Origin of the sequence: Amycolatopsis sp. NPDC049691 (assembly GCF_040675005.1) — a bacterium.
Classification (GTDB): Bacteria; Actinomycetota; Actinomycetes; order Mycobacteriales; family Pseudonocardiaceae; genus Amycolatopsis.
The window spans coordinates 1-55,004 of the sequence record NZ_JBFANX010000036.1; the positions used below are offsets into that span (position 1 = coordinate 1).

Consider the following 55,004-nt stretch of genomic DNA (forward strand, 5'->3'; position numbering starts at 1 on the left):
GGGGGGCGGCGCGTCTTTCTCTGCGGCTGCCCCGGGGGGGGGCGGGGGGGGCCCCCCCCCCGCCCGGGGGGGGGGGGGCCCCCCCCCCCGGCCCCCCCCCCCCCCCCACGACCCCCACCACCACACACAGAACGAAGGTCGAGGATCTCCGATGTACGAGAAGGATGGCGAGCAGTACTTCGTCGTCGACGGCCACGTCCACATCTGGGACGCCCGTGAGTCGAACCTCAAGAACGTCCACGGCAAGCAGTTCATCGACTGCTTCTACGACTACCACAAGAACCTCAGCCCCGAAGAAGTCCTCTGGGACTACGACACCTACACCTACTACGGTGCCGAGCGCTTCATGAAGGACATCTTCCAGGAAGGCCACGTCGACCACGCCATCTTCCAGGCCACGCTGCTGACCGAGTTCTACAAGACCGGCTTCGGGCAGACCGAAGAAGCGTTCGGGCTCACGCGGCAGCACCCGGACAAGCTGACCTACAACCACGCCTACGACCCGCGCAACGGCGAGGCCGGCCTCGAGCAGCTGCGCCGGGACGCCGAGCGGATGAACCTCAAGGGCGTCAAGCTCTACACCGCGGAGTGGCACGGCGACTCGCGCGGCTACAAGCTCGACGACCCGTGGTCGCGCCGGTACCTCGAAGAGTGCGTCCGGCTGGGGATCAAGAACATCCACGTCCACAAGGGACCGACGATCCGGCCGCTGGACCGCGACGCCTTCGACGTCGCCGACATCGACAAGGTCGCCACCGACTACCTCGAGCTCAACTTCATCGTCGAGCACGTCGGCCTGCCGCGGCTGGAGGACTTCTGCTGGATCGCGACGCAGGAGTCCAATGTGTACGGCGGCCTCGCGGTGGCGATCCCGTTCATGCACACCCGGCCGCGGTACTTCGCGCAGATCATCGGCGAGCTGCTGTACTGGCTCGGCGAGGACAAGATCCTCTTCGGCAGCGACTACGCCCTGTGGACGCCGAAGTGGCTCGTCGAGGGGTTCGTGGACTTCCAGATCCCGGCGGACCTGCCCGAGTACCCGGCGATCACGGTCGAACAGAAGAAGAAGATCCTCGGCCTGAACGCCGCCGCGCTCTACGACATCGACGTCCCGCGGCAGCTGCGGCTCCCGACCCAGGCCGGGGCCACCGGCGAAGAGGTCGCCGCCGGAGCGGTGGCGCGATGACCACCGCGGTGTCGGTGGCGAGCGAGGTGCTCGCGGCGCTGGCCACCGTGCTCGACCCCGAGCTGGACCAGCCCGTGACCGAGCTCGGGTTCGTGCGTTCGGTGACCATCGACGACGTGGGCGTCGAGGTGCACCTGCGCCTGCCGACGTCGTTCTGCGCGCCGAACTTCGCGTACCTCATGGTCTCCGACGCCCACGACGCCCTGTCCGCCGTGCCGGGTCTGGGCCGGATCCGGGTGCTCCTGGACGACCACCACGACTCCGCCAAGATCAACCGCGGGATCGCCGCCGGAGCGGGGTACGTCGGCACCTTCGGCGTCGAAGCGGAAGCCGGCCTCGACGAGCTGCGCCGGACCTTCCAGCGCAAAGCGCATCTGGCCGCGGTCGAACGGTGCTGCCGCGCCGTGCTCGCCGGCGGCGCCTGGACGCTCGAAGAGCTGCCGCTGCTGGAGCTGTTCGACCTGCCCGAAGGCCCGCTGAAGTCGGCATTGCTGCGTCGGCGGGAAGCGGTCGGCCTGCCCACCACGGCGCACTCCCGGGTGCTCGTCGACCACGACGGCACGGCGGTCGCGAAGGCGGACAGCGCGTTGTGGCTGCGCTTGGCCGCCGCCACCCGGGTGTCCATCGAGGGCAACGCCCACTTCTGCCGGGGCCTGCTCGCCACCCGGTACGGCGACGCGGACGCCGGCCCCGTCATCACGAACACCAGGAGCCGCTCATGAAAGCCGTCCAAGTCACCGGCTACCACCGGAACCTCGAAGCCCGCGACGTCGAGGAGCCGAAGATCACCGGGCCGCTGGACGTCGTGGTCCGGGTCGGCGCCGCCGGGGTCTGCCGGACCGACCTCCACATCCTCGAAGGCCAGTGGGCCGAGAAGAGCGGCGTCACCCTGCCGTACACGATCGGCCACGAGAACGCCGGCTGGGTGCACGCTGTCGGCGACGCCGTCACGAACGTCGCGGTCGGGGACAAGGTCATCCTCCACCCGCTGATGACCTGCGGCCTGTGCCGGGCCTGCCGCCTCGGCGACGACGTGCACTGCGAGAACTCGAAGTTCCCGGGCATCGACACCGCCGGCGGATACGCGGAGTACCTGCTCACGTCCGCACGCTCCTGCGTCAAGCTCGACGACAGCCTGGAGCCCGCCGACGTCGCCGCGCTCGCCGACGCCGGGCTGACCGCTCAGCACGCGGTGGCGAAGGCGGCGGCGGTGCTGCGGCCCGGGGACGTCTGCGTCATGATCGGCGCCGGCGGGCTCGGCCACATCGGGGTCCAGTGCCTGAAGGCGATGAGCGCGGCGACGCTCGTCGTCGTCGACCGCAACCCCGCGGCGTTGAAGCTGGCCGAGCAGATCGGCGCGGACGTCACCGTCGTCGCCGACGGGTCCCATGTGGACGCCGTGCTCGACCTGACCGGCGGCCACGGCGCGGAGGCCGTCATCGACTTCGTCGGCGAAGGCGGTTCGACCACCGAAGGCGTGCGGATGCTGCGCCGCGCGGGCAACTACTACGTCGTCGGCTACGGCGAAAACATCGACGTCCCGACGATCGACGTCATCTCGACCGAGATCAACTTCGTCGGCAACCTCGTCGGCTCCTACACCGACCTGCAGGACCTGATGGTCCTCGCCGCCCAGGGCAAGGTGAAGCTGCACACCGCCCAGTACCGGCTGGAGCAGTTCCAGCAGGCCATCGACGACCTCAGCGCCGGCCGGGTCCGCGGCCGCGCGATCCTCATTCCCTGAAAGGAGAAACCATGGCGAAGGAGCTGCGGTTCAGCGTCGATGCGCGGCGCCAGCTCGAGCTGGGGGTCAACGCCCTGGCCGACGCGGTGAAGGTGACGCTGGGACCGAAGGGCCGCAACGCGGTGCTGGAGAAGCTGACCGGTCCGCCGACCATCACCAACGACGGCGTGACCATCGCGCGGGAGGTCCAGCTGGAGGAACCCTTCGCCAACATGGGCGCCCAGCTGGTCAAGGAAGTCGCGATGAAGACCAACGGCGCGGTCGGCGACGGCACCACGACCGCCACCGTCCTCGCCCAGGCGATGGTGCGGGAAGGGCTGGCCGCGCTGAGCGAGGGCGCGAACCCCATGCGCGTGCGCCGCGGCATCGAGGAGACGGTCGAAGCCGTCGTCGAGCGGCTGCGCAAGTCCGCGGTCGAGGTCGCCGGCGAGGTGGAGCTGGAGCGGATCGCGACGCTGGCCGCCAGCGACGACGAGCGCATCGGCCGGGTGATCGCCCAGGCCCTGTCCGCGGTCGGCCGTCAGGGCGTCGTCGAAGTCGAAGAGTCCGACTCCCCGGGGCTCGGCGTCGACGTCGTGGCCGGGATCGAGTTCGACCACGGCTACACCTCGCCGTACATGGTCACCGACCGGGAGCGGATGGAGGTGAGCTTCGACGACCCCGTCATCCTGCTCACGAACAAGAAGATCAGCCAGGTGCAGGAGCTGATGCCGACCGTGGAGGCGGCCCGGCGCGCCGACCGCCCGCTGGTCGTCCTCGCCGAGAACGTCGACGGCCCGGCCCTGCAGATGATCGTCAGCGGGAACGTCCACGGCACGTTCGCCGCGGCGGTGGTGCGCGCGCCCGGCTTCGGGCACCGGCGGGTGGCCGAGCTGGAGGACCTGGCCGCCGCGCTCGGCGGGCGGGTCGTCAGCGAGGACTCCGGCGTCACGCTGACCGAGGTCACCGAACGGGACCTCGGCCGCTGCGAGCACATCACGATCACCGAGGACACGACGACGATCACCGGCGGCGCGGGGGAGGAGGCCACCGTGCGGGCCCGCATCGGGCAGCTCGAGAAGCAGCTCGAGCGGGCGCGCATCGAGCACGACCAGGACAGCCTCCGGCTGCGGATCGCCCGGCTGTCCGGCAGCGTCGCCGTCGTGCACGTGGGCGCCGCGACCAGCGTCGAGCTGAAGGAACGGATGCTGCGCGTGGAGGACTCCCTGGCGGCGGCCAGGGCGGCGCTGGAGGAAGGCGTGGTCGCCGGCGGCGGCGCGGCGCTGGCGCAGGCGGCGACCAACGTCGAGCTGCCCGGCCTCGAAGGCGACGCGGCCCAGGGCCGCGAGATCGTGCGGCGCGCGTTGGGCGAGCCGCTGCACTGGATCGCCGAGAACGCCGGCTACGACGGCGCGGCGGTGCTGGCGCGCGTCGCGGCCATGGACAACGGCCACGGGTTCGACGCGCTGACCGGCGAGTACGCCGACCTGTTCGCCGCGGGTGTCATCGACCCGCTGAAGGTGACCCGGTCGGCGCTGGAGAGCGCGGCGTCGATCGCGGCGCTGCTGATCACCACCGAGACGGCGATCGTCGAGAAGGTCCTGGTCAACCCGGGAGCGATCGTCGCACCCGGGGTCGGCGACCTGGCGGAGGGCATGGTCCGCCCGTCGAACATCTACTAGCGGAAGGGGGACGCGGTCGCCGGGTGCGCGGCACCCGGTGACCGGGTCACCCCGCTGCGACGTGCGGCTGGAGCCGGCCGGCCAGCATCAAGGCGTCGTCGAGCAGCCTCGCGGGCGTGCTGGAGTACTCGACGAGCCCGGCGGCAAGAGCGGCCACCACCGGGTACCGCACGGCTCGCGCGGCCGAGGGCCGGAGAACTCCACCGGCCATGACGCGGACATGGGCGGCCTCGGCGAGCGCCCAGCCCGCCCCGACGGCATCCCCGTTGATCGCGGCGACGACGGTTCGCGGGTGCGAGAGCAGCTCGTCCCGGACTTCCGCCAGCCGGGCCAACGGGGGGTTCTCCTCGACGGGCAGGTCCCGCGCGAACACGTCACCCGTGCCGGTCAGCACGATCGAGCGCTCCGGACCGATGTAGGCGAGAGCGGCGCCCAGCCGATCCAGCAGTTCGCGACCCAGGGGATCCCGGAGCCGGACCACGACGATTCCCTGCAGGTACTGGAGATCGAGCATGGGTGTCCTCCTCGGTACGAGGCACAGCGGGCCCGGTCGTGTGAGGACCTCAGCGTAGGAGCGAATCCCCGCCGGCTCCGTCTCACCTTGAGACCGCCCGCGGCCTTTCGGCCACGACGAGGCGGTATCCGATATCGAGGGTGCCGACGTCGAGCAGGCTGCCGTGCTCTTCGTGCCAGCGTCCGGTGGCCAGGTCGGCGTCGAGGCGGCCCATCGCGCGCTCGACGACCTCCTGGTCGAGGTTCGCCAACGCCGAGATGGCGGCGCGAACGCGCGGATCGAGGTAGCGGTGCGGGCGTTGCCAGTAGGCGCCCAGGAATCCGTCGGTGCAGTCGTGGGGGATCGGCACCTGCTCGACGGTCACCGTGGCGCCGTCGCGCTCGAGCAGGGCCCGGACGGTACCGAGGGAGACGAGCCCGGCGTCGGCTTCGGCGATCTGCGGAAGGTACTCGGCGATCAGCCAGAACCGGTTGGTGACGGCGGGTTCCCAGGTGAGGACGACCTGCCGGTCCGCCACCCGGCCCAGTTCCGCGAGGCCGGCCGCCGCGTCGGTCCAGTGGTGCACGGTGAGGATGGCCATCGCCGCGTCGAACGACTTGTCCGCGAAAGGCAGGCACTCGGCGTACCCCTGGACGGCCGGTGCGGACCCGGGCGGCCGCTGGCGCAGCATCACCGTCGACGGTTCGACCGCGGTGACCCGCCGGGTACGCGGTTCGTAGGAACCCGCGCCGGCCCCGACGTTGAGCACCGTCGTGGCGGGGCCCAGCGCCTGCTCGATCCGGTCGGCGATCCGGGAGTCGGGGCGCCGATGACGGGCGTAGCCCTCTCCGATCTCCTGGTACGGGTTGGCGTACACCTCAGCCCTCCCGCGGTTCGCGGCGGGCGGCGAGCACCAGCACGGGTGGGCGTCTGAGGTGTTCGGCCAGCTCGGGGTGGTTCCGCACCGCGGCGGGCCCGGGGACGGGTTCCTCGATGCCGGTCAGCTGCAACCCGGCGGCGAGCAGACCGCCGATCAGCGTGGCGGTCCGCCGGTGGTGTTTGCGTACCCCGTCGATGATCCAGTGCTGGGTGCGCGGTCCTTCCGAGGCGTAGTCGTCGACCGGCCAGACCGTGCGGTCACCGGTTGCCGTCCAGCCGGTCATCGGATCCGCGGCGGTGCAAACGGGGTGCTCGACCGAGAAGACGAACCGGCCACCCGGCCGCAGCCAGCGCGCGACCCGCCCGACCAGGCGCGAGTAGTCGGCGACGTAATGGAGGACGAGGCTGCTGACCACGAGGTCGCAGCTGCGATCGGGCAGGGCGAGCGCTTCGACGTCGGCGCGCCGGTAGCGGACCCGCGGGTGGGCGGCGGCCAGCGCCAGCATCCGCCGGGACGAGTCCACCGCCAGGACGTCCGCCGCGCCCGCGTCGGCCAGCCGGCGGGCGAGCGCGCCGGTGCCGCACCCCAGGTCGACGACGGCGGCGCCGGTCACCGGCGGCAGCAGGCGCCGCACGGCGGGGATTTCGACGGCGTCGTTGAGCCCGGCGCTGTCGTCGCGGATCCGGCGGTAGCCCGCGAAGAAGCGGGCGTCGTCGTAGAGGTCGCGGCCCGCGGTGGTCACAGGTGCTTCCTCAGGTCGTCCATGTCGAGCAGGGGCAGCCCCCAGTGCAGCGCGGCGGCTTCCAGCTCGGCGGCCGTCGCCATGGTGCCGTCGGGGTTCATCACCTCGCAGCACACGCCGACCGGCGGCAGCCCGGCCGCCACGCACAGCGCGACGGTGGCTTCGGTGTGCCCGGCGCGTTCGGCGAGCCCACCGGGGCGGGCGGCGAGGGGGAAGACGTGTCCCGGCCGGAGGAAGTCGCCCGGCTCGGCGTCGGTCGCGGCCAAGCGGCGCACGGTCGCGGCGCGTTCGGCCGCCGAGACGCCCGTGCCGGTCCCGGCGGCCAGGTCCACCGGCACGTGCGGCCGGGTGCCGTGCCGGTCGCCGGGCCCCGGAATGGGACCGATCGCCAGCCGGTCGAGGACTTCGGGCGCGCACGGAACAGCCGGGTGCCCGCAGACCTGGGTGAGGAGGAACGTGAAGGCCTCGGGTCGCAGGCGCGCTCCCGCGAAGACGACGTCGCCCTCGCCCTCCCGGTCGGGGTCCCAGACGACTGCCGCGCCGCCGGAGGCGAGTTGTGCCAGCACCTGCTGCACACCGCGGGCGCCGGAGACGTGGCCGGCCCACGGCAGGGCCGCGACCACCTTGGTCACCGCGCTCGCCGGGTCGGCCGGCCACCGCCGCACCAGGCGGGTGATCAGGTCGGACTCCAGGTTGACGCGGTCACCGACGGACCGGTCCGCCAGCGAGGTGTCCCTGAGCGTCAGCGGGATCAGCACGACCGAAAACCGGTCGCGGGCCACCTCGGCGACGGTCAGGCTGACGCCGTCGACCGCGATCTGGCCCTTGGCGACGACCCGCGGGAGGAACCGCTCCGGCGGCTTGATCCACATCCGCCGGGTGGCGCCCTCGTCGTCGATCCGCACGATCTTGCCCACCGCCTCCACCGCGCCCTGGACCAGGTGGCCGCCCAGCGGGGCGCCGAGGACCACCGGCCCCTCGACGTTGACCCGCGTGCCGGACCGCAGCCGGTCGAGGGTGGACCGGCGACGGGTTTCGGACGTCAGCTCGGCCGCCAGGACGTCCGTCGGGTGCCCGGCCGGTTCGGTCATCAGCTTGACGCCGTTGACGCAGATCGTCCCCGGTGCGCTCGCGGCGACCGCGGGTACGTGGACGGTCAGGCGAGCTTGGTCGACGGCGACGACCGTTCCGACTGCGGCGATGTGCCCGGTGAACATTCGGTTCCACCTCTCGACAACGGGAGGACGTCCTCACCGTGTGACGGAACAGGGGCCTTGACGAAGGCCCGAGAGGTGGCGGGGTTTCACCGCGTGGCCCGGAATCTCACCGAGTCGTCCCGCTCCGTCGAGCGGAACCGGCGGGCTGTCACCGCCGCACCTTGGAATCGCACCGGGGGCGATCATAACATCGGGGCCGCCGAAGGCGCTCGGCTGTCCGCGGTGTCGCGATTGGATCCCCGCCGGACCGGGAAACTCCCGGACGTGGTGCAGCAAGCCGAAACCGAGGGCCGCGGCGAGATCGACGACAACGACCTGCCGACGTCCCCGCCCCACCCGCTGATCATCGCCGTCAGTACGGCCGCCCGGGGTGGCCTCCTCTGGCTGTGCGCCGCCGCGGTGCTGACTTGGCGCGGCCACGCGCGGGTGGCCGTTCGAGGCGTGCTCGCCGGGGGGTGCGGGATGGCCGTGAGCCACGCGCTGGCTCCGCTGGTCGGTCGTCGTCGGCCGCGCGCTCGGGATCTTCCGGCGCGCCGCGCTCTTCCCGAGCGCCCGTCGTCCTCGTCGTTCCCGTCCAAGCACGCCACGACGGCCGCGGCGTTCGCCACGGCCGTCGCCCTGGAGCGGCCGTCGTCGGGACTTTGGGCGATGCCCTTGGCGGCGATCGTCTGCTACAGCCGGCCACGGACGCGGGCGCACTGGCCCAGCGACGTCTACGGCGGGGCGGCTCTCGGGGTGCTCATCGCCGTGGCGCTCCGGCGCTCTCTTCGCCGGCTCGGCTAGCCGGCGGTGAGGTCGATCTCGGCCCACACCGTTTTCCCGGTAGGGCGCTGCCATTGACCCCACGACACGCTCATGCCGGCGACCAGCTTGAGCCCATGTCCTCCGTCCAGTGAGGGCGGCCGCGGGCACGCGGGATCGACGCAGGTGTCGTCGACCTCCACGGACAGCCAGTCGCGTTTGCGCAGCAGGCGAACCTGGCGAGGCGGCTTTCCGTGCCGGAGCGCGTTCGAGGTCAGTTCGTCGACGACCATGAGCGCGTCGACCCGCTGCTCCTCCGGCAGATCCCGCAGCAGGCGGTCCGCCCAGCTTCGAACTCTGGCCAGTTCGGCGAGGTCGTCGGCGACTTCGAGCGCGACCACGTGCAACGAGTCGTCCGGCTGCGTCGTCCGCTCTTCGGTGGGCATCGAGGCAGGCCCTTCCTGTCCGGCGGCTCCGCGTTCGGGCCGAGAAGCCGATGTCGGACAGGGGTTACCCGGACCATGGGGCCCGCACCGTGACGGGTGTCACAGGGATCCGGGTTTGCCGGGTTCGGACCCGGGTACCCGTCGGCCGACTTTGCGTTCTTCGGAGGTGCGGATGAGTGTCGAGGGTGGTTCTGCCCTTCGGAAGGATCTGCTCACCGTGACGACGGACTCCGTGACCGGCGATTCACTTGTGCTGGCCGTCTCCGGTGAAGTGGACCTGTTCAGCGCGCCCGTCTTCGAAGAAGCCGTCACCGCCGCTCTGGGCCGTGGACCACGGCTGCTCGTGATCGACTTGACCGGGGTCGGCTTCCTCGCTTCCGTCGGCATGACGATCCTGCTCAAGGCCAATCGTGACGGCGGCCGGGACCTACGGGTACGCGTGGTGGCCGCCGAGCGCAGCGCCGTCGCGCGCGCCCTCGAGCTGACCGGCTTGACCGACATCCTCGGCGTGGTGCCCACGCGTGCCGACGCGCTCGCGCGGTGATCGCCGAAGTGCCTTCGTTCAGCGGGTCGGCAGGTCGATTTCGGTGTGGCGGTCGGCGAGTGTCCGGGCGAGTTCGGCCAGCTTGACGTTGAGGTCCTGGGACGTCCGCCGCAGGACGTCGAAGGCCTCGTCCGCGGAGACGCCCCGGCGCACCATGATGATGCCCTTGGCCTGGCCGATCACGTCGCGGCTGTCGATGGCCTTGCGCAGGTGGGCGGCCTGCAGTTCCGCGCGGGTGACGGCGTCGGTCGCGGCCAGTGCGAGGGAGGCGTGGGTCGCGAGCAGCAGCAGGACGTCGCGGTCGGCGGCGTCCAGGCCGTGCCGGGAGCGCGAATACACGTTGAGGGCGCCGTGGGACTCGCCGCTGGGCGGCCCGCTGATCAGCGCGGTGGAGAGCACTGAGCCCATCCCGAGTCGCGTGGCGGCCGGCGCCCACTGGGGCCAGCGCGGTTCGTCGGCCAGGTCCGGGGCGATCGCCACGGCCGGGCCGCCGGGCTCGGCGGCTTCGACGCAGGGTCCTTCCCGGAACCGGTACTGCAGGCGGTCGAGTTCGATGGCGACCTCGTCGGTTTCGGCGGGGGTGTGGAAGCGGCCGTCGGCATCGAGCAGGGTGAAGCTGGCGAGGTCGGCGGCGGGGACCATCGCCGTCGTGGCCTCGAGCACGCGGTGCAGCACGTCTTCGACGGTGGGGGCGGTGAGCAGCGTGCGCGTCAGCTGGGCGAATTGCCGGGCCAAGGGCCCGGGTGCGGGCTGACGGGGCTCGAGGTCGGCGACGAACTCCGCTTTGTCGCGCTGCCAGTCCTGATCACTGCTCATGCCGGTCTCCCAGAGTTGCCGCGGAAGACGGCTGTCTTCTCAACCATCGGACGACCAACGTAGTCCGCCGGGGAGCCGGGCCGCTACGAGCCGGTCACTCCTCGCGCGCCGCGACCACCCGCGTGCCGAGAGCAATTCGCGTTTCGGGGCGCGACAGCGGGGTAACGGGACCGTAGATCCGGATCTCCCGTACGGGTTCCTTCGGGTCGAGGCCCTGCCGGGTCTAAACCCAGGGCCGGCAGGGCCGTCTTCATGCCCGCCTTCAGAGGTCGATGACGACCTTGCCGTGCACGTGGCGCCCCGCCTGGAGCTCGACCGCGGCGCGGATCCGCTCGACCGGGAAGGTCGCCGCGATCGGCACCCGGAGCCGGCCCGCTGCGACCAGGCCGGCGATCTCGTCGAGGGCGTCCGTCGCGGCGGCGCCGTTCGCCGAGGTGATCCCGTCGACCTGAGCGGCGATGAGGGTGATGCGCTCGTCGGGCACGCCGAGTTCGCGGGCGGCCCGGACCGTGTCCGTCCCGTGCAGGTCCATGGCCGCGGTGACGCCGTCGGGAGCCAGTGCGCGGACGCGGTCGACGAGGCCGTCGCCGTAGGTGACCGGCTCGGCCCCCAGGGCGCGCAGGGCGTCGGCGGAAGTCGCCGAGCCCGTCCCGATCACCCGGGCGCCCGCGAGGCGCGCGAGCTGGACCGCGAACACGCCCACTCCGCCGCCCGCGCCGCCGATGAGCACCGTGTCGCCGGGACCCGGGCCGACCACGGTGAGGGCCGCGGCCGCGGTGCAGCCGGCGATGGTGAGGGTGGCGGCGGTGCGGTCGTCGACGCCGTCGGGGGTTCGGTGCGCCTGGCCGCCCACCGCGATGGTTCCCGCCACGTCCACGACGACGTGGTCGGCGACCGCGCGGGACAGCGCGCCGCCGAAGACCCGGTCACCGGCCGCGAACTCGCTCACGCCGTCGCCGACCTGGTCCACGACCCCGGCGTAGTCGGTGCCGAACCCGCACGGCAGGCTCAAGCCGAAGCGCGCGGCGGTCTCCGCGTCGGAGGTCATGAACCAGTCCATCGGGTTCAGGCCGGCGGCGGTGACCCGCACGCGGATCTGCCCCGGGCCGGCCTGCGGCACGGGTACTTCGTGGACGTGTAAGGCCTCGGGTCCGCCGAACGACTCGAACCGGACCGCCCGGCCCGTGGCCGTCGAGGTGACGTTCGTTTCTTCCATGCCGGCCTGTCTCCTGGATCGCTCGTGAAGCACGTAAACGGACTATGCTTCGTTTACTGATCCCACCGTAACACAAGTGGAGCGTGATCCGTTTTGGCTGCCGCAGAGGCACGGAGACCGCGGGCGGACGCGACCCGGAACCGTCAGCAGCTGCTCGACGTGGCGACGCGCATGTTCGCCGCGGCCGAGGACGAGCCGTCGATGCGCGCGATCGCCCAGGAAGCCAGGGTCGGCATCGCCACCCTCTACCGGCACTTCCCGACCCGCGAGTCGCTGGTCGACGCCGTCTACCGGGATCAGGTCTCGCGGCTCACCACCGGCGCCCGTGACCTGCTCGCCCAGCTCGACCCGCCCGCCGCGCTGCGCCGCTGGATGGACCTGTTCGGCGACTGGATCGCGACCAAGAACGGGATGGTCGGCACGCTGCTCGCGATGGTCGAATCGGGGGAGATCGCCCATGCCGACACCCGGACCGAGCTGCTCGCGGCCATCGACGCCATTCTCGAGGCCGGCCGCGCGAGCGGAGAACTGCGCGCCGACGTCCCCGCCGGAGACATCGCCGCCGCGCTCATCGGCACCTTCACCGTGGCCGGTTCGCCCGAGCACCGGGCGATGGCGGCTCGCCTGCTGGACCTGCTGATGGACGGACTCCGGACGGGCACTCGCGGTCGGCCCGAAGCCAGGTGAGGGCCGCCCCGGCTGGTGCTCACAGCCGGAGCGACTGGGTGCCGAGGACGGCGGCGAGAGCCAGGCGGTCGGCGTCCTCGCTGCCGGGCTCGGCGGTGTAGACGCTGATGCGCAGGTCGTCCAGGGCGACGAGCAGCGTGTCGCAATCGAGGGTGATCGGGCCGACCGCGGGGTGGTCGACGGTCTTGCGCCGGGACTGGTCGGCCGGGGGCGGCGGGGCCTCGGAGCCCCAGAGCTCGGCGAACCGCGGGCTGCCCGCGGCCAGGTCGGCGACCAGGCGCCGCAGCGCGCGGTCGGCGGGGTAGCGCGACGCGGTCAGGCGCAGGTCGGCCACGAGCCGGGCTTCGTGTTCGGCCTGTTCCCGCGGGGTGTGCACGACCCGCGAGGGCAGCCGGGCGACGTTGCGCCAGACGGCGTTGCGTTCCAGCCCGCGCCAGGTCGTCGTGTCGCCCATGAGCGCGTTGTAGGGAGCATTGGCCAGCACGAGCGTCCAGGTGGCGTCGTAGACGACCACCGGGGTGTGCGACAGCCGGTCGAGCAGCCGTTGCACGCTCGGGGGGACCCGCGACGGCACGACGTCCGGACCGGGCGCGGCGTGCCCGGCCAGCCGGTAGAGCAGGTCGCGTTCGGCGTCGGCCAGGCGCAGCGCGCGGGCCAGCGACTCCACGACCTGTGTCGACGGCGCCGTCGCGCGTCCCTGCTCGAGGCGGGTGAGGTAGTCGGCCGAGATGCCGGCGAGCGCGGCCAGTTCTTCGCGGCGCAATCCGCTGGCGCGGCGCCGCCTGCCCGCCGGGACACCGACGGCCTCGGGTGCCACCCGGTCGCGCCAGCGGCGCAGCGTCCGGCCGAACTCCCATGCTTCCACGCGGTCCATTCTGGACGAGCCCGCGTTGGTTGTCCTGGTCCTGGCAGTCCTACGAAAACCGGACGACTGGCTGCGCCCGGTACGGGCTCGCAGGCTGGCGCCATGACCGAACCCGGAACCGTCCTCGTCACCGGCCCGACGCGCAACCTGGGCCGCCACGCCGTGCTGGCTCTGGCCGGCCGATCCGAAGCGCAGCGCCCCGACCTGCTGCTCGTCGGCCGCGCGGGCCGCGACCTGACCGCCGTCGCCGACGAGGCCCGTGCCCTCGGCGCCCGCGTCCGGGAGATCGGCTGCGACCTGTCGAGCCTGGCCGACGTCCGGGCCGCCGCGGCCACCGCGCGGAAGCTCCTCGCGGACGGCGGCATCCGGCCGTTGCGCGCGCTGATCGCCAACGCGGGCATGGTGTCGGCCGACACCCGGCAGGCGTCGGCCGACGGCTACGAGCTGACCTTCGCCGTCAACCACCTCGCCCACGCCCAGCTCATCGGCGACCTGCTCGGCTCGTTCGCCGCGCCGGCGCGGATCGTGCTGCTCGGCTCGAACACCTACCACGCCAACTTCTTCCGCAAGCTGCTGCACGTGCCGGCCGCCGAGTGGGCCGACCCGGTCGAACTCGCCCGGCCCGCCTCCGGTGAGCGGGCCCCGGGCACGGAAGCTGCCGGGGTCGCCTACTCCAACGCCAAGCTCGCGATCCTGTACTACGCCCACGAGCTGCAGCGCCGGGCCGGCGCGGACCTGAACGTCTCGGTGTTCGAGCCGGGCTGGATGCCCGGCACCGCACTGGGCCGCGGCGCCCCCGCGGCGTTCCAGGCGATCGGGCGCGCCCTGGCCCGCATCCCCGGCGTGTCAACGCCGCGGCGCTCGGGCCCGCTGCTCGCCGCGATGGCGGTCGACGACAAGTGGGCGCACCTGCGGGCCGGCGCGTTCGTGGTGAAGACCAAGCTGACCGAGGTCCAGCCGATCGCGCACGACCGCGACCGGGAGCGCCGCTTGTGGGAGGCGACCGCCGAGCTGCTGGACCGCGTGGGCGCGTAACGGGTCGGTGTGCGGGCAGCCCGCCGGGCGCGGTCGGCGGGCATCCCCTCGCGCCTCAGTCTTCGGGCACGTCGACCGGCGACCAGAGACTGGGCAGGTTGACCACGATGCCTTCCTGGCTGCTGCGCGCGATGATCACGACGGCTTCTTCGTCGGTCGGGTTCTCCTCGCGGTGCGGCACGTACGGCGGTACGAAGACGTAGTCGCCGGGCCCGGTTTCGATGCGGATTTCCTCCTCGCCGTCGGCGAAGACGAACACCGGGTGCCCGGACTTGACGTAGATCGCCGTCTCGGCCTCGCCGTGGTGGTGGTCGCCGGAGTTGGTGACCGGTGCGACGCGCGTCTCGCCCATCCAGACCTTGGACGAGCCGACGGTCTTGCCGGAGATGGCCTCCAGGCGGGTCATGCCGGTGGTCTGGTTGGTGTCGCCGGTCAGGTCCGCGCCGCGGATGTGCCGCAGGGGTTGGTGCCAGAGGTCGGTCATCGGGTCCCTTTCGGATCGCGACGCGGGCCGGGGCCGCGTCGGTGAGCGGGCCGGCGATCGTCGTCGCGCGGTCGCACACGACCGCCTTGATGAACCGGGCGCATACCCGCCATCATCCCCGGACCAGCGCCGGCGAGCGCGTTCCGGCGCGCAGCCACTCCAGGAACTGGACGATTTCGGCGGCGACGCTGCGGTGGTCGACGTCGTTGAGCACGTCGTGCCGGCCCGTGCCGACCAGCACGAACCGGCCCGCCGGCAGCATCTCGGCGTAGGCGCGGGCGGCTTTCGGGTCGGCGACGGTGTCCGCGCCGCCGTGCAGCACGAGCGCCGGGGTCCGCGGGATGACCGCGGGGATGCCGGCCGGCTCGGAGCCCAGGGTGCCGCGCCGCACCTGCTCGTCGGTGTCGAGCAGGGCGCGGTGCACCGGGCAGGCTGTTCGCGCCTGCAGTTCCGACTCCCAGGGGAGATCGCCGGCGGCCCCCGACAACGGCAGGCCGGCCGCGACGACCGCGTGCACCGGCAGCCGCGCGGCGAGGGTCAGGGCGGCGATGGCGCCGGTGTCGCTGCCGAGCAGGACTACGGGGACCGGGCCGCCGCGCAGTTCGCCGGCGACGTCGTCCGGGGAGGCCACGGCGACGACCCGGTAGCCGTCGAAGGCCGGCCTGGCGCCGAGCCGGGCGTAGAGCCCGGGGTGTTCGCCGCGGCCGGGCAGCACGACGACCGTGCCGCGCACGGTCGCGCCCTCCGGCGGGGCCCAGCGGGCGGGTGCGTGCGTCATGCCGCGGCCGCCGTGGCGGGCGGTGTCCACAATGCACGGTCGTGGCGCTCGGTGTGGGCGGCCGCGACCTGCCGACCCTCGGACCGGCCCGCCGCAAGAAAAACGCCCTGTCACAGAACGGCACGCGGGACAGCGGTGTCAATCGGGCGTCCGCAGGTGTCCAATCGGTGGACGTGGCCGGCTTCCCGATCACCCGGCCTTGACGGCGTGCACCGCTTCGGCGACCGAGAGGAGGGTGGCGATCGGGTCGGCGCCGAGGGGATAGACGCCGACCTGGTCGGCGCCGGCGTCCCGGTGGGCCAGCAACCGCGCCGCCACCGTGGCCGGGTCGCCGTGGGCGACGAGCGCGTCGAGGAGGCGGTCGCTGCCCGAACCTGCCAGGTCCTCGTCGGTGTAGCCGAGCCGCCGGAGGTTGTTCGCGTAGTTGGTGACCGCCAGCGCCGTTCCGGGCGGCGCGGACCGGGCGATCGCGCGTGCCCGCTCGGCGGCCGGCTCGACGAGGGCGAACTGCCCGGGCAGCAGCAGTTTCCCGGCGCCGAGGAGCGAGCGCGCTCGCCGGGTGTGCTCGGCGGGAACCATGCACGGGATCGAGCCCGCCGTGCGGTCGCGGGCCAGGCGCAGCATCCTCGGCCCGAGCGCGGCCACCACCACCCGGCCGGCCGGGACGTCCGCGCGATCGAGCCGGTCCAGATAGGACACCAGCGTGTCGTACGGCGAGGCCCATTCGGTGTGGACCTCGCGGTGTCCGATGCCGACGCCGAGCAGGAACCGGCCGGGGTGGCGGGCTTCGATCCGGTGGTAGGAGGCGGCGACGGTGTCCGCGCCGGCGGTCCAGACGTTCACCACGCTCGTGCCGACGACCAGCCGGGTGGTCGCGTCGAGCAGCTGCTCGACGAGGGCGAGGTCGGCCGGCGGTGAGGCGTCCAGCCAGAGCGTGCCGTAACCGGCCCGCTCGACTTCCGCCGCGGTCTCCGGAGTGACTTCGTGCTCGCGCAGGTGGGCGCCGAGCAGCCCGAGATCGATGTTCATGTCCCGACTCCAGCACGACGGCGCGCCGGGAACCAGGACCAGGGTGCCCGCGCAGCGATAACCTGGCGGCATCGTCGCAGGGAGGACCGGTGGAACTACGGGCGTTGCGGTACTTCGTCACGGTCGCCGACGAACTGCACTTCGGCCGGGCCGCCGACCGGCTGCACATCGCGCAGCCCGCGGTCAGCAGGCAGATCGCCCAGCTGGAACGCGAACTGGGGGTCCGGCTCTTCGACCGCTCACCGCGCCGGGTCCGGCTCACCGCGGCCGGCCTCCGGGCGCTCGACGCGGCGCGCGAGGCACTCGCGGCCGCCGATCGCGTCCGCTTCGCGGCGAACCCGCGGGCGGGTGTGCTGCGCATCGGCACCGGCACCGGGCAGTTCACCGCCCGCCTGGAACGGGGGATCGACGCGTTGCGGGAGCAGGCCCCGGCCTTCGACGTGGTGCTCGTCGACCTGCCGCTGCCCGCGCGCCTGAACGCCCTCCGGCAGGGCGAGCTCGACATGGCGCTCGCGCGGGGCGTGCGGGCGGCGCCCGGGCTGCGGGTGCTGCCGACGTGGACCGAGACGCTGTTCGCGGTCGTGTCCGCGCGGCACGCCGCCGCCGGACGCGCGGCCGTCGGCGTGGCCGAACTGGCCGACGGTCCTTTCCGGACTTCCCAGGACCACGACCCGTCCGTGGGCACCGCGCTGCGGGAGGCCGGCGCTGCGGTCCGGACGGGGCACCGGGCGGCCACGGTCGGGGACACGATCGTCGAGGTCGGCTCCGACCCGCGCAGCTGGACGGTGCTGCCCGGAGACCAGGTGGCGGAACTCCGCTCGACCCGGGTGCGCGCGATCCCGCTCGACCCCCGCACGACGATCACCGGCAGCGTCGTCGTCCCGGCCGGCCTCCCGACCCTCTGCGCGACGGCCCACCGGGCGGCCTTCGGTGACTGATGACCTCGCGCGCGGCAGCTTCTTCGGGTGTGGGATTTCGGCGACGACGGCCGCCGCGGCGTGAAGGATGTCCGCCGGGTGGAACGGTTTGACGGCACACGGCTCGCCGGCGGCACGATGGCGGTGTCGCACGAAGGAGCCGCGTGATGAGATTCCAGGTCCTGGACATCCTGCCCCACCTCACGAATCCGGTGACCGGTCGCCGGGTCCGGACCGACGAGCGCCCAGTCGGTGACGTCGGCGCGTTACGCGGAGGAGTTCGGGTTCGACGCCGTCGCGCTCGGCGAACGGCACGCGGGGCACTTCTTGAGCAGCGGCGTCACCGTGCTGCTGGGGGCGATCGCGGCGACGACGAGCCGGGTGCGGATCCAGACCGGGGTCTCCGTGCTGTCGATCCACGATCCACTGCGGGTGGCGGAGGACTACGCCACGGTCGACCAGTTGTCCCGCGGACGGCTGGAACTGGTGATCGGCAAGGGAAACGAGCTGCGGCAGCTGCCGATGTTCGGCATCGGGAACGGCGACCAGTGGGACGCGCTCGCCGAAAAGTACGAGCTGCTGCGGCGGCTCTGGCGCGAAGAGGACGTCACCTGGTCCGGGCGTTTCCGCGGCCCGCTGGACGGGGTGACCAGCCTGCCGCGGCCGTTCGCCGGCGCGCCGCGGGTGTGGCACGGTTCGGCGACCACGGTGACGTCGGCGGAACTGGCCGCGAAGTGGGGTGATCCGCTGTTCTCGGCCAACACCCTCCAGCCGCGGGACCGGTACACCGTGCTGATCGAGCACTACCGCAAGCACTACGCCGAGCACGGCCACGACCCGCGGTTCGCGTTCGTCGCCGCGGGAGCCGGGTTCCTCTACCTGGCGGACACCACGCAGGAAGCGCGTGCGGCCTTCGGTCCGACCTACGAGAAGATCGTCGAGTTCTTCAACCAGCCGGGGAACCACACCCCGGGAAACCCGATGGAGTTCCCGACGATCGACGACGCCATCGAGCGTGGGCCGGTCCTGGTCGGCAGTCCCCAGCAGATCGCCGAGAAGATCCTGTGGTGGCACGAAGCCTACGGACACGACCTGCAGTCGTTCAGCCTGCCCACCATGATCCCGCACGAGCAGCAGCTGGACATGCTCGAACGCTTCGCCTCGGAGGTCGTGCCCGTGGTGCGCAAGGCCGCGCCCACGACACTGTGGACAGACGGCGACCCGTACGGCGGGCGCCCGGCCGTGCACGGGCGCACCGTCGTGGACGCGGCCGGCGGCCACTGACGGTTCAGGTGTCCAGGCCGAGGTGCTCGCGCAGGGTCGTCCCGGTGTACTCGCTCCGGAACGACCCGCGTTCCTGCAGCAGCGGCACGACCGTGTCGGCGAACTCGTCGAGGCCGCCGGGGGTGACGTGCGGGACGAGGATGAAGCCGTCGCTCGCGTCGGCCTGGACCAGCTCGTCGATCGCGGCGGCGACGGTCGCGGGCGAGCCGATGAAGGTCTGCCTGCCGGTGACTTCGACGATCAGGTCACGGGTGGACAGGTTCTTGGCTTCGGCCAGCTGCCGCCATTCGCGGGCGGTGGCGAGGGGGTCGCGGTACATGCGGACGCTGGCCCGGCCGGGCGCGATCGTCTCGCCGACCACGGGATCCGTCGACGGGAGCGGCCCGTCCGGGTCGTGGTCGCTCAGGTCGGTGTTCCAGACCTGTTCGAGGAACTTGATCGCGGTCTGCGGGCTCACCTGCTGCCGCCGGACGACGTGGGCGCGCTCGTGGGCGTCGGCATCGGTGTCGCCGAGGACGAACGTCGCCGCGGGCAGGATGACCAGCTGCTCCGGCCGGCGGCCGTACTTCGCCAGGCGGCCCTTGACGTCGGAGTAGAACGCCTGGCCCGCTTCGAGGGTGCCGTAGCGGCTGAAGATCGCATCGGCGGTGGCCGCCGCGAATTCCCGGCCCTCGTCGGAGTCACCGGCCTGGATGATCACCGGACGGCCCTGCGGGCTGCGCGGCACCGGGAACCGGCCCTCGATGTCGAAGTGCGCGTCGTGGTGGGCGAAGGCGCCCGCCTCGGGGTCGCGCAGGAACACGCCGGTCGCGCCGTCGGCGGCGATCTCGTCGCCACGCCAGGAGTCGAACAGCTCCCATGCGGTGCGCAGGAACGTCTCGGCGCGCTGGTAGCGCTGGTCCTGGGGGAGAAACCCGCCGCGGCGGAAGTTCTCGCCGGTGAAGGCGTCCCACGACGTGACGACGTTCCACGCGGCGCGCCCGGCGGAGAGGTGGTCGAGCGAGGCGAACTGGCGCGCCACCTCGAACGGCTCGTTGAAGGTCGAATTGATCGTGCCGGCCAGGCCGAGCCGTTCGGTGACCGCGGCCAGGGCGGACAGCACGGTGAAGGTGTCCGGACGGCCGACGACGTCGAGGTCGTAGATCCGCCCGTTCTGCTCGCGCAGCCGCAGGCCCTCGGCGAGGAAGAAGAAGTCGAACTTCGCGCGCTCGGCCGTCTGCGCCAGCTTGACGAACGAGCTGAACTGGATGTGGCTGCCCGCCTCGGGGTCGCTCCACACGGTCGTGTTGTTGACGCCGGGGAAGTGCGCCGCGAGGTGGATCTGCTTCCGGGACATTCGAGGCCTCCTCAGACGGCGGCGTAGCGGTTGGCGGGCCGGGGAAGACCGAGCAGGCCGCGGAGGGTGTCCGCTTCGTACCCGGTCCGGAAGGCGCCGCGGGACCGCAGTTCGGGGACCAGGGCGCGGGTGATCGCGGTGAGGTCGTGCGGCACCGCGCCGGGGCGCAGCCGGAAGCCGGAGAGCCCCGCGCTGTGCCAGTCGAGCAGCAGGTCGGCGAGCCCGGCCGGGGTGCCGGTGAAGATGTGCGCGTCGGAGGTGTACGCCGCCCCGAACCGGTCGTCGAGCCGTGCCTTGCGGTCCGCGGCCGCCTGCTCGGTCTCGTCGAGGAACACGACGATGTCGCCGAAGACGTGCAGGGTTTCGGCGCCACGTCCGGCCTGCTCCTGTTCGTCGCGCACCGCGGCGATGATCGTGGTGGCCTGTCCGCGGTCGAAAGGCGTTACGTAGACGACGTCGGCCGAGCGGGCGGCCAGGCGGTAGGGGATGGCGGCGTGGGCCAGCGAGGTGACCGGCGGCTGGCCCTGCGGCGGGCGTGGCGTGATCGACGGGCCCTTGACCGAGAACCAGCGCCCGGCGAAGTCGATGTAGTGCAGCTTGTCGCGGTCGATGAACCGGCCGGTGGCGACGTCGCGGATCTCGGCGTCGTCCTCCCAGGAGTCCCAGAGCCGCCGTAGCACCTCGACGTAGTCGGCGGCTTCGTCGAAGAGGTCCTTGAGGGGGCTGGGTTTGTCCGGCTCGGCGGAGTCCTCGAGCCGGAACTCGCCGAATTCGCGGCGGCCGAAGTGCCGGTTGTCCGCGGCGCGCCCGGCGACCTGCACGCGCACGCCGGCGCGTCCGGTGCTGACGTAGTCGAGCGTGGCGATGGCCTTGGACAGGTGGAACGGCTCGGTGTGGGTGACGACCGCGGTCGGCACGAGCCCGATGTGGGAGGTCAGCGGCGCGACGCGGGCGGCGACGAGCACGGCGTCGAGGCGGCCCTGGACGATGTCGGTCCGCTCGCCGGGCCGGTCGAGGTAGCTCACCGTCTGCAGGGCCAGGGAGTCTTCGATGGTGACGAAGTCGAGCTTGCCGGCCTCGGCCTCCTGGACCAGGCCGGCCCAGTAGCCGGCGGTGAGCAGTTCGCGGGGCCGCGCCCCGGGTTCGCGCCAGGCGGCGGGGTGCCAGCCCGCGCCGTCCAGCGCGACAGCGATCCGTGGTCCCGTTCCTGCGGTCATCCCGGCGTTCCCTTCTCCCGGCTCATGTGCGCAGTGTGCGCCGGATCGCGTGCTCGAGGCGGGACCGGCCAACTGCTGGGACGCCGGGAATAAACCGAGGGTCACCGCGTCAAGGCAGCGCCAGGTGCTCCCGCAGCGTCGTGCCCTCGTACTCGGTGCGGTAGACGCCGCGGTCCTGCAGCTCGGGTACCAGCCGGTCGACGACGTCGTCGAGCGCCGCCGGGACCAGGTGCGGGCTGATGGTGAAGCCGTCGACCGCGCGCGTGCGGACGTAGTGCGCCCATTCGTCGGCGACCTGCCCCGGCGTGCCGACGAAGCCGTGCTGACGCGGTTGCACCTCGAGGACCAGCTGGTGAATGGACAGCTTCTTCGCCTCGGCCGGCTCCCGCCACCGCTGGATCCGCTCGAGCTTCCCGGTCCGGTCGGCGATCGGGATCGTCCCGCGTGACGGGTCCAGCTCGCCCTCGGTGGGCGCGATGTCCGGGAGCGGGCCGTACGGGTCGTAGGCCGACAGGTCCCGGCCCCAGTACTGCTCGAGGAACGCCAGTGCCCGCTGCGGGGTGATCTGGCGCCGCCGGACGTCCTCCGCGCGCTCGGCCGCGTCGGCGGGGGTGTCGCCGAGGACGACGGTCGCGCCGGGCAGGATCCGGACGGCGTCGGCGGGCCGGCCGTGGCGGGCCAGGCGGGCGCGCAGGTCTTCGGCGTACGCGACGGCCTGGTCGTGGGCGGTGTTGGCCGAGAAGACGACGTCCGCGTACTTCGCCGCCAGTTCACGGCCGCCGGGGGAGTCGCCGGCCTGGAACAGCACCGGCCGGCCCTGCGGGCTGGGCGGCACGGTCCGGGTCGCTCGCACGTTCACCAGGTCGGTGTGCCGGTCCACCGGCCCGTCGCCGGACCACAGCGCCAGGGCGGCTTCGACGAACTGCTCCGCCCGTTCGTACCGGCGCTCGTGGGCCAGCCGGCCGCCGCGGCGGAAGTTGGCGCCGGTCCAGGCGTTGTCGGTGGTGACGATGTTCCAGCCGGCCCGGCCGCCGGACAGGAAGTCCAAAGAGGACAACCGGCGGGCGAGGTCGGCCGGGAAGTCGTAGGTGGTGTTCTGGGTGGCGACCAGCCCGATGCGGGTGGTGGCGGCGGCCAGCGCGCTCAGCTGGGTGATCGCGTCCGTGCGACCGACACGTACGTCTCGATCTCCGTGTGCGGCGCGTTCGACGGGTCGTCCCAGAGGAACTGCGGGCCGACGCCGGTGTAGAACACGCCGAGGTGCAGCCGGGCGCTCACGCGAACTCGCTTTCCGGGCGCGGGAGGCCGAGCGAAGCGTGGCGCCGGGGCGCGGCGGGACAAGCAGGCCTTCCGAGCGCAGGGCGGGCAGGACCTCGCCCGCCAGCACCGGCAGGTGGGCGGCCGGGTCCGCGAGGTGCAGGCGGACCCCGTCGACGCTCGCGGCGAGCCAGCCCAGCAGTTCGGTCAGGCCGAGCGGGGATCCGGTGTAGTGCAGGCGGTCCGGGTGCGTCCGGCGTCCCGCGTCGCCCAGCCTGACCTCGACCTCCGCGAAGACGAGGAAGGCGCCCGTGTCCCGCGCCCGCGCGGCGCGGTCGCGGACGTCGTCGAGGCCGCTGCCGCCCACGAGCACGACGTCCGGCCGGGCGGTGTCGGCCAAGGCGTCGGAGGCGAGCACCACCGGCCTGCCCTGCGGTGGCCGGGGAGTGATCGAGGGTCCCTTGACCGAGAACCGCGCTCCGGTGAAGTCGACGTGGTGGACCTTGTCCGGGTCGAGGTACCGCCCGGTGGTGACGTCCTTGACGACGGCGTCGTCGTCCCACGAGTCCCACAGCCGCCGCACGACTTCGACGACGTCGGCGACTTCGTGCCGCAGCGCGTCCGGATCGAGCCGCGACCCGCCGACGGTGGCCAGGGCCGCGGCCGAGCCGTCGGCGCCGACCACTCAGGCCGCGCGTCCGTGCGAGGCGTGGTCGAGGCTCGCGAGCTGCGCGGCGAGGTGGAACGGCTCGGCCGTGGTGACGTTGGCGGTCGCGGCGAGCCCGAGCCGGTCGGTCAGCGTCGCGACGTAGGCCGCGCGGGTGGTCGCGTCGAGCCGTAGCCCGCCGGGCGGTGGCAGCGGCGAGTCGTCGAAAGTGGCGAACGTGAAGCCGGCACGCTCGGCGGTGGTGACGACGCCGGCCAGCGTGCCGGGGGACAGCCGGTCGGGTGCGGCACCGTCGCCGGCCAGCGCCACGGCGACGTGCAGGCTGCGAGAAGTCATGCCATCACAGCTATCCGGTGCCCGGCCTCGGTGCACACACGTTCAGGATGTGGACCGCGGCGCGGGGTTCCTCGTCCAGGATCTGGAATCCGCGGCCGGCTCGTTGACCTGACCCGGCGCGCTTCCTAAGGTTCGTCGGTGTCAGCGGAAAGCGCCCGCGCTTTTCTCCCTTTCCTTTTCCGGAACAGGTACCCCCATGCCCGAATCCGTCTGGGTCGCCCAGTCTGATCCGCGGGTCCGGCCCTTGCTCGCCGACCTGGCCCGCGAGTATTCGGCGCGCTACCACCGCGTGCTCGACGACGTCCACTTCGAACTCCGCGAGTACCCACCCGAGCGGTTCGCTCCGCCACACGGCGGCTTGGTGCTGCTCCTGACGGACGGCGTCGCGGTCGCGGGTGGTGCCTTCCAGCGCTACGACGAAGAAACCGCCGAGCTCAAACGGATCTGGACGCACCGGGCGCACCGCGGTCAGGGCCTCGCCCGCCGCGTGGTCGCGGAGCTGGAGGCCGAAGCCGGCCGGCGCGGGTACACCCGGATCTTCCTCACCACGGGCCCGAACCAGCCCGAGGCACGGGGGCTCTACTTGGCCACCGGCTACACGCCGCACTTCGACGTCCACGCCGTGCCCCGGACGCGATTGCCCTTCTCGAAAGCACTTCCCGCGGCGGTGGGGGCCAGATGACCAGCGATCTCGGAACGCGGCCCGCTCCCTCCGCGACACCGGAAGAAGCGCTGAAGATCGTTCCCGCGCGGCGGCCGTTGACCTGGCTCGCCGCCGCTGCCGTGGCGGTTCTCGTCGCGATGGCCGTGCACGCGCTGGTGACCAACAAGGCGTTCGACTGGCCGACGTTCGCGAAGTTCGTCTTCCAGAAATCGATCTTGGAAGCGGTCGCGCTGACGCTCGAACTGACGTTGTTCGGTGTCGTGGCCGGGTTCCTCCTCGGTACCGTGCTGGCGTTGATGCGCATTTCCCGGAATCCGCTGCTGCGCGCGGTCAGCTGGACCTACACGTGGATTTTCCGGTCGGTGCCGCTCATCCTGCAGCTGCTGTTCTGGTACAACCTCGCGATCCTCTACAACGAGATTTCCTTCGGCGTCCCGTTCGGCCCGTCGTTCGTCTCGGTCGGGACGATGAGCCTGATCCCGCCGTTCTTCGCGGCCGGTCTCGGGCTGGCCCTGCACCAGGGCGCCTACGCCGCGGAGATCGTGCGCGCCGGGTTCCTCTCGGTGGACGCGGGGCAGCGCGAAGCCGCCGCGGCGCTGGGCATCCCGGCCGGGCGGCAGTTCCGCCGGATCGTGCTGCCCCAGGCGCTGCGCACGATCGTGCCGACCGCGGCCAACGAGATCATCGGCCTGCTCAAGGCGACCTCGCAGGTGTACGTGATGGCGCTGCCGGAGCTGTTCTACCAGGTGCAGGTGATCTACACGCGCAGCGGCCGGGTGATCCCGCTGCTGCTGGTGGCCACCGCCTGGTACCTCGCGCTGACCACCGTGCTGTCGGTCGCGCAGTACTACGTCGAGCGCCGCCTGGGGCGTGGCGCATGACCGCGGAGTACACAGTGGACGTCCGTGGCGTCCACAAGAGATTCGGGACGCTGACCGTTCTCGACGGCGTGGATCTCCGGGTGCGCCACGGGGAAGTGACCGTCCTGCTCGGACCGTCCGGCTCCGGGAAGTCGACGCTGCTGCGGCTGATCAACCACCTCGAGCGCGCCGACCGCGGGTTCATCAGCGTCGACGGCGAGCTGATGGGCTACCGCCGCTCCGGCGACCGCCTGCACGAGCTCAAGGAGCGCGAGATCCTCAAGCAGCGCACGAAGATCGGGTTCGTCTTCCAGAACTTCAACCTGTTCGGCCACCTGACGGTGCTGGAGAACGTCGTCGAGGCACCGATCTCCGCGCAACGCCGTCCCCGCGCCGAAGCCGAGGCCAAGGCCCGCGAGCTGCTGGACCGGGTCGGGCTCGCGGACAAGGCGGACCAGTACCCGCGCCGGCTGTCCGGTGGCCAGCAGCAGCGGGTCGCGATCGCGCGGGCGCTGGCGCTCGAACCCGGCGTCCTGCTCTTCGACGAACCCACCTCCGCGCTCGACCCCGAGCTGGTCGGCGAGGTCCTGGAAGTCATCCGCGACCTGGCGAAGGCGGGCACGACGATGGTCGTCGTCACCCACGAGCTGGGCTTCGCGCGCGAGGTCGCCGACACCGTCGTCTTCCTCGACGGAGGCCGCGTCGTCGAACAGGGCCCGCCCGCCGAAGTCCTCGACCACCCGCGGCACCCCCGCACCCGTGCCTTCGTCGAGAAGGTCCTTTGAGGAGAGTCATGAAACTGAGAACCCTGCTGCTCGCTTCGGTGTTCGCGCTCGCCGCGTGCGGCAGTCCCGAAGCGGCGACCACGAGCGCGCCGAGCGACCGGCCCGGTGGCGTCAACATCACCGCCGACCAGAACCGGATCCGGGCGCAGAAGGTCGACGCGCTCGCCGCGCTCGTCCCCGCCGACATCCGCGCGCGCGGCACGCTCGTCGTCGGGACGACCGGCAACGGCACCCCGCCGCTGTCCTTCCGCGCGGACGACGACAAGACGGTCATCGGCGTCGAGCCCGACCTCGCGCAGCTCGTCGCCGACGTGCTCGGGCTGAAGCTCGACCTGCGGGCGTCGTCGTGGGAGAACCTCTTCCTCTCGGTGGAGAACCGCCAGTTCGACGCCGGGTTCTCCAACATCACGGTGACCGAGGAGCGCAAGGACAAGTACGACTTCGCGACCTACCGCAAGGACACCATCGCCTTCGAGGTCAAGAACGAGAAGAACATCTCGGTGCGCGAACCGAAGGACATCGCCGGACTCACCGTGGGTGTCGGCGCCGGGACGAACCAGGAGCAGATCCTGCTGCGCTGGGACCAGCAGAACAAGGCGGCCGGCCTGGCGCCGGTGAAGTTCCAGTACTACCAGGCGACCTCCGACTACTACCTGGCCTTGCAGTCGGGCCGCATCGACGCCTACGTCGGCCCGAACCCGACCTCGGCCTACCACGTCGCCGTCGACGGCAAGACGAAGATCGTCGGCACGGTCTCCGGCGGTGGCACCGTCCCGGCCGACATCGCGGCGATGACCAAAAAGGACGACGGCCTGGTCGAGGCCCTGCAGCAGGCGCTGGACACGGTCATCAAGAACGGCCAGTACACCGAAGTCCTCAAGCGCTGGAACCTGACGTCCGAGGCGCTGCCCGCGTCGGAAGTCAACCCGCGCGGCCTGCCCCGCAAGTGAACCGGCTCAGCGGCTGATCGCGGCCGCGTAGTCGAACAGCGTCACGCGGTCGGGAAGCTTCGTCTTCGTCATCAGGCTGGAGACGTGCTTCTCGACCGTCTTCGGGGAGATCAGCAGGCGCCGGGCGATGTCGGTGTTGCCGAGGCGGTGCGCGAGGAGCTGGAACACGTCGTACTCGCGCACCGTCACGCCGGCGTCGCGCAGCTCGCGCGGGAGCCGGTGCAGGCCGTGGCGCCGTTGCCGCACGGACTCCCCGGCCCGCCGCAGCAGCGTGCGGCACGCGCCGGCCACCGCCGGGATCGCCGCGTCGTGGAAGTACTCCTCCGCCTTGCGCAGCCACGGCACCGGATCGCCCCAGCCGTCGGCGAGCGCGGATTCGGCGACCAGGCGCGCGCCGAGGTGCCCGGCCATCCGGTACGGCAGGGCCGCTTCGCGGGCTTCCTTCGCCGCGCTTTCCGCGCGAGCGGTGTCGCCGTGGCGGCCGTGGAGCACCGCCTCCGCGAGGGCGGCGAACTGCCGGTTCCAGCGGAACCCGCTCTCCTCCGCCGCGGCCGCGGCGGCCAGCTCGTCCGGCCCGAGGTCGCCGGCGAGGACGCCGAGCAGCAGCTCGATTCCGTGTCGCCCGGCCAGGGGCGGGTCGCCGGGCTCGTGGGCTCGCGCGAGCTTGAGGTCGCGCCGGGCCCGGTCGCGGTCCTCCTCCAGCAAGGCGCAGAACGCCTGGGCCAAGCCCAGGCACAGCGCGAGGTCCGGGTGGTGGGCGCCGCCCGCCGCGCGGAAGCCGGTGATCGCCCGCGCCATGCCGGCCCGGTCCGCCTGGTGTGCCGCGTGGACCGCGCGGATGACGTGCGTTCGCGCGGCTACGGCGTCGAGGTGGTGCCGCGCGGCGCTGGTCGCCAGGTCCACGAGCCGCCGCCCGGCGACGCGGTACTCCCCGCCGAGCACCGGCCCGTGCAGGACCGCGTCGGCCTCGGCCGCGTGGGCTGCCGCGACCGCGCCGCCGCGCTCCGCCTGCTCACGGGCCAGGACCAGCTCTCCGGCGTCCCCGTCCGCCAGTGCCGCGTGCACGCCCAGCCGCAGCAGGACGTGCGTGCGCCACAGGGGGAGCCGGTGGGTTTCGGTGAGCTGCCGCGCCCGTTCGAGGTGGTCCCGTGCCTCCGCCGGGTCGCGGGCGAGGCCGGCGAGCCCCAGCAGCGCCTGCACCGTGCCGACCGGGTCGCCGCTTCGCCGGGCCTGCTCCAGCGCGGCCGCGGCGAGCGTCCCGGCTTCTCCGGCGCGGCCGTGGCCCGGCGCCTCGACGAGGATGAGGGCGTGGACGGCGTCGACCGCGGCGCGTTGCCGGTCGCCGCCGGCGGGCCCGAGCCGGGTGCGGGCCGCGGTCACCTGGGCGAGTGCGTCGCCGGTCCGGCCGGCGAGGTGCGCGGCCCAGGCCAGCCGCGCGTGCAGCGCCGCGGCCCGGTCGAACAGCCCGACCTCGGAAAACCTGCCGGTCAAGGCGAACGCACGGTCGACCTGCCCGGTCTCGGCGAGCGCGTGCAGCAGCGATTCGAGGACGGCACCCCGCAGCGGCAGGTCGGGACTGTCGGTCAACAGCGCGTCGGCCTGGTGCAGCAAGGTGACCGCGGTGCCGGCGGCGGCCTCCGCGACCGCCCGCTGCCCGGCATCGGCGAACAGCCGTCCGGCCGCGGCGCGGTCGCCCGCGAGCTGCCGCAGCCGCGCGGTCCGCGCGCACCAGTCCCCGGGCAGCCCCGGGTAGAGCAGTTCCGCGGCGTCGGCGGCCAGCCGGGCGAGTTCGGCGCGCCGGGCGGGACCCAGCTGGGTGAGGACCGCCTCGACCGTCAGCGGGTGCCCGAAGACGTACCAGCCGACCGCCGTCGAGTCGGGTTCGATGAACTGCGCGTCGACGGCGGACTCGAGGAAGGCCGTCACGGTCCGGTCGTCGGCGCCGGCGGCCCGCTGCACCACCGCGGCGGGGAACCGGTGACCGAGGACGGCCGCGGCGGCCAGCTGGTCCGCACTCGCCGGCCCGAGTTTCGCCATCCGCGCGGCGACGCTGGTGACCAGCGCCGCGGGCACGGTGCCCGCCGATCGGTCCGTCACGTGCCAGCCGCCGGGTCCTTCGGCCAGCATCCGGTCCTCGACCAGCTCGTGCAGCAGTTCCTCGACGAGGAACGGGATCCCGGAGCTGAGCTGCCACAGGTGCGTGGCCGTGGCGGGCGGCACGCGCTCGCGGTCGGTGCCGAGGCAGGCGGCGACCATCTCGTGGACGTCGTCGCGACCCAGCCGCCGCAGCGTGCGCAGCGAGCAGACGCCGTGCCTGGCCGCCGACCGGGCGATGTCGCGAGCGGCGGAGGCGTCGTCGCGGATCGTGCCGATCAGCAGCACCCGGGCCGACCCCAGGTTGTCGAGCAGGTACTCCAGCACGAAGAGGGTTTCCGCGTCGGTGTGCTGCAGGTCGTCGAGCACGAGCACGCAGCCGCCGGCGCGGCCGACGACGGTGAGCAGGCGCAGCACGGCTTCGGCGACCACCAGCAGCGGTGGCGCCGGATCGTCCGCCGGGCCGCCGCGCCAGTCGGGCACCAGCACGCCCAGCGCCGGCAGGTACGGGCCCAGGTCGCCGACGTCGACCGGTTCGGCGTCCCTGGTCAGCGAAAACAGCGCCTCGGCCAGCGGCCGGAACGGCACCGCCGGACCGAGGGCGCTGCCGCTGCCGCGCAGCACCCGGGCACCGCGTCCGGCGGCCCGGGCGGCCAGCTCCCGGGCGAGGCGGGACTTCCCGATCCCGCTTTCCCCGACGAAGAAGACGGCGCTGCCGTGCCCGGCCAGCGCGTTGTCGAGCGCCTTGGCCGATTCCCGCAGCTCACCGTCGCGGCCGACGACTTCCGGCGAGCGGATCAGCATGCCGGGAAAGCGGCATGATCACCGGAACAATCGTATTCACGCATCGAATTGATCCCCCCGGCGCGTCGGGCGGAGCGATCTTCCTCGGCAAGCGGGGTTCGCAGTGGCGGCTGGACACCGCGCAGCGCAACGGCGGGCCGCTGATGTGGTCGCAGCGGATCAACACCGCGGGCCTGGGCGGGGTGCTCGCCTCCGCGGAACTCCACCGGACCGACGAGCTGACCCGGCTGCAGCAGCGGCTGCAGGACAACATCGCGCTCTTCGACCGCCTGGTGGAAACCGGGGAACGCGGGGACGGGCTGCCGATCCGGTTCGTCCGGGTCGGCTCGGAGGACGCCACGGTCCGGCTCGCCCAGGGCCTGTTCCGCAACGGGTTCTACGTCTCGCCGATCTTCTTCCCGATCATCGGCCGCGGCAAGGCGGGCCTGCGGATCATGCTGCGCGCCAGTATGACGACGGCCGAGATCGAGCGGTTCGCCGCCCTGCTCGGCTCGCTGGGGGAAGCGTGACCGCGCTGCTCTCGCACATCGACGTCACTTCGCCGGATTTCCGGCGTAACGTCGAGGATTTCGAAGCCAACCGCGAGGTCATCGCCGCCGCCCGCGCGGCGGCGCTCGCCGGCGGCAGCGAACCGGCCCACCGCAAGCACGCCGCCCGCGGGAAGCTGACCGCCCGGCAGCGCGTCACGCGGCTCCTGGACCCCGGCACGCCGCTGCTGGAGATCGGCCAGCTCGCCGCGCACGACGTCTACGACGAGCCGGTGCCCTCGGCCGCGCTCGTGGTCGGGATCGGGCTCGTGGCCGGGCGGCCGTTCGTGGTGTTCGCCAACGACGCCACGGTGAAGGGCGGCACCTACTTCCCGCTCGGCGTCCGCAAGCACCTGCGCGGGCAGAAGATCGCGCGGGAGAACGGCCTGGGCTGCATCTACCTGGTCGACTCCGGCGGGGTGTTCCTGCCGCTGCAGGAGGACCTGTTCCCCGACGAGGACCACCTCGGCCGCATCTTCCGGAACATCGCCGAGCTGTCGGCCGAAGGGCTGCCGCAGCTGGCCGCGGTGATGGGCTCGTGCACCGCGGGCGGCGCCTACATCCCGGCGATGTGCGACGAGACGGTGATGGTCCGCGGCACCGGCACGGTGTTCCTCGGCGGCCCGCAGCTGGTTCGCGCGGCGACCGGCGAGGTCGTCGACGCGGAGACGCTCGGCGGCGCCGATCTGCACACCCGCGTCACCGGCGTCGCCGACCACCTCGCCGAAAACGACGACCACGCCCTCGAGATCCTGCGCGACCTGGCCGCACGCAGCCCACGGCCGAAGCTGTCCCCGCCACCGCGGACACCCAGACCGCCGAAGTACGACCCCGCCGAGCTGCCCGGCGTGGTCAGTGCCGGGCTCAAGGAACACATCCCGGCGCGCGAGGTCCTCGCCCGGCTGCTCGACGACAGCGAGTTCACCGAATACCGCGCCCGGTTCGGGCCGACGATCGTCTGCGGCACCGGGCACGTCGGTGGCTACCCGGCCGGCGTGCTGATCAACGACGGCGTCCTGTTCTCCGAGAGCGCGCAGAAGGCGGCGAACTTCATCGAGGTGTGCGCGCAGCGGGACATCCCGCTGCTGTTCCTGCACAACATCAACGGGTTCATGGTCGGTGCCGAATACGAGGCGGGCGGGATCACCAAGCACGGCGCCAAGCTCGTCAACGCCGTGTCCTGCGCGAAGGTGCCGAAGTTCAGCCTGGTCATCGGCGGCAGCTACGGCGCCGGCAACTTCGCCATGTGCGGACGGTCCATGGGCTCGCAGCTGATGGCCATGTGGCCCAGCGCGCGCTCCACGGTCGTCGGCGCGGAGCAGACGGCCAAGGTGATGACGCTGATCCGCGGTGACCAGCTCGCCAAGGAGGGCCGCGACCTCACGCCCGAAGAGGAGGCGGCGATCCGCGAGCCGATCCTGACCGCCTACGAGCGGCAGGCGCGGCCGCTGTACTACGCGGCCCGGCTGTGGGTCGACGCCGTCGTGGATCCGGTCGAGACGCGGGACTGGCTGGCGTTGTGCCTGGCCATGGCCGCCGACGCGCCGAAGCGGGAGACCCGCTTCGGGGTCTTCAGGATGTGAGGGGACGATGCCGAAACGTGTGCTGATCGCCAACCGCGGGGAAATCGCCCGCCGCATCGCCCGCACCTGCCGCCGGCTGGACGTGGACTACGTGGCCGTGCACTCCGCCGCGGACGCCGGGGCGGCCCACCTGGCGGGTGCGGTCGATACCGTCCACATCGGACCGTCGCCGGCCCGGGAGAGCTACCTCGACATCGGCGCGGTCGTCGGCGCGGCCCTGAGCACCGACTGCGACGCCGTCCACCCCGGTTATGGTTTCCTGTCGGAGAACCCGGAGTTAGCCGCCCGCGTCACCGAAGCCGGACTGGTCTACATCGGACCGGACGCGGTCACGATCGAGGCGATGGGGGACAAGGCCCGCGCCCGGGAGCTGCTGGCCGCGGCCGGAGTGCCGGTGCTGCCGGGCTCCGAGCACGCGACCGAGTCCGCGGAGGTCCTGCTCGCCGACGCTCGCCGGATCGGCTACCCGGTGATCCTCAAGCCGGTCGCTGGAGGCGGCGGCAAAGGCATGCGCGTGGTGCACGACGAAGCCGAGCTGCCCGAGGCGGTCGCCGAGGCCGTCCGGCTGGGGCGGGCCGGGTTCGGCGACGGCAGGCTGCTGGCCGAAGGGTACGTCGCCGCACCGCGGCACATCGAGGTGCAGGTCTTCGGCGACCGGCACGGGAACGTCGTCCACCTCTTCGAGCGGGAGTGCTCGCTGCAGCGGCGGCACCAGAAGATCGTCGAAGAGGCGCCCGCGCCCAACCTGTCCGCGACGACGCGCCACGCCTTGCTGGACGCGGCAGTACGCGGCGCCACCGCACTCGGCTACGTCGGGGCGGGCACGTTCGAGTTCATCCTCGACGGCGAGGGGCGGTTCTTCTTCCTCGAGGTCAACACCCGCCTGCAGGTCGAACACCCGGTCACCGAGGAAATCACTGGGCTCGACCTCGTCGAATGGCAGCTGCGCGTCGCCGACGGCGAGCCGCTCCCGCTGCCGCAGTGGCGGATCCAGGCCACCGGGCACGCGATCGAGTGCCGGGTGTACGCCGAAGACCCGGAGCACGGCTTCCGGTCGGCTCCGGGGCACGCCGAAGCCGTTCGCTGGCCGTCGGACGTCCGCGTCGAGGCCGCCTTCGACGAATCCGGCGCGGTGCCGGGTTTCTACGACCCGATGGTGGCGAAGCTCGTCGCCGCCGGGGGCAACCGGGCCGAAGCCCTCGCGCGGCTTCGGACGGCGATCGAGGGAACCACCCTCGTCGGGCTGACCACGAACCTCGGCTTCCTCGGCGAGCTGCTGGCCGAGCCGCGGGTCGTCGACGGCCGGGTGGACACCCACCTCGTCGACGCCCTCACCGCCCGTCCCGTTCCGCACCGCCGGACCTCGCAAGCACTCGCGTGCGCGGCGGCCATGGCGGTGCCGGAGCTGCCCGCGTCACCGTGGACCGGCGCGGTCGGGGCGTTCGACCGCGCCGCGCTCGACCCGGAAGCGCCCCTCGGGCGGATCACCCTGCGGTCCGGCGGCCGCGACCACGAGGCCCGGATACTGGCCAGGGACCGGTCGGGGCTGCACGTCGAAACCGGCGACGGCCGGTTCACCGTGCTGGGCGGGCGTGGGGACGACGGGCTCTTCCGCGGCACGGTGGGGACCACCCGCTGGACGGGTTTGCCCACCGCCGGCGGCTACGAGATCGTCGTCGGCGGCCACCGCGTCGCCCTGGCGCGCCGCACTTTCGACGAAGGCGGCGGCGAAGCGTCCGACGGCGCGGTGCGCACGCCGATGCCCGGGGTCGTCGTCGGCGTGCCGTGCGAACCCGGTGCCCGGGTCGAAGCGGGGGAGCTGCTCGTGGTGGTCGAGGCGATGAAGATGGAGAACCGCATCGCCGCGCCGTTCACCGGGACGGTGGACCGGCTCTCGTGCGTCACCGGCGACAGCGTCACCGCCGGCCAGGTCCTCGTCACCCTCAAGCCGTGAAGGAGACACCCATGCCCGAAACCCTGTTGTTCGTCGGCGGTGCCCGGCCGCTCAGCTTCAGCCTCGACATGGCCGCGGAAGCACTGGACCAGGCGGCCGCACGCGGGATCCGCGTGCACGTCACCAACACCGCCGAGGTCCTCGCGGCGACGGCGGACGTCGTCGGCAAGGCGGCCGAGGCGTCCACTGTGGACGTCCTGCGCCCCGGCGCGTCAGCGGCCTGGGCTCGCTCCCGCGGTGAGCGCTTCGACGCCGTCTACGCGCTTCAGGAGCTGGCCCAGGTCGCCGTCGCCGAGACGGCCCTGGCGGTCGGCGCCCCCGGCAACCCGCCGGAGGCCGTGCACCGCGTCCGGAACAAGGACGCCTGCCGCGAAGCACTGGCCGCCGCCGGTTTCCCGCAGCCGGTCGTGCGGCTGTGCGCCGGCCTCGCCGAAGCGGAGGCGTTCCTCCGCGAGCACGCCGGGCCGTGGATCGTGAAACCCCGCGACGCCATGGGCAGCACGGGAGTCAGCCTGGTGACCGACCCGGCCGGGCTGCCCGCGGCTATCGCGCTGCTGCCGGACACCAAGCCGTTTCTCGTCGAACAGTTCGTCGAGGGGCCCGAGTTCAGCGTCGAGGGCGTTTTCCTCGGCGGTGAGCCGAAGATCCTCGCGGTCACCGCCAAGGAGAAGGTGCCGCCGCCGTTCTTCGTCGAGACCGGGCACGTGCTGCCGGCCCCGCTGCCGGACGCCCGGCGGCACGAGATCGAAGAGCGGGTCTCGGCCGCGTTGAAGACGCTCGGGCTGCGTGTCGGCGGCTTCCACGTCGAACTGTGGCTCACCTCGGCCGGGGTCGTGCTCGGCGAGGTGCACGGCCGCTTCGGCGGCGACTGGATCCACCGCATGCTCGCCCACGCCATCCCCGGCCTCGAGCTGTACGGGCTGGTCTTCGACGACATGCTGGGGCGCCCGCTCCCGGACGTCCCCCTGGAACCGAGCCGGGGCGCGGCCGTCCGGTACTTCACGCCGCCGCCGGGCCGGCTCGCCGCCGTCGAGGGCTGGGACGAGGTCCTCGCGCACCCCGCCGTCCTGCACGCCGAACTGGGCGTGCGGCCCGGCGACGAGATCCGGCCCCTGCACCGCTCCGGCGACCGCGTCGGCCTCGTCGTGGTCGGTGCCGACACCGCCGAAGCCGCGCGCGCACTGGCCGCCGACCTCGTGAACTCGGTGAAGTTCGTGCCCGAACCCGAATCCGATCGCCTGCCGGGCCTGTGGGCCCTGCGCTGACCCCGTCCGCCGACCCGAGGAAGACATGACCACCGACATCGGCATCATCGGCACCGGCTCCTACCTGCCCGACCGCGTCGTCCCCAACGCCGAGCTCGCTCCGGCGGCCGGCGTCGACGCGGCGTGGATCGAACGCAAGACCGGCATCCGCGAACGCCGGTACGCCGCCCCGGGGCAGGCCACCTCCAACCTCGCGGCGATCGCGGCCGACCGGGCCCTGCTCGCCGCCGGCCTGAGCCCGGACGACGTCGACCACATCGTCGTCGCCACCTCCACGCCGGACCACCCGCAACCGGCCACGGCCAGCCTGGTCCAGCACCTCATCGGCGCCCGCTCGGCTTCGGCGGTCGACGTCAACGCGGTGTGCAGCGGGTTCGTCTACGCGCTCGCGATGGCCGAGGGGCTGCTGCACGCGCGCGGCGGCGGCCACGCGTTGGTGATCGGCGCCGACGTCTACTCCCGCATCCTGGACCGGCGTGACCGGAAGACGGCGTTCCTGTTCGGTGACGGTGCGGGGGCGGTCGTACTCGGTGCGGTACCGCCGGGAGCGGGTGTCATCGGCACGCGGTTGCGCGGACACGGCGCCGAGCACGCGCTGATCGGCGTGCGCGCGGGCGGCAGCAGGCTGCCCGCGTCGGTGCGGTCGGTGCTGGACGGCGAGCACTTCTTCCGGATGAACGGCCGCGGCGTGCGCGAGTTCGTCAGCGGGCACGTGCCCGGCGCGATCACGGCGGCGCTGCGCGAAAGCGGGGTGCCCGGCGCCGCTGTCGACCACTTCGTGCCGCACCAGGCGAACGGCGTCATGCTGCGCGAGCTGGCGGGCGGGCTCGACCTGCCGAACGCGCGGCTGCACCTGACCGTCGGGGAGTTCGGCAACACCGGCGCGGCGTCCGTGCCGATCACCCTCGACACCGCCCACCGGTCCGGTGCGCTGCGGGCCGGGGACGTCGTGCTGCTGGCCGGGTTCGGCGGCGGCATGAACCTCGGCGTCGGCCTGTGCCGCTGGACCGCCGCGCTCCCGCGTCCCGAAGCCGGTGCCGAGGACCACGCCGGCGCCCTGTCCCATCGCTGAGAAAGGCCTGCCATGCCCGCGCTCCTGCCCCGCGGCGGACCACCCCGCCTGCTCGCCGTGGCGACCCTGGTCACGATGACCGGCTACGGCGTCTACCTGACCGCCGGCGTCCTGTACTTCACCCGGGCCGTGCACCTGCCCGCCGGGCAGGTCGGCGCCGGGTTGACCATCGCGGGCGCGGTGTCGCTGGCGGCCGGGATCCCGTTCGGGCACCTCGCCGACCGCCACGGCGCCCGCACGGTCTACGCGCTCACGCTCGTGCTCGGCGCGATCTCCATGACGGGCCTGTGCCTGGCCGGGGACTTCTGGTCCTTTGTGGCCTTCGCCAGTCTCGGCGCGGCGGCCCAGACCGCCGGACCGGCGGCTCGCAGCCCGCTGGTGCAGGAATACGGCGGCGACCGGCCGGCCGAGTTCCGCGGCTACCTGCGCTCGGTGACCAACCTCGGCATCGCGCTCGGCGCGTTGCTGGCCGGCTGGGGCGTCGCGGCCGACACCCGCAACGCGTACCTGCTGCTGATCGGCGGCAGCGCGCTGTCCTACGCGGCGAGCACGGCCATCGTGCTGTTCCTGCCGGCGGTCCCGCCCCGCCCCGCGGGTGCGGGTCCTCGCTGGATCGCCCTGCGGGACCGGCCGTACCTGGTGCTGACCCTGCTCGACGGCGTGCTGGCGATCCAGTACCGGGTGCTGACGGCGGCGGTCCCGCTGTGGCTGGTCGCCCGGACCACGGCGCCGAACTGGACGATCTCCGGCGTCATGGTGGTCAACACGGTGATCGTGGTGTTCTTCCAGGTCCGGGCGAGCCGCCGGATCGACACGACCCGGGCGGGCGCGGTGGCGTTCCGGCGTGCCGGCTTCGCGTTCTTCGCCGCGTGCGTGGGGATCGCGGCCATGGCGGGCGCGCCGACGTGGCTGGCGCTCGTTCTCCTGCTGGCCGCGGTGGTCGTGCACACGATCGGCGAGCTCTGGCAGGCGGCGGGCGGCTTCGAGCTGTCGTTCACACTGGCGCCCCCGCACGCGGTCGGCCAGTACCAGGGCCTGTTCGGGATGGGACTGGGGCTCGGCGTGACGCTGGGGCCGGCGGTGCTGATCGCCCTGTGCATCACCTGGGGCACTCCGGGGTGGTTCGTGATCGGGGGCATCTTCGCCGCGACCGGCCTGGCCGTTCCGGCGGTGGTCCGCTGGGCCGAACGCGACCGGTCACGCTCGGCTGCGGCCGAGCCGCAGATCGCGTGACCTGAACGGACGGGTTTGTTCAGTGCTTGGGAATCCCGCTTCTCATTCCGTGGATGCCGTTGCCGTGCGCGGGCGCCGTGCCCCACCCTGCCGATCATGACCCAGCTCCACGAACCTCTGAAATTCGCCTATTGGGTACCGAACGTCAGTGGCGGACTCGTCACCAGCGATATCGAACAGCGCACCGACTGGGGGTACGAATACAACCGGGATCTCGCGGTCATCGCGGAGGAAAACGGTTTCGAATACGCCCTCACGCAGGTGCGCTACACCGCCAGCTACGGTGCCGCCTACCAACACGAATCGACCGGCTTCAGCCTCGCCCTCCTGCTGGCGACGCAGCGGCTGAAAGTCATCGCGGCCGTGCACCCGGGCCTTTGGCAGCCCGGTGTGCTCGCCAAGTTCCTGGCCAGCGCGGACGTCCTCTCCGGTGGCCGGGCCGCGGTGAACGTCGTCAGCGGCTGGTTCAAGGACGAGTTCACCGGGCTGGGTGAACCGTGGCTGGAGCACGACGAGCGCTACCGCCGGTCCGAAGAGTTCATCCGCGTGCTCAAGGAGCTGTGGACGAACGACCACGCCGAGTTCTCCGGCGACTTCTACCGCATCCACGATTTCGACATCAAACCGAAGCCGCACTCGGCCGAGGGCCGCCCGCATCCCGAGATCTTCCAGGGCGGGAACTCCACCGCCGCGCGCAAGCTGGCCGGCCGCGTGTCGGACTGGTACTTCAGCAACGGCAAGGACTACGACGGGTTCAGCGAGCAGGTGGCCGAGGTCCGCGGCTACGCCGCCGAAAACGACCACGCCGTGCGATTCGGCTTGAACGGGTTCGTGATCGCCCGCGAAAGCGAGTCCGAAGCGCGGGACGTGTTGCGGGAGATCGTCGCCAAGGCCAATGTGGAAGCGGTCGAGGGCTTCCGCTCCGCCGTGCAGCAGGCCGGCAACTCGACCGCGGACAAGAAGGGCATGTGGGCGGATTCGGACTTCGCCGATCTCGTGCAGTACAACGACGGCTTCCGCACCCGGCTCATCGGCACCCCGGAGCAGATCGCCGAACGCGCCATCGAATACAAGCGGCGGGGCGCGAGCCTGCTGCTGCTCGGCTTCCTGCACTTCCAGGAGGAGGTCGAGTACTTCGGCAAGCACGTCCTGCCGATCGTCAGGGAACTGGAAAAGGACCTCGACCACAGCGCCGCAACCCCCGAACCCGTGAGGAGCCCGGCATGACCGACTGGATCGAACGAGCCCGCGAGGTCGCCGCCAAACTCGCCGTCGACGCCGTCGAACGCGACCACCGTGGCGAAACCCCGTACCAGGAAGTCCAGCTGCTGAAGGACAACGGGCTGGTCACCCTGCTCGGCCCCACCGAGCACGGCGGCGGCGGGCAGACCTGGGACACCGCGTACCGGGTGATCCGCGAGATCGCCAAGGCCGACGGTTCGATCGGCCAGCTGCTGGGCTACCACTACCTGTGGGCCTGGGCGGCGCGGCTGGTGGCCACCGACGAGCAGGTGGCCACCGTCGAGGAGCTCTACACCACCGGCAACCTGTTCTTCGGCGGCGCGGTGAACCCGCGCGACTCCGACCTGACGATCACCGAGGACGGCGACTCGATCGTCTACAACGGACACAAGTCGTTTTCCACCGGCAGCAGGGTTTCCGATCTCACCGTGCTGGAAGGTGTCCTCGAAGGAACCGAAGACCACATCTTCGCCATCGTCCCATCGCAGCAGGAAGGCATCACCTTCCACGACGACTGGGACAACATCGGCCAGCGCCTCACCGAATCCGGCAGCGTGACGATCGACAACGTGCGGGTGCCGTGGGCGTCGGCCGCCGGGTACGTCGACCGGAAGTTCCGGCCGCTCGTCTACAACACCCTCAACGTGCCGGCCATCCAGCTCGTCTTCACGAACTTCTACCTAGGGATCGCGCAGGGAGCACTGGAGACGGCGCTGGCGTACACCAGGGACCGGACCCGGGCCTGGCCCTACGGCGGCGACGACAAGCAGGCCGCCTCGGAGGAGTGGTACATCCTCGACGGCTACGGTGACCTGCAGGCGAAGCTGTGGGCCGCGGAAGCCCTGGCCGACAAGGCGGGCGCGGCGATCTCGCGGGTGCTGCACGCACCACGCGAGGAACTCACGCCGGAGGCCCGCGGCGAGGTGGCGGTGCTGATCGCCGCGGCCAAGCAGCGCACGGTGGACACCGGCCTGGAGATCGCGACGAAGATCTTCGAGCTGACCGGAGCCCGGGCGAGCGCGTCGAAGTACGGCCTGGACCGCTTCTGGCGCAACCTGCGGACCCATTCGCTGCACGACCCGCTGCCGTACAAGCGCCGCGAGGTGGGCGCGTACGCGTTGCTGGGCGAGTACCCGACTCCGACTTGGTACACCTGAGGACAGGTCGAGGCGGGGCCGTCGCCGTTTCCTCGCCGTCTGACGACCGAAGCCCCGCTCCTGGCGAGGAGGAGCGGGGCTTCGATGGTGGCGCGCGATACCGGGATTGAACCAGTGACCTCTTGGTCAGGCCGACAGCGTCGATGGTCATGGGAAGCCTCGTTTCGCGCGCAGGACTGTCGCGCCGACCAGGCTTCCCGACACACCAGGGGTGACTTTACTCCGGCCGCACCGCGGAATGTCCTTGCTCGTCGTCGATGTCCTCTTGTCCGGCTTCGGCGGCGACCGTACGGATGCCGCGGAGCTGGCCGGAGCGCATCCACAGCGCGTACAGCACAGTGGCGATGAGCGGGGCGGCGGCGATGGAACCTCGCGCTAAGCGCGTGCGCGCCGCAGGCAATGTGGGTCTCGCGATCGGCCGACGGGCCGACTTGGATTTTGCGTCGTTCGAAGACTCGGTCGTGATCAAGTGGCGTTGTCAAGGGATCTGTTTCACGTCCTGAATCGCGACTTCGCACGATATACCGCGGCGGTTCTCTGGTAGTCGGATCAGTCTGTCTCGGCCTGGGAGTTGTCGTCGGTGGCTTTTCGATACCACTGCTCGGCCTCGGCCAGTTCGCCTCGGTCTTTCAGCAGTCCACTGAGGTTGAACATGGCGTCGGTGTCGTCAGCGGCGGCGGCTCTTCGGTACCAGTGCTCGACCTCGGCCGGCTCACCTCGATCCTCCAGTGAACCACCGAGGTTGAACATGCCGCTGATGTCCCCGGCGTCAGCGGCGCGGCGGTACCAGCGTTCGGCTTCGACCTGTTCGCCCCGGTCGGAAATAGCACGCCGAGGTTGTTCATCGCTCCGGTGTGGCCCACGTCGGCGGCTTGACGGTACCAGTGTTCGGCCTCCACCAGGTCGCCCTGCAGTTGGTGCACGATACCGAGGTTGTTCATGGCACTGAACTTGGCGTTGGCGCCAGTGTCAGCATCGACAGTGGCTCCTACGCTATCTCCTTCGACGGCTTGACGGTACCATTGTTCGGCTTCGACCAGATCGCCCCGTTGTTGCGATAAGGTGCCGAGGTTGTACGCGGCCAGGGTGTGGCCGTTGTCGGCGGCTTGGCGGTACCAGCGTTCACCCTCGTCCAGCTCACCGCGGGTTTTCAGTAGCAGGCCGAGGTTGTTCATGGCGTCTGTGTGGCCGTTGTCGGCGGCTTGGCGGTACCAGTGTTCGGCCTCGGCCAATTCACCTCGGCCGTTCGATACGAACCCCAGGCTGAACATGGCCGTTGCGCTCCCCAACGCGACCGCCTTTCGCCATGCCTGTTCGGCTATATCCGACAGCGTATGCGTGACCTCGGCTTGGTAACCGATTGATGTCAGCTCTTCCTGGTCATCGGACAAATCGATGGCGTGCTGCCAGGTGGTAAGAGGGATAGGGGTCTCGCCTTTCGAGAGCAGCTCCAAGGCATAGTCGTAGACGCGGTAGGACCTGTTGGTTGATTCCAGCAGCGATACGGTAGGGTTGATCTCTTGAGTGGCCCACGTGAGAGCGGCGGAATACTTGTCCTCGTCAGCCAGGTCAGCCTGTTGGCGGTCGTTCAAGTGCGGTAAGGCGAGCTTCGGTAGCAGCTCCTCGGGAACTGGCTGGGTTGTCCCGACTCGTGACCAATTTGCAGCACCGACTACCAGGGCATAACCGGTCGGACTGGCATCCGGGCCGGCCTCGAGCCGATTGCGGACGAACTGCGCGGCCGCGGCGTACTCGCCGATGCCGATACGAGTGACTCGTTCGCGAACATCCTGGTCGGGAAACGCCCGACACAAGTCTTCTTCGGTCGGCCGGTCGCGTTCGCGGTCGATAGTCACTACTTCGAAGTGGCACAACACATCCCACTCCGGTGGGCGCAGCTGGTTGGTGGGTTGGCGCTTGTCCCACTCGTTCGCGCGCAACGTAGCCACCAGCCAGTTCGAGGCGGAGAGCCGTCGCATGAGCCCAGCGCTGATGCCATCGCTGGACAGGAAACGTTCCAGGTCGTCCAACCAGATGACTTGGTTGCGAATGAGGATGTCGGCCTTGTCGAGGTCGCTCAACGCCGTCGGACTGTCGGGCAGCAACACCGGCGCCTCTGGGAGCACTTCTTCGACGACTGTGGCGGCCAGTCGTGTTTTACCCACCATGGATGCCCCGACGAGGAGGACCGGCCGACGCGCACGGAGGTGTTCTGCCACCTCGCGCTCCTTCGAGGATCGCGGTAGGTACGGCACGTCGATCACAGCGGTGTGGATGCGCAGTTCTCTGTGGCTCAAGGCACCGATGGTTCTTTCGGAAGAGCTGACGCTCCGCCGGATCACCGCTCTTCCGGACTTGTTCTGTTCGCGAGCCCGCTGCCAAACCGGCCCGATGCCGCTCACCACAGCGGCCAACGCGGCTGCCGCGGCCACCAGCCACCAGGCAGCACCCTGCCACTTCTGCACGAGCGCGAGCCCGGCGGCGAAAACGAGCAGTCCGACCAGTACCGCCGCGACGAGCCTCTGGCTCGGCGGTCGAAGCCACTGCTTGCCCACGTCCGTCCTCCTCCGCCCTGCGCAAGGTTCGCACACCGGCACACTGGCAAGCTTCTCAAGCGAGAGAACGACCCACCCGGCCTACTCGCATCGGCTGAACCGCTGAACGGGTTGCCATCGCCGTCAGCGAGGCTCCGCGGCCCACCGGTGTGCTTGTGCGCAGGCTTCGGCTTCGGTGGTCCGGACGTGCTCGACGACCTCACCGTCGGACCAAAGCATGAGGGCGACGACGCCGGGTCGGATGGGGGTCAGGCCGATGAGCCGCCGGTGCCCGTTTTGTTCCACGACCCGCTCGGCGGTGAGCCATTGCCCGGTCGTGCCGGTGCGGGTGATCGTCCAGGCCGGGTCGGTGCCGAGCTCGTTCACCGATCGGGGGATGAGCTCTACTGGCTGTTCCTCGTGCACGTTCACCACCCTCGCGCGGGTGCCCTCACTCGGTGATCCATGGATGAATCTCAGGTTAACAACGTCTGCCATGGTGGTCGCGCGCACGCCGCTGACCTCGGGTTTCGGCGTGCGTCCGGCAGGTCGGCGCATTATCCGCGTGCCGCTGGCGGTGTCGCTGGATGGTCATGATCCACTACGGTGTGCCGAACCTGGGGGCCGCGACCGCAGGGAGCCGCCATGCCGACCCTCACCACCGTGGCCGACTGGACGATCACGGCGTCCGGTGACACCGCGATGTTCACTCACGCCTCCGCCAGCGGCTACTGGGCGCCGAGGGTGTGGAGCCAACGCGGCCTCGCGATCGCCGAAACCGACCTCGCCTCGTTCGACGAGGCACTGGGCGAGGTGCTGAAGCTGCCGGTCTACTGGCTGGCCCGGGCCCGGAGCGGCGACAGCGGGGCCGGGGACGCCGCGGTCTGGTCGGCGCCGCGGCACGACCCGGACGACGGGTTCGTCTACATCACCGGTCCGTGCCGGACCGGCGAGCCGGCCGCCGGGTACCGGCCTGCCTCGACGTTCGCCATCGATCTCGTCCACCTGCGCGGCCTGCGGATCAGGATCGCCGCCTACCGGGCGGCCGTCACGACGTCGCCCACCCCGGAGGCGACGATCACGCCGAGCCCCGGCTCCTGGGACGGCGTCCGGCCGTCGCCGGGCTACCGCGTGGTGCTGCTCACCGCGGGCGACGACCAGCCGACCCGGACGCTCGCGGCCGCGGTGACCGAGTGGGCCCGGCAGGAGGGCGTCAGCCTCAAGACCGTCACCGCCGCGGACCCCAGCCGGTTCACCGACAGCATCAGCGAGGCCGTGCGACTGGCGCCGGACCTGATCGTCACCGCCGGGAAGGACCTCGTCGACCCGCTGGCCCTGGTCACGGCCAACCACCTCGACCGCCAGTTCCTCGTGCTGGGCGCCGAGCTGGCCGAGCCGACGGCGAACGTCACGGCCGCGAACTGGCCGGGAGCGTCGTTCCGCGGCGACGGGCTGGGCACGTCCACGGGCTACGACCCGGCGTCGTTCACCCCAGCCCGCGCGGACGCGGCCGTCCGGGCCGGGGTGGCGAGCGTCCTCAGTGGACTCACCGGCATCGTGATCCGGCTCGGCTAGCGGGCGTCCGAGCGCGGTCGTTGCAGTGTGAAGGTCTCGAATGGCTTCAGGGCGCCGTCCGGGCCGACGACGTCGTAGTAGGTCACCCGCATCGTCGTCATCCCGCCGCGGCGGGTGCCGGGGTCGACGGTGAAGGCCGCGAAGCCGTAGGAGTTCGCCGCGTCGCGCACGGCCGACCAGGGGGCGTCCTCGGTGACGTACACCGGTGGGCGCTTGCCGGTATTCGGGTCCGGGTCGCCGACCTTGGTGATCACCCGGCAGCGGGGCGGGGTGAAGAACAGCTGGTTCGACGGCGCCGACGTGCCGCCGCCCCCGAGGACCATGTGGACGGTGCCCTTCGTGGTGTCGACGACGTCGGTGCGGGTCGACGCCGGCACCGGGGTGCGTGTCGGGGTGGGTGCCGCGCCGCGGATCGGGTGCGACCGCTCGTAGTGGTGCTCGTGGCCGCACACGACCAGGTCGACGCCGTAGCGGTCGAACAGCGGCACCCACTCCTCGCGGATGCCGAGGTCGGCGCCGTTGAACTGGTCGGCGGTGCTGATCGCGACCTGGTGCATGCACACGACCACCCAGTCGATGCCGCGGTCGGCTCGCGCGGCCGCCAGCTCGCGTTCCAACCACGCCTTTTGCGCGCCGCCGGAGTAGCCGCGGACGTAGGAGTTGCCGCCGTCCTGGTAGCAGATGTCGTCGTTGGCGAGGCTGATCACCCGCACCGAGCCGACGGTGAAGGAGTACCAGAGGCCGCGGGTGACGTCGGTCTGGCCGGAGGCCGGAGGGACGGAGAAGTACGTCTGGTAGGCGGCGTAGCCGATGGGGCCGTTGCCCAGCTCGTTCTCGTGGTTGCCGGCGGCCGGCATCCAGGGCCGGTTGCGCGCGCTGCGGCTGTTGTTGGTCCAGAAGTCCCACCAGGTCCGCACCCGGTCGGTCGCCAGGTTGGCGTAGCAGAGGTCGCCGTTGAACAGGTGGAACAGCGGCCGGACGCGCTCGACGCCGGCAGTGGTGTCGCCCGCGGCCGGCGAACCCAGGTTGTCGTTGACCAGCGGCGGGTTCGGCAGCGTGACACCGGCCGGGGGCACGTAGCGCTTGCCGAGCGTCGGGGTGCCCTGGTCACCGAAGCTGGTGAAGGTGAACTTCCCGCGCCCGCGCGGCGCGGTGCGGAACGTCGCGAGCGCGGGCTCGGCGCCGTCGTGCAAGGCGGCGTAAACGTAGTCGTTGTCCGGTTGAAGGCCGCGAAGAGACGCGTGGAACGCGTAGACGACCTGGCCGGACTTGGCGTCGGTGTAGCTGACCGTCTTCGCGGGCACGCTACGTTCGTACCGGCCGTCGGCGCGCCCGAGCAGCACCCGTGCGTTGCGCGTCGGCTGCAGCGCGTGCCACGACACCACCACCTCGGCGGCCGCGTCCGCGCCGAACTGCAGGTGCAGTCCGGTGACCGCGGGGATCTTCGCCGGGTCGCCGGCAGCGGAGGTGAGGTCGGCGGCCGGGGCGGCGGACGGCTCGGCGTCGGCGACACCGGCGAGCGGCCCGGCGGCGAGCACAGCACCCGCGGCGGTGAGGAACCCTCGGCGGCTCACGTGGTGGGTGAAGATCTTTTCGTCGTCGGTCATCCGCACACGGTGGTCCATTCCCGCGGCACTTTGCCACCACGGGCCGGTGAACGGTGCGGAACGAATGTCCGCGCCACCAGGCACTATGCCCGTTGCGTCGCAACAGTAACCGTTGTCGCACTCGCCCGGCCGCCCCGCGGGCACACTGGCCGGTCGGATCGGGTTTCGTCTCGACGGCCGGAGTTGAGCAGGTGCGCGGCATGACGGCGGAGGCCACGAGTTCTTCATCGGGTTGCGCAACAAGATCGAGCACAGGTTCGAGTCCGGTCTGTTGATCGCCACCGCGGCGCACGCCCACGCGTTGGTGATCAACTTCGAGGCGGAGCAGCGGAGAATTCGGCGCGGCATTTCGGTCGCGGCATCCGCTTACATCACGACCTTCGAGGGAGCGCTCGATCAGTCTGTACGGGATGACGAACGCTTCGTATATCGGATCCAGCTCACTCCGATGAAGGGCTCGTGGTCTGATGCCGACTTGGCTGTGACATTCGTCCGAGAAGACGAGTTGTCGGAGACCGACCTCGCGAGAATCCGTGGGCAGTCCAAGACCGGGACGGTGGTCGTCGCGGAGAAGCTGCGGGATGTCGCGCTGAAGGACGAGATGCTTCCGGCACAAGCTACCCAAGCGATCGCAGATCAGTTGCCGTTCAAGTTCAGCCGGTCGGACTTCATCAAGTTGCGCAAGGCGCACGGTGTCCGTCCGGCAAAAGGGCAACCGCCGGAACGGACCGATCCGCGGTACTGCGTCTGCAGCGCGCCGTACCGGAACTACGTGTACACGCCCGCTTACGTCAGGAGATGTGTCTCGGAGCTCGACACGGCGGAGAAGTTTCGCTCGGTGCTCGGCAAGGAGCCGGAGCCGCGAGAGAAAGACTCGTCGGTGCCCATGGCGTCCTGATCGCTTTCGCGAGGCCGCGACCAAGGCCGCTCGCCCCGGCGGCCGCGCGCCCTGCTTCATCAGCAGGAGTCCGTGCGGCCAGCTCGCGCGTGGTGGCCGAAGTGCAAGTCCGGGTGGCCGAAGGCGAGGTGGCGCTGATGGGCGGGGAACGCGCTGTGGTGAACGCGTGAACGCGCATCCCTCGTAGAGATGTCGCGAACAGCTGTGTGTAGAGGCGGATCACTGCGAGCTGCAGGTCGGTGGCGACCTTCAGCGTGGGGTTGTAGATCGACTCAGTCCTGGGACGTGCCCCTTCATTCATCGGCGCAGCACGAGACGCGTCCCGCTGCTTGCAGATGACTTCGCAGCGGGCGACGTGTAGGCCGCTCGTCCTCTGCGAGAGGAGCGCTCGCGTCGGATTTAGCCCGACGTTGGAGTTGTCAGCGCGAGGGCGAGATTCGGCTCGAATGTGCCGGCGCGGCTTTGTGAGGCGATGCCGCAGGGGCCGTCGGACACGCCTGGGGTGGTGAGCCAGAGGTTCTGTGCCTGGCTGGGGTCGGCGCTGAGGGTGCTGTAGGGACCGACGTGGGCCCCAGCCGGATTGCAAGTGCCCTGCGTGGTGCCGCCGTTGCGGCTGGTGTCGACCAGGAAGAGCAGGTCGTCGCGGCCGGTTGTGGCCTGGAGCCCGGTGCGGATGGTCGTGGCGCCGGCCGCGATTTCGCGGTCTGGTGCGTAGCGGCCGATGTTGAGGGTGAAGCCGAGGGTGTCGCGCACGCCTGCGGCGTCGAGCAGGGTGATCGCGTCTTGCGGGGTGGCGCCGGTGGCGTCGAGAAGTAGGAGGCTGGTGGGGGATCGGAGGGTGTGGACGCCGTCGGCGAGGAGGGCGGCGCGGGTGCCGGGGCAGTCAGTCCCGCCTCGGACGATGACCAGCGCGGGAACACCGGCGATTCCGCGCGCGAGGGCGTCGAACCAACGGTGGCGGGCATCAGGAGCGCAGGAGCCCGCGCTGTCGCTTTCGGCGAGTAGGACCGGTTTCGCATTGGCCGCGGCCGCCGCCTGTACGTACCGGCTGGTTTCGGTGGTGACCCGGTCCGCCGGCGCGTTGATCGCGTGGCCGACGACGTGGCCGGCGATGCGGTCGCGGACGGCCGCCGCGGCGGGATCCGAGGGATTCGCTGTGCGCAACCATTCGGCTGCAGGGTTGTCAGGGTCGGGGTAGAAACGGGTTTCGCTCAGCAGTGGCTTCGGGTTGGTGGTGCTGCGCGGGTCACGGGTGCTGGCGGGCGCCTGGCAGGAAGCCAGCAGGAGAAAGACAGGCAGCAGGGCCAGGCGGCGGAGGGCGCGATGACCGTGTCGAATGGTGGTCATTCGGTCCCTCCGGTGGCCTCCGCGTGGAAGGGACCTGTCGCTTCCCAGGCGATGCGGTAGCCGCGGAATTCGGCGGGGCGGCCCGCTGTCGACTCGCCTCGCGCGACGGCGAGCCAGATGAGCCACTCGCCGTCGCGGAAGGTGAATCCGCCGCCGTGCAGGTCGGCGTCGCGATGGACGAGTTCGCGCAGAGCGGCCTGGTCGGCCTCACCGGGCGGATCGGCCATCGGGTCGGGTGTCATGGTTCCCCTTGCTGGTCAGCCTTCGCCGACGACGCCTTCGGTGACGATCGTCGACACGCCTTTCAGGGTATCCAACACCGAGTGGTAGACGGTGTCATCGTTCATGAATCCGATCAGGTCGTCGTAGCGCATGCCGAGCGTGCGTTTGATGACGTTGGTGTAGATGCTGTTCAGGGCGTCCGTCTCCGCCTGGTACATGTGCATTTCGCCGCCGCTGATAGCCAGCGCCGTGTCGTCGAGGTGTTCTTGAGTGACGACGTAGGAGGGGTCGCGGGGATTGACCATGACCGTCTCGACGAAGTTGCGGTACTTGCCGTAGAGGCTTCGAGCGCCGGCTTTTTCACTGGCGGACGTCGGAGAGGACTGGCTCCGGGTCGTCACGGTCTCGGCATTCAGGTAGAAGAGGTGCGTGAGGAGGCTGCCCAGCCTGGTCTCGGCGAGGAAGTTGTCGCGGATGTTGTCGGCGAGCGGGATGTCGTTGCTGATCGGCAGGCCGTACATCGTGCCGACCGAGTCGAAGGTGCCGCAGCTGCTGTTCGGGACATTTTCGAGGATGACCTGCGTGATGCCGTCACCGCCGAGCCGGACCAGTGATCCGGAATCACCACCCCAGCCCATGCGTTCGGTGGCGATCAAGTTGTCGAAGCTGTAGCTGAGGTTCGACGCCGAAATGCGGACTTTCGTGGAGTCCATGACGTTGACGATCTGGGTGGAGCTGTACCCGGTCCGCGCACCGACCTTCTCGATCGGGTCGAACATCTGATAGCCGGTGACGTCGGTGGTGGAGTCGGGGACCATCATCGAGACACCGAACTGCCGGAGCATCGGCTCGATGCGGACGATCCACCCGCGGGAGTGGTCGTCGTTGCTTGCGAAGTACAGGCCGATCGCCTTGTTGGCCGAGCTGAGGGGTGACATGCGGTCGCCGGGGTACCGGTTCTCCCAGCCGGACTGGTCGTACAGGCGTGCGATCGCGCCGTCCATCGTGTTCGAAGCAAAGGGACCGTGCTTGAAATCGACGTAGTTGCTCAGTTCGGCCACCACGTTGATGTTCTCGTCCGAAGTGCCGGGGTTGGGCTGCGAGATCTTCTCGCCGATCACGGGCTTGGGGTCCACGGGACTGTGCAGGATCCCGTGGTTCACCAGGACGTGGGAGTTCGACATCATGTACACCACGCCGGCCGCGTCCTTGACGAAGCAGGACAGGGTGCCTGACTCCCAAGTGCTGCTCCCGTCGGGATACCGGATGAGGGTCGTGTTGTTCGAGATCTTGTCCGCCGGGCGGAGCGGCCGGTCCCGGCCGGTGAGCATCCACGTGCTTTTCGGGTCCTGGCCGGGACCGGGGAACTCCTGCCGGCCGCACATCGTCACCCGCCCGACCTGCTCGACATCGACGCGGTGGCTGACACCGTCGATGTCGATGCGCTCGGGCAGGATCTCGTCGGCCCGCAGGTAGCCCGGACGCCGCTTCTTGACGACACCGACCGTGACTGCCGGCTCATCGGTCCATTCGCCGTTGCGCTTGCGAGCCCCCACCCCCACGCTCGTGATGTTGGAGTGGCTCCAGAACGTGCTCTTGATCATGTCCTTGCCGCGTGCCAGACGCGATTGGACGTGGTGGTCGAACATGGCGGGAGTCCTCTCAGGCGACGAGCCGGTAGCCGTTCCAGCCGCTGCTGAGCAGCTGTTCACGGGCGGGGTCGAACAGGGTCGACGGAGCACCGGGGTTCCACACGGGCGCGTGCGCCGTGCAGTGGAGCTCGCCGGTCGCCTTCACGCGCGTGACGAGGTCGGGTTGGCCGTCACCGGTCACGTCGACCAAGGTGTGGACGTCCGCGCTCGTCGCTCCGGTCGCCTGGAGTACGTACCACTTCTCGTGCCAGGCCCCGGACGAGTCTTGTTCGGCGAAGATGTCGAGCAGTCGTGCGCTGCCGTCGGTGAAGGTCATGTAGAGGTCGGGGAACCCGTCGTTCGTGACGTCGGCGATCGACACGGAGGTGACTGCCTGCATGGAGTTGAGGAGCGCGCCTGCATTGGCCAGCTGTGGGACGCCGTTGGCGTTGAGTCCCTCGTTGATGTAGAGGTAGTAGCTGTTGTCCCCGCTGTAGCGGAAGAGGATGTCGGCTAGCCCGTCGAGTTCGGTGGGATTGTTCGGGTCCTTGCCGACGAAGTCGACGAGCGTGAAGAGGCTCCCGGCGCCCCAGCCTGTCGCCCAGGTGAACTCCGGGTTGAACGTGCTGGTGCCGTTGTAGGTCCCACTGTGCACCGAGATCCGCATGGTGCCGTCGGTCGAGAGCGTGGCGAGGTCGCGGTTGCCGTCACCGGTGAGATCGCCTTGGCCGATCCAGGTCCGGTCGGCGCCGGTCGTGCCGACGGCGGTGCTCGTGGTGAAGGCGCGACTACCGCCGAGGACGCCGGCGTGGACGTCGATCCGGTTGCTGCCACTTTGTACCGTGACCAGGTCGCCGACGCCGTCCCCGGTGATGTCCCCGCGGCCGACGGCGGCTCTCCGCTCGGCCTTCCCGGCCGGGTGTCTGGCTGCGGAGGCAGACAGCAACGTGCGCAGTGCGCTGTGAGCCGGGATCGTCGGTAGCACGACCGCCGAGTCCGCGGAAGCTGTTTGCGTGACGGCAGGCGCGGCGCCGATCAGGAGCGCGGTGGCGACACCTATGGCGCTTACTCGTTTCATTTCTATTTCCCCTCGGTGTGATGTGCCGGTTCGGCGAGTGTGGTGCAGAGTTCGCTGAGGATGTGTCGGGCTGTGTTGTCGGGGAGTCTGGCCAGGAGGGTGAGAGCGGTCCGTTCTTCGTCCAGGCAAAGCGTTCGCGATGTCTCGGTCGCTCGCTGTCTCAGAGGCCCCCGCAGCTGGGTGTCGGTTATCGGCTGGTCGAGAAGGGCGGGTAAGGCGGAGAAGCCTGCCTTGATCCTGCCGTCGAGGGTGGTGTCCAGGCGGCTGTCGCGGCCGGCGAGCCCGAGCAGGTCCTCGGCGTGCACGAATGCGTTGCCGCAGTGTCGGCCGAACTCCCGCAGGACCGCGACCGTCGAGCCGGTGGCCCGGCCGAGCTCCGCACCCAGCCGTGCGGGGAACTCGAACAATGCGCCGAAAAAAGGTCGAGGATCACCCGTCTTGTGCAGCTGTGTCGTGCGTAGCATCGCGAGCTCGGCCAGCCAGGCCGCAAACGGCGAAGCCAAGTCGGCGTCCACCTTGGCGACGAGCAGGCCGGCCTGTGCGAGCAGGTGGTCGCCGGCGAGCACCGCGCTCGCCGACGGCCAGTCCACGCCGCGGTGCCCGCGATGGACGGACGCCGCAGTCGCGGTGAGAGCGAGCATTCCCAGCATCGTGAGCTCGATGGCGGCGCCGACACCGGCCCAGCGGTTGTCGGGCGCGGCGCCCCCGGCACAGGACGCGGCGCCGAACATCGTCGCGGGCCGCAAGGCCTGGCTCGCCGTTCCCCGGTCCGATGCGACGATCGACGCGACAAACGGCCATTCTTCCCGCACAGCGGCGATGGCGACCTCTGAACACGCGGCTACGAACGGAGCGAGGGCGATGCTCGGACTGCCGGGGGCGTCGGGTTCGGTGTCCCCTCCGAGCGCGGCGAACCCTCCGGGCAGAAGAACGGCCTTCCGGCCCTTGGCGAAGAAGGCATTGTCGTCATCGGCTGTTGCGGCGAGGATCCGCCAAGCCAGGTGGTACTTGCGTGCTGCGTGGCGCAGGCTTTCGGAGTAACCGACAAACGTCCTCGACACAGCGTGCAAGTACTCCTTTCCGGCCGCCTCCGGGTCGTCCGCGTAATGGCTTATGGCGTCGGCGGCCAGGCGTGCGCTGTGCACTGCGTTGGCGATCGATTCGCCGGTGAACGGATTCAGGAGCCCGGTCGCGCCGCCGATGACCAGCTGTCCCTCGTCGAGGCATGAGGTCGGAGCGAACGCGGACGTGAGGGCGGCGTGTCGTACCGGCCCGGCCGGCACCAGCGATCGGTACCGCTCGTCGACGCGGTTCAGTGCGGCCAAGCCGATGTCGAGGAGGTGGCCGGGTTCGGTGCTGGTGGGGGCCGTCGTCGTGACCGAGACGCTGATCACGCCAGGGGCGCCGGGTGCCGGAAGCACCCGGACGGACAGGGGAGCGCTGCGCGGATCGGTCTCGTCCGGGGCGACGAGATCGAGGAGCGCTCTGTCGTATTCCGGACCCGGAAACTTGAACCGGCGTGCGCACACCATTCCGGTGGAGGGGCCAGTGTCGGAGCCGGTTGCGATGATGACGTGTCGGGCTGCCAGCGTTGTCTGTTCACCCGCTGCCGTGTGGAACAAGGTGGCCCGCCGGCTGTTCGTGGTCGCGCGGCCGACGAGCCGGCGTGCGCCGAGAGCTGTGGCGCGATCGGCTGCGGTGTTGAGGAGATCGGTCATCCGGCAGACGGTCAGCCCAGCGTCGGTCCAGCCGGTCGAGGCCGTCTGGTCGAAGGTCACCTCGAGCGCGTTGATCGGCCTCCCGAGACGCTCCGAGGTGACCAGCTGGAGGACCGAGTTCGTCAGGAGGACGTCGTAGTCGTCGGATTCCTGCGTCGGCGGCCCGGCCATGACGGTGGACAGCCCGCGTTGGGCGAGAAGGGACGCTGCCGTCGTTCCGGCGATGCCGGTGCCGAGGACGAGGACGTCGGTCTTCAGCTCGGCCACAGGGCGTCCTGGAGCCGGACAAGTGTCGATCCGGGTTCGGTGGCCGCGAGCGGCCCGAGTGCTTCGACGGCGCGGTCGAAATGGTGATGAGCAAGGCGGTCGGCCTCGGCGAGGCCGCCGGCCTCGCCGATCAAGGTGCGAATCCGCGGTAGTTCGTCGACCGTGAGAGCGGGCGAGAGCAGGAGGGTCGCCAGCTCGGGAGTACCCACGCGCAGGGCGTGCAGGGTCGGCGCACCGAACAACCCGAGTAGGTGGTCCGTACCCGCCGGCTTGCCCCCGGGGTCGGGTTGCAGGTCGAGGCAGTCGTCGGCGATCTGGAACGCGACGCCGAGCTCGACGCCGAACGTCGCGAGGCGGTCGGTCGTCGTGTGATCGAGCTCAGCAGCCCCAGCGCCCAGGACGCAGCAGAGCTTGAACAGTTCGGCGGTCTTGCGGCGGACCAGGTCGATGTAGTCCTCGATTTCCAGGCTCGTGTCGTAGGAGCGCTCGAGATCGCGGAGTTCGCCGCGGGCGAGTTCGGCGGTCACGACCGCGAAGGCTGTGCTCACGCTGGGTCCGAGATCTGCGGCCTCGGCGGCGGCGCCGGCCATACAGGCCGCGCCGGCGAGCACGGCTGCCTCGTGGCCCAACACCTCGTGCGCGGTGGGCACGCCACGCCGTGTCGTGGCTCGATCGATCACGTCGTCGTGGAGGAGCGAAGACAAGTGCAGCAGCTCGACCACGCCCGCCAGCCTCACCAGCTGCGCCCGGTCGGGGCGGCCGAACCGGGCGCAGACCTCGACCAGGTGCCTTCTCAGGCCCTTTCCCGACTGGGTGACGAGTGTGAGCACCACTGCTCGCAGCTCTTCGGGCACAGCAACGACGACTTGCTCGAGATGTTCACTGACTTCGAAGAAGAACGAGTCGTCGCGGGCGAACAGCCCACTCATCCCGCTACGCGTTCATGAAAGTTACGGGTGAAATCGAGCCAAAGCCGCGCGGTCGGGTCCTGTCGGGCATCGAAGTGCGACGAGATGGTCGCGACTGCCAGTGCTGTCACGGCGAGGAGGTCATCGTCGATTCCGGAACGACGCACAACGGCACCGACCTGAGTCGCGAGTCGCTCAGCGCTGGAAGAGGCAGGAGCGACTGCGGAAATCGTGGTGATTCCTCCGCGAAGCTGCGACGTACGTTGGGGTGTGAGCGCTGCTGCGGCTTTCCGCAGCCGGTCCCGCGTCACCCGGGACGACGCGGTGCCTCTTTCCCCGAACGCGGGGAACTCGACGGGGAGGGTCGCGATGGCGGACGCGAGCCTCAGAACGACGTCCTCTTCCTGAGGAGTCAGTAGGAGCGATGTTGCATCGGCTGCGGGCGCGATCGCGAAGCTGGTGGCCGCAGCACCCATCGCAACAGCTGCAAGATGACCGAAGGCTCGTCGGCTGAACAGCTCGCTGGTGCGTCTTTCACATGCTGAGCCATCGGACACGTGGCTTCCCCCCAAGGTGTCGTTGCGATCACCTTGCCGTCGGGTACCGGTGATGGCAATCGTCCGAAAGGGTACTGGTATGAACCACTATCCTTGTCCGAATTGTCTGGTCGGTGCACTGGATGACTGGCTCCATCGCGCCCTCGAAGGCGACGCCGGTGATTTTTTCGGAGTTGGAGGTGTCGGTGGTGCCAGGCTTGCGGGCGCTTGTCGGATTGCGGGTCTGGTGAGACTCGCGGTATGGCTGAACAACCGTCTTCGAGGTCCTTCCCTGTTCGGCTACCTCTTGCGCGCTGCCGGTCCGAAGGGGACGGTCTGCTCGGTGAGTGGCGCGCCCGGTACAAGAGTCCCGATGAGACGGGGCGCAGGTCCCCACCAAGAAGGCGGCTGAGTGGGGTGTGGAGCAGGAGGCGTTGATCCGCCGGAACCTCTGGCTGGACCCGCGCGACGGAGAAACCCGGTTCGACGACTTTGCCGAGGATTGGCTCGCCGCGGTGGCTCCGCGGCTGGAGCTGAACACGGTCGCGAAGTATCGGTCGTTTCACTGCGATCCCCGGATGTGGGGCCACGAACCGAGTCCTTGCAGGGGTTTGATCCGGCCGTTCTTCGGCCGGATGTCGCCTCGCCGGGTCCGAGGAGCTGATGGATCAGGAACCCTTCGTGCTGTGTACGCCGGAGGGCATCCGTGGCGGCGGCCGTACTTCCGGATCCGGTTCTGGCGGCCGGCATGGGACGGGATCGATCTGGACGAGTCCGGGGCGGGGGAGCGGCGTCCGCCGATCCTGCCGACGTTCACGTTCCACGAGGGACGGCACACCTACGCCACGAGGCTGACCGAGGAGAATCCCGGAGGTTGCGCGCCGTGCGCGGCTGGGGCAGAAGATGAAGGGCATC

General features: G+C 71.1%; 52 protein-coding genes (1 of these 52 running past the window's edge). 25 read left to right on the forward strand and 27 right to left on the reverse strand.

The window, feature by feature from the left end:
- The first annotated feature begins 151 nt into the window (after positions 1-151).
- From AB0J40_RS45305 to groL, 4 genes are read left to right on the forward strand one after another with little or no spacing between them, the layout of a single operon-like run.
- Positions 152-1,186 carry an amidohydrolase family protein gene (locus tag AB0J40_RS45305; protein WP_364466494.1) on the forward strand — a complete coding sequence of 345 codons (1,035 nt, stop codon included), beginning with the start codon at positions 152-154 and terminating at the stop codon, positions 1,184-1,186.
- Positions 1,183-1,908, forward strand: a complete 726-nt coding sequence (locus AB0J40_RS45310; RefSeq protein ID WP_364466496.1) for an iron-sulfur cluster assembly protein — start codon at positions 1,183-1,185, stop codon at positions 1,906-1,908. The genes AB0J40_RS45305 and AB0J40_RS45310 overlap by 4 nt, the downstream gene beginning before the upstream one ends.
- Positions 1,905-2,930 carry an NAD(P)-dependent alcohol dehydrogenase gene (locus AB0J40_RS45315; RefSeq protein WP_364466498.1) on the forward strand — a complete coding sequence of 342 codons (1,026 nt, stop codon included), beginning with the start codon at positions 1,905-1,907 and terminating at the stop codon, positions 2,928-2,930. Before AB0J40_RS45310 ends, AB0J40_RS45315 begins: the two co-directional genes overlap by 4 nt.
- 11 nt (positions 2,931-2,941) lie before the next feature.
- On the forward strand, positions 2,942-4,591 hold the full coding sequence (gene groL / locus AB0J40_RS45320; RefSeq protein ID WP_364466500.1) for a chaperonin GroEL: 1,650 nt from the start codon (positions 2,942-2,944) through the stop codon (positions 4,589-4,591).
- A gap of 46 nt (positions 4,592-4,637) precedes the next feature.
- Here groL and AB0J40_RS45325 read toward each other — a convergent pair whose 3' ends face one another.
- The 4 genes from AB0J40_RS45325 to AB0J40_RS45340 all read right to left on the reverse strand — a co-directional run bounded on the left by AB0J40_RS45325 (position 4,638) and on the right by AB0J40_RS45340 (position 7,923).
- On the reverse strand, positions 4,638-5,105 hold the full coding sequence (locus AB0J40_RS45325) for an enoyl-CoA hydratase-related protein (RefSeq protein ID WP_364466502.1): 468 nt from the start codon (positions 5,103-5,105) through the stop codon (positions 4,638-4,640).
- 82 nt (positions 5,106-5,187) lie between these two features.
- On the reverse strand, positions 5,188-5,961 hold the full coding sequence (locus AB0J40_RS45330; protein ID WP_364466504.1) for a class I SAM-dependent methyltransferase: 774 nt from the start codon (positions 5,959-5,961) through the stop codon (positions 5,188-5,190).
- Position 5,962: 1 nt separating this feature from the next.
- Positions 5,963-6,706, reverse strand: coding sequence for a class I SAM-dependent methyltransferase (locus tag AB0J40_RS45335; protein WP_364466506.1), 744 nt, complete (start codon positions 6,704-6,706; stop codon positions 5,963-5,965).
- Positions 6,703-7,923, reverse strand: a complete 1,221-nt coding sequence (locus tag AB0J40_RS45340) for a 3,4-dihydroxy-2-butanone-4-phosphate synthase (protein ID WP_364466509.1) — start codon at positions 7,921-7,923, stop codon at positions 6,703-6,705. The genes AB0J40_RS45335 and AB0J40_RS45340 overlap by 4 nt, the downstream gene beginning before the upstream one ends.
- 264 nt (positions 7,924-8,187) lie before the next feature.
- Here AB0J40_RS45340 and AB0J40_RS45345 point away from each other — a divergent pair, with 264 nt between their 5' ends.
- Positions 8,188-8,706, forward strand: coding sequence for a phosphatase PAP2 family protein (locus AB0J40_RS45345; protein WP_364466511.1), 519 nt, complete (start codon positions 8,188-8,190; stop codon positions 8,704-8,706).
- Here AB0J40_RS45345 and AB0J40_RS45350 read toward each other — a convergent pair.
- Positions 8,703-9,110: an ATP-binding protein gene (locus AB0J40_RS45350; RefSeq protein WP_364466513.1), complete on the reverse strand. Its 408-nt coding sequence runs from the start codon at positions 9,108-9,110 to the stop codon at positions 8,703-8,705. The genes AB0J40_RS45345 and AB0J40_RS45350 overlap by 4 nt on opposite strands.
- 217 nt (positions 9,111-9,327) lie before the next feature.
- Here AB0J40_RS45350 and AB0J40_RS45355 point away from each other — a divergent pair, with 217 nt between their 5' ends.
- Positions 9,328-9,654 (forward strand): STAS domain-containing protein, encoded by a 327-nt coding sequence (locus tag AB0J40_RS45355; protein WP_364466515.1) that lies wholly within the window; start codon positions 9,328-9,330, stop codon positions 9,652-9,654.
- 18 nt (positions 9,655-9,672) lie between these two features.
- Here AB0J40_RS45355 and AB0J40_RS45360 read toward each other — a convergent pair whose 3' ends face one another.
- The gene (locus tag AB0J40_RS45360; RefSeq protein WP_364466517.1) at positions 9,673-10,470 is read right to left on the reverse strand and encodes a GAF and ANTAR domain-containing protein; all 798 of its coding nucleotides are present in this window, start codon (positions 10,468-10,470) and stop codon (positions 9,673-9,675) included.
- Between the two features lie 262 nt (positions 10,471-10,732).
- Entirely contained in the window at positions 10,733-11,686 is a 954-nt protein-coding gene (locus tag AB0J40_RS45365) for an NADP-dependent oxidoreductase (RefSeq protein ID WP_364466519.1), read from the reverse strand.
- A gap of 93 nt (positions 11,687-11,779) precedes the next feature.
- Here AB0J40_RS45365 and AB0J40_RS45370 point away from each other — a divergent pair, with 93 nt between their 5' ends.
- On the forward strand, positions 11,780-12,373 hold the full coding sequence (locus tag AB0J40_RS45370; RefSeq protein ID WP_364466520.1) for a helix-turn-helix domain-containing protein: 594 nt from the start codon (positions 11,780-11,782) through the stop codon (positions 12,371-12,373).
- A gap of 19 nt (positions 12,374-12,392) precedes the next feature.
- Here AB0J40_RS45370 and AB0J40_RS45375 read toward each other — a convergent pair whose 3' ends face one another.
- Positions 12,393-13,247: a helix-turn-helix transcriptional regulator gene (locus AB0J40_RS45375; protein WP_364466522.1), complete on the reverse strand. Its 855-nt coding sequence runs from the start codon at positions 13,245-13,247 to the stop codon at positions 12,393-12,395.
- A 93-nt stretch (positions 13,248-13,340) separates the two neighbouring features.
- Between AB0J40_RS45375 and AB0J40_RS45380 the strand changes: the two genes are divergently transcribed.
- Positions 13,341-14,273, forward strand: coding sequence for an SDR family NAD(P)-dependent oxidoreductase (locus AB0J40_RS45380; RefSeq protein ID WP_364466524.1), 933 nt, complete (start codon positions 13,341-13,343; stop codon positions 14,271-14,273).
- Positions 14,274-14,328: 55 nt separating this feature from the next.
- Here the strand turns inward: AB0J40_RS45380 and AB0J40_RS45385 are convergent, their stop codons facing one another.
- The 3 genes from AB0J40_RS45385 to AB0J40_RS45395 form a co-directional block, all read right to left on the reverse strand.
- Entirely contained in the window at positions 14,329-14,757 is a 429-nt protein-coding gene (locus AB0J40_RS45385) for a cupin domain-containing protein (protein WP_364466525.1), read from the reverse strand.
- 112 nt (positions 14,758-14,869) lie between these two features.
- Entirely contained in the window at positions 14,870-15,535 is a 666-nt protein-coding gene (locus AB0J40_RS45390; RefSeq protein WP_364466527.1) for an alpha/beta hydrolase, read from the reverse strand.
- A 189-nt stretch (positions 15,536-15,724) separates the two neighbouring features.
- On the reverse strand, positions 15,725-16,564 hold the full coding sequence (locus AB0J40_RS45395; RefSeq protein WP_364466529.1) for a TIGR03620 family F420-dependent LLM class oxidoreductase: 840 nt from the start codon (positions 16,562-16,564) through the stop codon (positions 15,725-15,727).
- A gap of 89 nt (positions 16,565-16,653) precedes the next feature.
- On the opposite strand from AB0J40_RS45395, the gene AB0J40_RS45400 reads away from it, so the two are divergent.
- Together AB0J40_RS45400 and AB0J40_RS45405 are read left to right on the forward strand one after the other, a co-directional pair.
- Positions 16,654-17,502 carry a LysR family transcriptional regulator gene (locus AB0J40_RS45400; RefSeq protein ID WP_364466531.1) on the forward strand — a complete coding sequence of 283 codons (849 nt, stop codon included), beginning with the start codon at positions 16,654-16,656 and terminating at the stop codon, positions 17,500-17,502.
- A gap of 231 nt (positions 17,503-17,733) precedes the next feature.
- Entirely contained in the window at positions 17,734-18,765 is a 1,032-nt protein-coding gene (locus AB0J40_RS45405; RefSeq protein WP_364466532.1) for an LLM class flavin-dependent oxidoreductase, read from the forward strand.
- A gap of 4 nt (positions 18,766-18,769) precedes the next feature.
- Here AB0J40_RS45405 and AB0J40_RS45410 read toward each other — a convergent pair whose 3' ends face one another.
- The 4 genes from AB0J40_RS45410 to AB0J40_RS45425 form a co-directional block, all read right to left on the reverse strand.
- Positions 18,770-20,101: an NtaA/DmoA family FMN-dependent monooxygenase gene (locus AB0J40_RS45410; RefSeq protein WP_364466534.1), complete on the reverse strand. Its 1,332-nt coding sequence runs from the start codon at positions 20,099-20,101 to the stop codon at positions 18,770-18,772.
- Positions 20,102-20,112: 11 nt separating this feature from the next.
- On the reverse strand, positions 20,113-21,318 hold the full coding sequence (locus AB0J40_RS45415) for an LLM class flavin-dependent oxidoreductase (RefSeq protein WP_364466536.1): 1,206 nt from the start codon (positions 21,316-21,318) through the stop codon (positions 20,113-20,115).
- Positions 21,319-21,427: 109 nt separating this feature from the next.
- Positions 21,428-23,260, reverse strand: a complete 1,833-nt coding sequence (locus AB0J40_RS45420; protein ID WP_364466538.1) for an LLM class flavin-dependent oxidoreductase — start codon at positions 23,258-23,260, stop codon at positions 21,428-21,430.
- Positions 23,261-23,578 carry an LLM class flavin-dependent oxidoreductase gene (locus AB0J40_RS45425; RefSeq protein ID WP_364466540.1) on the reverse strand — a complete coding sequence of 106 codons (318 nt, stop codon included), beginning with the start codon at positions 23,576-23,578 and terminating at the stop codon, positions 23,261-23,263.
- A 196-nt stretch (positions 23,579-23,774) separates the two neighbouring features.
- Between AB0J40_RS45425 and AB0J40_RS45430 the strand changes: the two genes are divergently transcribed.
- The 4 genes from AB0J40_RS45430 to AB0J40_RS45445 are packed head-to-tail and all read left to right on the forward strand — an operon-like array spanning position 23,775 to position 26,837.
- Positions 23,775-24,260: a GNAT family N-acetyltransferase gene (locus AB0J40_RS45430; protein ID WP_364466542.1), complete on the forward strand. Its 486-nt coding sequence runs from the start codon at positions 23,775-23,777 to the stop codon at positions 24,258-24,260.
- Positions 24,257-25,123, forward strand: a complete 867-nt coding sequence (locus tag AB0J40_RS45435; RefSeq protein WP_364466544.1) for an amino acid ABC transporter permease — start codon at positions 24,257-24,259, stop codon at positions 25,121-25,123. Before AB0J40_RS45430 ends, AB0J40_RS45435 begins: the two co-directional genes overlap by 4 nt.
- Complete coding sequence (locus AB0J40_RS45440) at positions 25,120-25,887, forward strand: amino acid ABC transporter ATP-binding protein (RefSeq protein WP_364466546.1); 768 nt, start codon at positions 25,120-25,122, stop codon at positions 25,885-25,887. The genes AB0J40_RS45435 and AB0J40_RS45440 overlap by 4 nt, the downstream gene beginning before the upstream one ends.
- 8 nt (positions 25,888-25,895) lie before the next feature.
- A complete protein-coding gene (locus tag AB0J40_RS45445) occupies positions 25,896-26,837 on the forward strand; it encodes an ABC transporter substrate-binding protein (RefSeq protein WP_364466548.1) in 942 nt (313 codons plus the stop codon).
- 6 nt (positions 26,838-26,843) lie between these two features.
- Here the strand turns inward: AB0J40_RS45445 and AB0J40_RS45450 are convergent, their stop codons facing one another.
- Complete coding sequence (locus AB0J40_RS45450; RefSeq protein WP_364466550.1) at positions 26,844-29,735, reverse strand: AAA family ATPase; 2,892 nt, start codon at positions 29,733-29,735, stop codon at positions 26,844-26,846.
- A 14-nt stretch (positions 29,736-29,749) separates the two neighbouring features.
- Between AB0J40_RS45450 and AB0J40_RS45455 the strand changes: the two genes are divergently transcribed.
- The 8 genes from AB0J40_RS45455 to AB0J40_RS45490 all read left to right on the forward strand — a co-directional run bounded on the left by AB0J40_RS45455 (position 29,750) and on the right by AB0J40_RS45490 (position 39,768).
- Positions 29,750-30,244, forward strand: a complete 495-nt coding sequence (locus AB0J40_RS45455) for a hypothetical protein (protein WP_364466552.1) — start codon at positions 29,750-29,752, stop codon at positions 30,242-30,244.
- Positions 30,241-31,845, forward strand: coding sequence for a carboxyl transferase domain-containing protein (locus AB0J40_RS45460; RefSeq protein ID WP_364466555.1), 1,605 nt, complete (start codon positions 30,241-30,243; stop codon positions 31,843-31,845). The genes AB0J40_RS45455 and AB0J40_RS45460 overlap by 4 nt, the downstream gene beginning before the upstream one ends.
- Before the next feature lie 7 nt (positions 31,846-31,852).
- Entirely contained in the window at positions 31,853-33,799 is a 1,947-nt protein-coding gene (locus AB0J40_RS45465) for a biotin carboxylase N-terminal domain-containing protein (protein WP_364466557.1), read from the forward strand.
- An 11-nt stretch (positions 33,800-33,810) separates the two neighbouring features.
- Positions 33,811-35,064, forward strand: a complete 1,254-nt coding sequence (locus tag AB0J40_RS45470; protein WP_364466559.1) for an ATP-grasp domain-containing protein — start codon at positions 33,811-33,813, stop codon at positions 35,062-35,064.
- Positions 35,065-35,089: 25 nt separating this feature from the next.
- On the forward strand, positions 35,090-36,136 hold the full coding sequence (locus AB0J40_RS45475) for a ketoacyl-ACP synthase III (RefSeq protein WP_364466561.1): 1,047 nt from the start codon (positions 35,090-35,092) through the stop codon (positions 36,134-36,136).
- 12 nt (positions 36,137-36,148) lie between these two features.
- Positions 36,149-37,369, forward strand: a complete 1,221-nt coding sequence (locus AB0J40_RS45480; RefSeq protein ID WP_364466563.1) for an MFS transporter — start codon at positions 36,149-36,151, stop codon at positions 37,367-37,369.
- Positions 37,370-37,465: 96 nt separating this feature from the next.
- Positions 37,466-38,596: a dimethylsulfone monooxygenase SfnG gene (gene sfnG, locus AB0J40_RS45485; protein ID WP_364466565.1), complete on the forward strand. Its 1,131-nt coding sequence runs from the start codon at positions 37,466-37,468 to the stop codon at positions 38,594-38,596.
- Entirely contained in the window at positions 38,593-39,768 is a 1,176-nt protein-coding gene (locus tag AB0J40_RS45490; RefSeq protein WP_364466567.1) for an acyl-CoA dehydrogenase family protein, read from the forward strand. Before sfnG ends, AB0J40_RS45490 begins: the two co-directional genes overlap by 4 nt.
- A 217-nt stretch (positions 39,769-39,985) precedes the next feature.
- Here AB0J40_RS45490 and AB0J40_RS45495 read toward each other — a convergent pair whose 3' ends face one another.
- The 4 genes from AB0J40_RS45495 to AB0J40_RS45510 all read right to left on the reverse strand — a co-directional run bounded on the left by AB0J40_RS45495 (position 39,986) and on the right by AB0J40_RS45510 (position 42,728).
- Positions 39,986-40,237, reverse strand: a complete 252-nt coding sequence (locus AB0J40_RS45495) for a hypothetical protein (RefSeq protein ID WP_364466568.1) — start codon at positions 40,235-40,237, stop codon at positions 39,986-39,988.
- A gap of 80 nt (positions 40,238-40,317) precedes the next feature.
- On the reverse strand, positions 40,318-40,422 hold the full coding sequence (locus tag AB0J40_RS45500; RefSeq protein WP_364466570.1) for a hypothetical protein: 105 nt from the start codon (positions 40,420-40,422) through the stop codon (positions 40,318-40,320).
- Positions 40,398-42,323 (reverse strand): tetratricopeptide repeat protein, encoded by a 1,926-nt coding sequence (locus AB0J40_RS45505; protein ID WP_364466572.1) that lies wholly within the window; start codon positions 42,321-42,323, stop codon positions 40,398-40,400. The genes AB0J40_RS45500 and AB0J40_RS45505 overlap by 25 nt, the downstream gene beginning before the upstream one ends.
- A 123-nt stretch (positions 42,324-42,446) precedes the next feature.
- Positions 42,447-42,728, reverse strand: coding sequence for a hypothetical protein (locus AB0J40_RS45510; protein WP_364466614.1), 282 nt, complete (start codon positions 42,726-42,728; stop codon positions 42,447-42,449).
- A 219-nt stretch (positions 42,729-42,947) separates the two neighbouring features.
- Between AB0J40_RS45510 and AB0J40_RS45515 the strand changes: the two genes are divergently transcribed.
- Positions 42,948-43,877, forward strand: coding sequence for a hypothetical protein (locus AB0J40_RS45515; protein WP_364466574.1), 930 nt, complete (start codon positions 42,948-42,950; stop codon positions 43,875-43,877).
- On the opposite strand, the gene AB0J40_RS45520 is transcribed toward AB0J40_RS45515, so the two are convergent.
- Complete coding sequence (locus tag AB0J40_RS45520; protein WP_364466576.1) at positions 43,874-45,484, reverse strand: fibronectin type III domain-containing protein; 1,611 nt, start codon at positions 45,482-45,484, stop codon at positions 43,874-43,876. The genes AB0J40_RS45515 and AB0J40_RS45520 overlap by 4 nt on opposite strands.
- Before the next feature lie 232 nt (positions 45,485-45,716).
- Between AB0J40_RS45520 and AB0J40_RS45525 the strand changes: the two genes are divergently transcribed.
- The gene (locus AB0J40_RS45525; protein ID WP_364466578.1) at positions 45,717-46,382 is read left to right on the forward strand and encodes a hypothetical protein; all 666 of its coding nucleotides are present in this window, start codon (positions 45,717-45,719) and stop codon (positions 46,380-46,382) included.
- 399 nt (positions 46,383-46,781) lie between these two features.
- Here the strand turns inward: AB0J40_RS45525 and AB0J40_RS45530 are convergent, their stop codons facing one another.
- The 6 genes from AB0J40_RS45530 to AB0J40_RS45555 are packed head-to-tail and all read right to left on the reverse strand — an operon-like array spanning position 46,782 to position 53,574.
- Positions 46,782-47,729, reverse strand: a complete 948-nt coding sequence (locus AB0J40_RS45530) for a glycoside hydrolase family 6 protein (protein ID WP_364466580.1) — start codon at positions 47,727-47,729, stop codon at positions 46,782-46,784.
- Entirely contained in the window at positions 47,726-47,971 is a 246-nt protein-coding gene (locus tag AB0J40_RS45535) for a hypothetical protein (RefSeq protein WP_364466582.1), read from the reverse strand. Before AB0J40_RS45535 ends, AB0J40_RS45530 begins: the two co-directional genes overlap by 4 nt.
- A gap of 15 nt (positions 47,972-47,986) precedes the next feature.
- The gene (locus AB0J40_RS45540; protein ID WP_364466584.1) at positions 47,987-49,600 is read right to left on the reverse strand and encodes a hypothetical protein; all 1,614 of its coding nucleotides are present in this window, start codon (positions 49,598-49,600) and stop codon (positions 47,987-47,989) included.
- Positions 49,601-49,613: 13 nt separating this feature from the next.
- The gene (locus AB0J40_RS45545; protein WP_364466586.1) at positions 49,614-50,660 is read right to left on the reverse strand and encodes a VCBS repeat-containing protein; all 1,047 of its coding nucleotides are present in this window, start codon (positions 50,658-50,660) and stop codon (positions 49,614-49,616) included.
- 2 nt (positions 50,661-50,662) lie between these two features.
- Complete coding sequence (locus tag AB0J40_RS45550; RefSeq protein WP_364466588.1) at positions 50,663-52,645, reverse strand: FAD-dependent oxidoreductase; 1,983 nt, start codon at positions 52,643-52,645, stop codon at positions 50,663-50,665.
- On the reverse strand, positions 52,633-53,574 hold the full coding sequence (locus AB0J40_RS45555; RefSeq protein WP_364466590.1) for a polyprenyl synthetase family protein: 942 nt from the start codon (positions 53,572-53,574) through the stop codon (positions 52,633-52,635). The genes AB0J40_RS45550 and AB0J40_RS45555 overlap by 13 nt, the downstream gene beginning before the upstream one ends.
- 1,418 nt (positions 53,575-54,992) lie before the next feature.
- Here AB0J40_RS45555 and AB0J40_RS45560 point away from each other — a divergent pair.
- Positions 54,993-55,004 carry the start of a hypothetical protein gene (locus AB0J40_RS45560; protein WP_364466592.1) on the forward strand. 123 nt of this gene lie beyond the right edge of the window, so only the first 12 of its 135 coding nucleotides appear in the window; the start codon lies at positions 54,993-54,995; the stop codon falls past the right edge of the window.

Bases quoted from the DNA above. Each gene is read 5' to 3' on its own strand.
- AB0J40_RS45305 (WP_364466494.1), top strand. From the start codon at position 152: ATGTACGAGAAGGATGGCGAGCAGTACTTCGTCGTCGACGGCCACGTC.
- AB0J40_RS45310 (WP_364466496.1), top strand. From the start codon at position 1,183: ATGACCACCGCGGTGTCGGTGGCGAGCGAGGTGCTCGCGGCGCTGGCC.
- AB0J40_RS45315 (WP_364466498.1), top strand. From the start codon at position 1,905: ATGAAAGCCGTCCAAGTCACCGGCTACCACCGGAACCTCGAAGCCCGC.
- groL (WP_364466500.1), top strand. From the start codon at position 2,942: ATGGCGAAGGAGCTGCGGTTCAGCGTCGATGCGCGGCGCCAGCTCGAG.
- AB0J40_RS45325 (WP_364466502.1), bottom strand. From the start codon at position 5,105: ATGCTCGATCTCCAGTACCTGCAGGGAATCGTCGTGGTCCGGCTCCGG.
- AB0J40_RS45340 (WP_364466509.1), bottom strand. From the start codon at position 7,923: ATGTTCACCGGGCACATCGCCGCAGTCGGAACGGTCGTCGCCGTCGAC.
- AB0J40_RS45350 (WP_364466513.1), bottom strand. From the start codon at position 9,110: ATGCCCACCGAAGAGCGGACGACGCAGCCGGACGACTCGTTGCACGTG.
- AB0J40_RS45360 (WP_364466517.1), bottom strand. From the start codon at position 10,470: ATGAGCAGTGATCAGGACTGGCAGCGCGACAAAGCGGAGTTCGTCGCC.
- AB0J40_RS45365 (WP_364466519.1), bottom strand. From the start codon at position 11,686: ATGGAAGAAACGAACGTCACCTCGACGGCCACGGGCCGGGCGGTCCGG.
- AB0J40_RS45375 (WP_364466522.1), bottom strand. From the start codon at position 13,247: ATGGACCGCGTGGAAGCATGGGAGTTCGGCCGGACGCTGCGCCGCTGG.
- AB0J40_RS45380 (WP_364466524.1), top strand. From the start codon at position 13,341: ATGACCGAACCCGGAACCGTCCTCGTCACCGGCCCGACGCGCAACCTG.
- AB0J40_RS45385 (WP_364466525.1), bottom strand. From the start codon at position 14,757: ATGACCGACCTCTGGCACCAACCCCTGCGGCACATCCGCGGCGCGGAC.
- AB0J40_RS45390 (WP_364466527.1), bottom strand. From the start codon at position 15,535: ATGACGCACGCACCCGCCCGCTGGGCCCCGCCGGAGGGCGCGACCGTG.
- AB0J40_RS45395 (WP_364466529.1), bottom strand. From the start codon at position 16,564: ATGAACATCGATCTCGGGCTGCTCGGCGCCCACCTGCGCGAGCACGAA.
- AB0J40_RS45410 (WP_364466534.1), bottom strand. From the start codon at position 20,101: ATGTCCCGGAAGCAGATCCACCTCGCGGCGCACTTCCCCGGCGTCAAC.
- AB0J40_RS45415 (WP_364466536.1), bottom strand. From the start codon at position 21,318: ATGACCGCAGGAACGGGACCACGGATCGCTGTCGCGCTGGACGGCGCG.
- AB0J40_RS45425 (WP_364466540.1), bottom strand. From the start codon at position 23,578: ATGACTTCTCGCAGCCTGCACGTCGCCGTGGCGCTGGCCGGCGACGGT.
- AB0J40_RS45430 (WP_364466542.1), top strand. From the start codon at position 23,775: ATGCCCGAATCCGTCTGGGTCGCCCAGTCTGATCCGCGGGTCCGGCCC.
- AB0J40_RS45435 (WP_364466544.1), top strand. From the start codon at position 24,257: ATGACCAGCGATCTCGGAACGCGGCCCGCTCCCTCCGCGACACCGGAA.
- AB0J40_RS45440 (WP_364466546.1), top strand. From the start codon at position 25,120: ATGACCGCGGAGTACACAGTGGACGTCCGTGGCGTCCACAAGAGATTC.
- AB0J40_RS45445 (WP_364466548.1), top strand. From the start codon at position 25,896: ATGAAACTGAGAACCCTGCTGCTCGCTTCGGTGTTCGCGCTCGCCGCG.
- AB0J40_RS45450 (WP_364466550.1), bottom strand. From the start codon at position 29,735: ATGCTGATCCGCTCGCCGGAAGTCGTCGGCCGCGACGGTGAGCTGCGG.
- AB0J40_RS45455 (WP_364466552.1), top strand. From the start codon at position 29,750: ATGATCACCGGAACAATCGTATTCACGCATCGAATTGATCCCCCCGGC.
- AB0J40_RS45465 (WP_364466557.1), top strand. From the start codon at position 31,853: ATGCCGAAACGTGTGCTGATCGCCAACCGCGGGGAAATCGCCCGCCGC.
- AB0J40_RS45470 (WP_364466559.1), top strand. From the start codon at position 33,811: ATGCCCGAAACCCTGTTGTTCGTCGGCGGTGCCCGGCCGCTCAGCTTC.
- AB0J40_RS45475 (WP_364466561.1), top strand. From the start codon at position 35,090: ATGACCACCGACATCGGCATCATCGGCACCGGCTCCTACCTGCCCGAC.
- AB0J40_RS45480 (WP_364466563.1), top strand. From the start codon at position 36,149: ATGCCCGCGCTCCTGCCCCGCGGCGGACCACCCCGCCTGCTCGCCGTG.
- sfnG (WP_364466565.1), top strand. From the start codon at position 37,466: ATGACCCAGCTCCACGAACCTCTGAAATTCGCCTATTGGGTACCGAAC.
- AB0J40_RS45490 (WP_364466567.1), top strand. From the start codon at position 38,593: ATGACCGACTGGATCGAACGAGCCCGCGAGGTCGCCGCCAAACTCGCC.
- AB0J40_RS45500 (WP_364466570.1), bottom strand. From the start codon at position 40,422: ATGTTCAACCTCAGTGGACTGCTGAAAGACCGAGGCGAACTGGCCGAG.
- AB0J40_RS45515 (WP_364466574.1), top strand. From the start codon at position 42,948: ATGCCGACCCTCACCACCGTGGCCGACTGGACGATCACGGCGTCCGGT.
- AB0J40_RS45520 (WP_364466576.1), bottom strand. From the start codon at position 45,484: ATGACCGACGACGAAAAGATCTTCACCCACCACGTGAGCCGCCGAGGG.
- AB0J40_RS45530 (WP_364466580.1), bottom strand. From the start codon at position 47,729: ATGACCACCATTCGACACGGTCATCGCGCCCTCCGCCGCCTGGCCCTG.
- AB0J40_RS45535 (WP_364466582.1), bottom strand. From the start codon at position 47,971: ATGACACCCGACCCGATGGCCGATCCGCCCGGTGAGGCCGACCAGGCC.
- AB0J40_RS45540 (WP_364466584.1), bottom strand. From the start codon at position 49,600: ATGTTCGACCACCACGTCCAATCGCGTCTGGCACGCGGCAAGGACATG.
- AB0J40_RS45545 (WP_364466586.1), bottom strand. From the start codon at position 50,660: ATGAAACGAGTAAGCGCCATAGGTGTCGCCACCGCGCTCCTGATCGGC.
- AB0J40_RS45555 (WP_364466590.1), bottom strand. From the start codon at position 53,574: ATGAGTGGGCTGTTCGCCCGCGACGACTCGTTCTTCTTCGAAGTCAGT.